43 protein-coding genes are annotated in these 55,778 nt (G+C 59.1%); 20 read left to right on the top strand and 23 right to left on the bottom strand.

Annotation, left to right across the window (positions count from 1 at the left end; all coding sequences use genetic code 11):
• Positions 1-189 precede the first annotated feature (189 nt).
• Together C1D09_RS03545 and C1D09_RS03540 are read left to right on the top strand one after the other, a co-directional pair.
• On the top strand, positions 190-969 hold the full coding sequence (locus C1D09_RS03545) for a transporter substrate-binding domain-containing protein (protein ID WP_143973019.1): 780 nt from the start codon (positions 190-192) through the stop codon (positions 967-969).
• Between the two features lie 16 nt (positions 970-985).
• The gene (locus C1D09_RS03540; protein WP_143973018.1) at positions 986-2,632 is read left to right on the top strand and encodes a N,N-dimethylformamidase beta subunit family domain-containing protein; all 1,647 of its coding nucleotides are present in this window, start codon (positions 986-988) and stop codon (positions 2,630-2,632) included.
• Positions 2,633-2,773: 141 nt separating this feature from the next.
• On the opposite strand, the gene speB is transcribed toward C1D09_RS03540, so the two are convergent.
• Positions 2,774-3,721 (bottom strand): agmatinase, encoded by a 948-nt coding sequence (speB, locus tag C1D09_RS03535; RefSeq protein ID WP_143973017.1) that lies wholly within the window; start codon positions 3,719-3,721, stop codon positions 2,774-2,776.
• Positions 3,722-3,911: 190 nt separating this feature from the next.
• On the opposite strand from speB, the gene C1D09_RS03530 reads away from it, so the two are divergent.
• From C1D09_RS03530 to C1D09_RS03510, 5 genes are all read left to right on the top strand, one after another.
• On the top strand, positions 3,912-4,865 hold the full coding sequence (locus tag C1D09_RS03530) for a LysR family transcriptional regulator (protein WP_143973016.1): 954 nt from the start codon (positions 3,912-3,914) through the stop codon (positions 4,863-4,865).
• Between the two features lie 326 nt (positions 4,866-5,191).
• Positions 5,192-5,944: an amino acid ABC transporter ATP-binding protein gene (locus C1D09_RS03525; RefSeq protein ID WP_281288539.1), complete on the top strand. Its 753-nt coding sequence runs from the start codon at positions 5,192-5,194 to the stop codon at positions 5,942-5,944.
• A 60-nt stretch (positions 5,945-6,004) separates the two neighbouring features.
• Positions 6,005-7,312 (top strand): aminotransferase class III-fold pyridoxal phosphate-dependent enzyme, encoded by a 1,308-nt coding sequence (locus C1D09_RS03520; RefSeq protein WP_143973014.1) that lies wholly within the window; start codon positions 6,005-6,007, stop codon positions 7,310-7,312.
• A 25-nt stretch (positions 7,313-7,337) separates the two neighbouring features.
• Positions 7,338-7,715, top strand: a complete 378-nt coding sequence (locus C1D09_RS03515; protein WP_167514471.1) for a nuclear transport factor 2 family protein — start codon at positions 7,338-7,340, stop codon at positions 7,713-7,715.
• A gap of 112 nt (positions 7,716-7,827) precedes the next feature.
• A complete protein-coding gene (locus C1D09_RS03510; RefSeq protein WP_143973012.1) occupies positions 7,828-9,303 on the top strand; it encodes an NAD-dependent succinate-semialdehyde dehydrogenase in 1,476 nt (491 codons plus the stop codon).
• A gap of 545 nt (positions 9,304-9,848) precedes the next feature.
• Here C1D09_RS03510 and C1D09_RS33620 read toward each other — a convergent pair.
• The 10 genes from C1D09_RS33620 to C1D09_RS03465 all read right to left on the bottom strand — a co-directional run bounded on the left by C1D09_RS33620 (position 9,849) and on the right by C1D09_RS03465 (position 23,242).
• A complete protein-coding gene (locus tag C1D09_RS33620; protein ID WP_167514470.1) occupies positions 9,849-12,881 on the bottom strand; it encodes a DEAD/DEAH box helicase in 3,033 nt (1,010 codons plus the stop codon).
• Positions 12,871-14,700, bottom strand: a complete 1,830-nt coding sequence (locus C1D09_RS33015) for a phospholipase D-like domain-containing protein (protein ID WP_167514469.1) — start codon at positions 14,698-14,700, stop codon at positions 12,871-12,873. The genes C1D09_RS33620 and C1D09_RS33015 overlap by 11 nt, the downstream gene beginning before the upstream one ends.
• Positions 14,697-15,908 carry a DUF6361 family protein gene (locus tag C1D09_RS03500; RefSeq protein ID WP_167514468.1) on the bottom strand — a complete coding sequence of 404 codons (1,212 nt, stop codon included), beginning with the start codon at positions 15,906-15,908 and terminating at the stop codon, positions 14,697-14,699. The genes C1D09_RS33015 and C1D09_RS03500 overlap by 4 nt, the downstream gene beginning before the upstream one ends.
• 125 nt (positions 15,909-16,033) lie before the next feature.
• Positions 16,034-16,777, bottom strand: coding sequence for a serine hydrolase domain-containing protein (locus tag C1D09_RS03495; RefSeq protein WP_143973009.1), 744 nt, complete (start codon positions 16,775-16,777; stop codon positions 16,034-16,036).
• On the bottom strand, positions 16,759-17,283 hold the full coding sequence (locus C1D09_RS03490; RefSeq protein ID WP_143973008.1) for a hypothetical protein: 525 nt from the start codon (positions 17,281-17,283) through the stop codon (positions 16,759-16,761). Before C1D09_RS03490 ends, C1D09_RS03495 begins: the two co-directional genes overlap by 19 nt.
• A complete protein-coding gene (locus C1D09_RS03485) occupies positions 17,280-18,239 on the bottom strand; it encodes a S1/P1 nuclease (protein ID WP_246135645.1) in 960 nt (319 codons plus the stop codon). The genes C1D09_RS03490 and C1D09_RS03485 overlap by 4 nt, the downstream gene beginning before the upstream one ends.
• A gap of 113 nt (positions 18,240-18,352) precedes the next feature.
• Positions 18,353-18,631 (bottom strand): hypothetical protein, encoded by a 279-nt coding sequence (locus C1D09_RS03480; RefSeq protein WP_143973007.1) that lies wholly within the window; start codon positions 18,629-18,631, stop codon positions 18,353-18,355.
• A 146-nt stretch (positions 18,632-18,777) separates the two neighbouring features.
• Entirely contained in the window at positions 18,778-20,148 is a 1,371-nt protein-coding gene (locus tag C1D09_RS03475; RefSeq protein ID WP_143973006.1) for a hypothetical protein, read from the bottom strand.
• Between the two features lie 25 nt (positions 20,149-20,173).
• Positions 20,174-21,391, bottom strand: a complete 1,218-nt coding sequence (locus C1D09_RS03470) for a DegT/DnrJ/EryC1/StrS family aminotransferase (protein WP_143973005.1) — start codon at positions 21,389-21,391, stop codon at positions 20,174-20,176.
• 231 nt (positions 21,392-21,622) lie between these two features.
• Positions 21,623-23,242, bottom strand: a complete 1,620-nt coding sequence (locus tag C1D09_RS03465) for an AfsR/SARP family transcriptional regulator (protein WP_143973004.1) — start codon at positions 23,240-23,242, stop codon at positions 21,623-21,625.
• A gap of 313 nt (positions 23,243-23,555) precedes the next feature.
• Between C1D09_RS03465 and C1D09_RS03460 the strand changes: the two genes are divergently transcribed.
• From C1D09_RS03460 to C1D09_RS03450, 3 genes are all read left to right on the top strand, one after another.
• Positions 23,556-25,619, top strand: coding sequence for an N-acetylmuramoyl-L-alanine amidase (locus tag C1D09_RS03460; protein WP_143973003.1), 2,064 nt, complete (start codon positions 23,556-23,558; stop codon positions 25,617-25,619).
• Positions 25,620-25,648: 29 nt separating this feature from the next.
• Positions 25,649-27,256: a S8 family serine peptidase gene (locus tag C1D09_RS03455; protein WP_143973002.1), complete on the top strand. Its 1,608-nt coding sequence runs from the start codon at positions 25,649-25,651 to the stop codon at positions 27,254-27,256.
• Positions 27,257-27,392: 136 nt separating this feature from the next.
• Complete coding sequence (locus tag C1D09_RS03450) at positions 27,393-27,629, top strand: hypothetical protein (RefSeq protein WP_143973001.1); 237 nt, start codon at positions 27,393-27,395, stop codon at positions 27,627-27,629.
• A gap of 544 nt (positions 27,630-28,173) precedes the next feature.
• Here the strand turns inward: C1D09_RS03450 and C1D09_RS03445 are convergent.
• The 3 genes from C1D09_RS03445 to C1D09_RS03435 all read right to left on the bottom strand — a co-directional run bounded on the left by C1D09_RS03445 (position 28,174) and on the right by C1D09_RS03435 (position 30,827).
• Positions 28,174-30,015: a type II toxin-antitoxin system HipA family toxin gene (locus tag C1D09_RS03445; RefSeq protein ID WP_143973000.1), complete on the bottom strand. Its 1,842-nt coding sequence runs from the start codon at positions 30,013-30,015 to the stop codon at positions 28,174-28,176.
• A gap of 100 nt (positions 30,016-30,115) precedes the next feature.
• Positions 30,116-30,487, bottom strand: a complete 372-nt coding sequence (locus tag C1D09_RS33615; RefSeq protein WP_246135644.1) for a hypothetical protein — start codon at positions 30,485-30,487, stop codon at positions 30,116-30,118.
• An 82-nt stretch (positions 30,488-30,569) separates the two neighbouring features.
• Positions 30,570-30,827, bottom strand: coding sequence for a CsbD family protein (locus tag C1D09_RS03435; protein WP_143972999.1), 258 nt, complete (start codon positions 30,825-30,827; stop codon positions 30,570-30,572).
• Positions 30,828-30,988: 161 nt separating this feature from the next.
• Here C1D09_RS03435 and C1D09_RS03430 point away from each other — a divergent pair, with 161 nt between their 5' ends.
• Positions 30,989-31,435, top strand: coding sequence for a hypothetical protein (locus tag C1D09_RS03430; protein ID WP_143972998.1), 447 nt, complete (start codon positions 30,989-30,991; stop codon positions 31,433-31,435).
• 62 nt (positions 31,436-31,497) lie between these two features.
• Here the strand turns inward: C1D09_RS03430 and C1D09_RS03425 are convergent, their stop codons facing one another.
• From C1D09_RS03425 to C1D09_RS03405, 6 genes are all read right to left on the bottom strand, one after another.
• A complete protein-coding gene (locus C1D09_RS03425) occupies positions 31,498-34,107 on the bottom strand; it encodes a caspase family protein (RefSeq protein ID WP_342780203.1) in 2,610 nt (869 codons plus the stop codon).
• A gap of 128 nt (positions 34,108-34,235) precedes the next feature.
• On the bottom strand, positions 34,236-34,565 hold the full coding sequence (locus C1D09_RS33010) for a hypothetical protein (RefSeq protein WP_167514466.1): 330 nt from the start codon (positions 34,563-34,565) through the stop codon (positions 34,236-34,238).
• 476 nt (positions 34,566-35,041) lie between these two features.
• Positions 35,042-35,908, bottom strand: coding sequence for a nucleotidyl transferase AbiEii/AbiGii toxin family protein (locus C1D09_RS03420; protein ID WP_143972996.1), 867 nt, complete (start codon positions 35,906-35,908; stop codon positions 35,042-35,044).
• Positions 35,896-36,978, bottom strand: coding sequence for a type IV toxin-antitoxin system AbiEi family antitoxin (locus C1D09_RS03415; protein ID WP_143972995.1), 1,083 nt, complete (start codon positions 36,976-36,978; stop codon positions 35,896-35,898). Before C1D09_RS03415 ends, C1D09_RS03420 begins: the two co-directional genes overlap by 13 nt.
• 98 nt (positions 36,979-37,076) lie before the next feature.
• On the bottom strand, positions 37,077-37,256 hold the full coding sequence (locus tag C1D09_RS03410; protein WP_143972994.1) for a hypothetical protein: 180 nt from the start codon (positions 37,254-37,256) through the stop codon (positions 37,077-37,079).
• 94 nt (positions 37,257-37,350) lie between these two features.
• A complete protein-coding gene (locus C1D09_RS03405) occupies positions 37,351-38,394 on the bottom strand; it encodes a hypothetical protein (RefSeq protein WP_143972993.1) in 1,044 nt (347 codons plus the stop codon).
• A 194-nt stretch (positions 38,395-38,588) separates the two neighbouring features.
• Between C1D09_RS03405 and C1D09_RS03400 the strand changes: the two genes are divergently transcribed.
• From C1D09_RS03400 to C1D09_RS03390, 3 genes are all read left to right on the top strand, one after another.
• Positions 38,589-40,073 (top strand): NACHT domain-containing protein, encoded by a 1,485-nt coding sequence (locus tag C1D09_RS03400; RefSeq protein ID WP_143972992.1) that lies wholly within the window; start codon positions 38,589-38,591, stop codon positions 40,071-40,073.
• Between the two features lie 157 nt (positions 40,074-40,230).
• A complete protein-coding gene (locus tag C1D09_RS03395; RefSeq protein ID WP_143972991.1) occupies positions 40,231-41,964 on the top strand; it encodes a hypothetical protein in 1,734 nt (577 codons plus the stop codon).
• 13 nt (positions 41,965-41,977) lie between these two features.
• Positions 41,978-42,634, top strand: a complete 657-nt coding sequence (locus tag C1D09_RS03390) for a hypothetical protein (protein WP_143972990.1) — start codon at positions 41,978-41,980, stop codon at positions 42,632-42,634.
• Positions 42,635-43,297: 663 nt separating this feature from the next.
• Here the strand turns inward: C1D09_RS03390 and C1D09_RS03385 are convergent.
• Positions 43,298-44,188, bottom strand: a complete 891-nt coding sequence (locus tag C1D09_RS03385) for a hypothetical protein (protein ID WP_143972989.1) — start codon at positions 44,186-44,188, stop codon at positions 43,298-43,300.
• A gap of 188 nt (positions 44,189-44,376) precedes the next feature.
• Between C1D09_RS03385 and C1D09_RS03380 the strand changes: the two genes are divergently transcribed.
• Both C1D09_RS03380 and C1D09_RS03375 read left to right on the top strand, forming a co-directional pair.
• Positions 44,377-45,075 (top strand): N-acetylmuramoyl-L-alanine amidase, encoded by a 699-nt coding sequence (locus C1D09_RS03380; RefSeq protein ID WP_167514465.1) that lies wholly within the window; start codon positions 44,377-44,379, stop codon positions 45,073-45,075.
• Positions 45,076-45,111: 36 nt separating this feature from the next.
• On the top strand, positions 45,112-45,339 hold the full coding sequence (locus C1D09_RS03375; protein WP_143972987.1) for a hypothetical protein: 228 nt from the start codon (positions 45,112-45,114) through the stop codon (positions 45,337-45,339).
• 49 nt (positions 45,340-45,388) lie between these two features.
• Here C1D09_RS03375 and C1D09_RS03370 read toward each other — a convergent pair whose 3' ends face one another.
• On the bottom strand, positions 45,389-47,248 hold the full coding sequence (locus tag C1D09_RS03370) for a glycoside hydrolase domain-containing protein (RefSeq protein ID WP_167514464.1): 1,860 nt from the start codon (positions 47,246-47,248) through the stop codon (positions 45,389-45,391).
• 297 nt (positions 47,249-47,545) lie between these two features.
• On the opposite strand from C1D09_RS03370, the gene C1D09_RS03365 reads away from it, so the two are divergent.
• The 4 genes from C1D09_RS03365 to C1D09_RS03350 all read left to right on the top strand — a co-directional run bounded on the left by C1D09_RS03365 (position 47,546) and on the right by C1D09_RS03350 (position 53,433).
• The gene (locus tag C1D09_RS03365; protein ID WP_167514463.1) at positions 47,546-48,499 is read left to right on the top strand and encodes an alkaline phosphatase family protein; all 954 of its coding nucleotides are present in this window, start codon (positions 47,546-47,548) and stop codon (positions 48,497-48,499) included.
• Between the two features lie 315 nt (positions 48,500-48,814).
• A complete protein-coding gene (locus C1D09_RS03360; protein WP_143972984.1) occupies positions 48,815-49,816 on the top strand; it encodes an SGNH/GDSL hydrolase family protein in 1,002 nt (333 codons plus the stop codon).
• A 260-nt stretch (positions 49,817-50,076) separates the two neighbouring features.
• Positions 50,077-50,850, top strand: coding sequence for a hypothetical protein (locus tag C1D09_RS03355; protein ID WP_143972983.1), 774 nt, complete (start codon positions 50,077-50,079; stop codon positions 50,848-50,850).
• Between the two features lie 1,131 nt (positions 50,851-51,981).
• Entirely contained in the window at positions 51,982-53,433 is a 1,452-nt protein-coding gene (locus tag C1D09_RS03350; RefSeq protein WP_143972982.1) for an RNA-binding protein, read from the top strand.
• A gap of 139 nt (positions 53,434-53,572) precedes the next feature.
• Here C1D09_RS03350 and C1D09_RS03345 read toward each other — a convergent pair whose 3' ends face one another.
• Positions 53,573-55,462, bottom strand: coding sequence for a pentapeptide repeat-containing protein (locus C1D09_RS03345; RefSeq protein WP_143972981.1), 1,890 nt, complete (start codon positions 55,460-55,462; stop codon positions 53,573-53,575).
• Between the last annotated feature and the right edge of the window lie 316 nt (positions 55,463-55,778).

Raw genomic sequence — 55,778 nt, 5'->3', positions numbered from 1 at the left:
TTGTCTCTGCGATCAGGCTCGGCTTTGCGCTGTTGGAGCGATCATTTTTTCGATGGTGATGTTTTGCGATGGCCCGGCAACAGATCCCGGGGGGGAACGGCAGCGGTCGATTCAAGAGTGTGCGGCAAGGAGTGGGCTGCGTCAGACGCTCAGAGAAATAACAAGTGTTTAACGAGGGAGAGCAAGCAAATGAAATCAACAAATCACTACAAGGCACTATTCGCGGTGGCCTCTCTGTCACTCAGTGTCTCGTCGGCAATGGCTGAGCAGCGCACGTTAAAAATTGGCACCGATGGCCTCTATCCTCCTTTCAGCGTCGTTGACAACTCAGGCAAGATAACCGGTCTCGACATTGAAATCGGCGATGCGATTTGCGCCAAGCTGAACGCAAAGTGCGAATGGACGGCGCAAGACTTCGAAGGCTTGATACCCGCCGTCCAGAACGGCCGCTACGACATGGTTATCGCCTCGCACTCGATCACGGCTGAACGAAAGAAAGTCGTGGACATGATCAAGTATTACAACAACTCCGCGAGCTTCGTGGTTCGAAAGGATACCGACGGCTCCGACCTGTCTCCCGCCAAATTCGCGGGAAAAGCCGTAGGCGCCCAAACCGGGACGGTCCATGCTTCCTATCTTGAGAAAAACTTTTCAGGAGCGACCCTGAAATTCTATCCTTCCCAAATCGAGGCCTATGCCGATCTCAGCGCCGGTCGGATCGATGCCGTCATGGGGGATACGCCGACTCTCTACACGTGGGTGCAAGGCGAGGGGAAGGATTGCTGCAAGGTCTCGGAAGCCAAGATTACGGATCCATCCATTGGAGACGGCGCCGGGATCGTCATCAAGAAAGGCAATGAGCCATTGCATTCGGAGGTCCAGAGGGCCGTCGATCTGATGCGGTCAGACGGTGAATTTGACACGCTTTGGGCGAAATACTTTCCTTTCCGCATCGGAAACGACAAGTGACCAAGATCCTCGCGCCATGAGCGGCCAATCTCAAGCCCAATCCTCTGACGTTGATTGGCGGCGCGAGGCTGTGCAGGGAAACTACGCCGAAAGGCCCCCCTCCGATCCAGGGGGGCCGATCCGGATATGGTTATATTCAGATCGCATTTCGTACGGACCAGGCGACCCGATTCGAATCTCCGTCAACACCAACGCGCAACGCTATTCGCTCGAAATATACCGGGACGGCGCCCATCGTCAGCTGGTGTTTCGCCGCGATGGTATCCCAGGCACTTGGTCCGCCACAGACGTCAATTGTTCGGAGCTGGGCTGCGACTGGCCGGTTTCGGCAGTCGTATCCGACACAGAAAGCTGGCATTCGGGCGGCTTTGTCATCAGAGCTTTCGCTGCATCCGACCGTGATGGCATTCTCGCCGAGAGCGAGCACGTCGTCATCATCGGGCCGGATCGTCAAAAGCGGACGACCGCGACCAATGACAGGCTGCTTCTGATAGCGGCGACGGCCACATGGACAGCCTATAATGACTGGGGCGGCTCCAATCATTATCAGGGCCTGTCCGGGCCTAAGGGAAATGATTTTTCGCCGCGTCTGAGCGTTCAGCGACCTTACGCCCGGGGGTTCGTCAGCATTCCCGATGAGGCTCCGCGTGCCGTGCTGCTGGATCAGCCCGGCATCTTGGAAGAACCGAAATACCCGCATATGGAGTGGGCCTATCGCAACGGATACAGCAAAAAATATGTCTCGGCTGGGTGGGCAAGTTTCGAACGAAGATTCGTGATTTGGGCCGAGAAAGAGGGCTATCAGGTCGACGTCATATCTCAGACCGATCTGCACAACGACCCAGCCATTCTGTCCGGTTACCGATGTGTGGCGACCATCGGCCATGACGAATATTGGTCGTGGGAAATGCGCGACGCGATCGATGCTTATGTCGAACGCTGCGGCTGTATCGCAAGGTTTGCCGGAAATTTCATGTGGCAGATCCGGCTGGAGGACGGTGGGAGTACGCAAGTTTGCTACAAGTATACAGCTCGTGATCGAGATCCATTGATGACAACGGGGCCCAGGCATCTCGTGACCGAGTCCTGGGAGGCGGGCGAAATAGGGCGACCCGGTGCCTCGACGTTCGGCCTCAACGCTACCCAAGGCATGTATGCGAGCTGGTCCGGATGTTCACCCCGTGGGGCCAAGGGATTTCCTCTCTACCGTCCGGATCATTGGGCATTCGCGCAAACTGGACTGTATTACGGGGACATCATTGGCGGCCAGAGCGGCGTATTCGGCTACGAGGTTGATGGGATTGGCTACGAAATCCGCGGGGGCCTGCCATTCGTTGCTCCCGGAATGGTAGCACCTGCTGGTATGGAAATACTGGCTCTAGGCCTGTCGTCGACCATGGAGGAGGGGGATTCGATAAAGACAGGCCAGACTTTTTTAGGACGGGAAGATGCAGAGTATGTCGCCATGGTTCTAACCGGGTCGGCCGATGAGGAAAGCATCGAGAAGACGAAAAGGGGATGTGGCGCAATCGTTCACTTCGAACGCGGAAAGGGGCAAGTCTTTCATGCCGGAAGTTCCGATTGGATAATGGGGCTTGTGCGTGATGACCAGATCGTTGCGCAGATCACCAGGAATGTTCTTGACCGATTTCTGGCCCTTTAGCGGATCAGCGATTTCAAGAGCAGCCGTCGAACAGGTTCCGCGCCAAAGTTCCTTGCAACAGGGCCAGCCTCGGGAAGATTTGCGAGCGCTTGAGTATGGAACGTCGGAAAGCTGGCGCGTCGCACGCGCCAGCCCAACCCCCTATCTGCTGATCACGCCAGGCATGACACAAAGCAGTTCAAAAAGTAGGTTTGCAGCGGTGATCGCTGTTGTTCCCGTAGTGTCGTAAGGTGGCGACACTTCAACCAGATCGGCGCCGACAATATTCAACCCTTTGCACCCCCGAATGATTTCCAGGGCCTGGATGGTTGTGAGCCCACCGATCTCCGGCGTCCCCGTGCCAGGGGCGATTCCGGGATCGAGGCTGTCGATATCGTAACTCACATAGACAGGGCCGTCGCCCATCTGCTGTCGGACTTCGGCCATCAGCGGAGTAAGCGACTTATGCCAGCAGTCTTCCGCCGTGACGACGCGGAATCCCTGCCCACGCGGCCAGTCGAAATCCTCTGCGGCGTAACCGGACCCTCTTAGCCCTATCTGAACCACACGCTTGCAGTCCAGAAGACCTTCCTCGACAGCGCGCCGGAACGGTGTTCCATGCGCAATGGCTTCGCCAAACTGATGCTCATTGATGTCGGCGTGTGCATCGATATGGATGAGCCCGACTGGACCGTGCTTGCGCGCCATCGCTTGCAGGATCGGATATGTGAGGGTGTGGTCTCCCCCGATTGCGAGCGGCTTGCAGTCGAACTTCAAGATGCCGTCGAAGAATTGCGAGATTATGCGCACCGACTTCTTCAAATCATAAGGGTTCGTCGGGACATCTCCAATGTCCGCGACCTGGAGGCTGTCGAACGGGGCGGCTCCAGTTCCCATATTGTAGGGGCGGATCATCACCGATTCAGCGCGAACCTGACGAGGACCAAACCGTGCACCACTCCGGTTCGACGTGCCAATATCCATGGGTACGCCGACAAAACAGGCGTCCAGTCCCTTCGCGTCCGGCGCGTGAAGTAACCTCATCATCGTCGTAATACCTGCGAAGCGTGGCATGTCATTGCCGCCAAGCGGTTGATTGAATGTGGTCATAGTTGCTTCTCCAAATTCTCTTTTTCAGCCGGCATATGCGCGGTGGGCAACACGAGAGCTCTCAAAATCGGGTCGCCCATCAACGGGCGATCCATGGCGAATTTCTTGCGTCAGAAAAATAGCGATTAACCCGTGTTGTATCGGGCCTGCCGATGTAACATTTTGAATTTGCCGATGAGGAGGGAATGTTATGCGACGCGTTCACGACATTGATCTCAAGTTACTTCGTACATTTCGCGCGATCGTCGAGGCGGGCGGCCTCGTCGGGGCGCAGCTCACTTTGAACGTGTCTCAATCGACGCTTTCCACGCAACTGGCGGATCTCGAGAAAAGGCTTGGGTTTCGCGTGTGCTACCGAGGTCGATCAGGATTTGCGCTCACAAAGGCCGGGCAGCAGACCTACGACGCGTGTGGGGACCTGTTCTCAGCCGCCGACCGGTTTCAGAATACCGCTGCCTCGATCTCGGGTGAACTCAAGGGTGTATTGCGGCTAGGCATAGCGGACGCGATGATTACCAACCGGGCTTGGGACTTGTCGGCAATTCTCGGTGAGTTCAACGACCGCGCCAAGAAGACCGTGATCGAGATCTTCATGGACTCGCCTGGCAATATGGAGCGGTTAGTCATCGAAGGGGCGCGAGACGTTACGATCGCCGGCGCCTTTACCCGAAAAACCGTCGGCGTCGTCTATATACCTCTCTTCAGTGAGCAGCACGCGATCTTCTGCGCAAACGACCATCCACTGGCAAGCCAGGAACTCGTTGAGACCGCCGAGTTGAAACGCTATGCTTTTGTCGCGCGCCGCTATCTGCACCGATACGATCTCGAGCGAGTTGGGCACCTCAACCCCGGTGCAGTCGTAGAGGAGATAGAGTCGCAAGCGCTTCTGATACAATCAGGCCGCTTCATCGGCTATCTGCCCGTGCACTACGCTGACATCCTGCCTTCGCTTACGAGGGTGAGAACTACAGACGGCACCGACTATTATTCGCCTTTCTACCTTCTTCACAAAACCAACGCCGAAGAAAACCTTCTCGTCAGAAATTTCGTCAACAGAGTTCGAGAATTTAAAATTCGGAAATCAGCGCAGCATTCGCAGTCGATACAGCCCCTTGAAGGCGGTATCGACCGAAAAAGGCGCTAGCGCTTATATTCGATTTTTCGATGTAAGGTGCTAAAAGATCGAATAGACGAAAGCGTCTCACGACCGCTAGCTGCTCCCGTCTATGCGCCGCTGTGGCGAAGATGGGAGCTGCGATGCGAACCGTTGTGATCAATATCCATCTCGCGCCGGCGGTCGCTGCCCCGCGCCTCCGTCGGCGAACAGCGTTTCCGTTTCCTCTGGGAGGATTTTCGACAGGCCGGTTCATCGCGCCTGTCAGCCCTCGTGTCGTGGACGTTCTGGCACTCGACGGTGCCGGCGAACTCCGCTTGCAGCGCGCAACCTGAACTACCTGACCGAGATAGAAAATGACCTCAGGCTCACCAATGATCAGCCTTGACAGGATCCATAAATCCTATGGGTCGCTGCAGGTACTCAAGAGCATAAGCCTCGCCGTTACTGCTGGCGAGCGGGTGGTGCTATGCGGCCCCTCGGGATCGGGAAAAAGCACTCTGATCAGGTGTATCAACGGTTTGGAAACGCGGACCAGCGGGCAGATTCTGGTAAATGGCCACGAGTTGCACCCCAACTGTGAAAACATTGCCGATCTCAACGGAGAGGTCGGAATGGTCTTCCAACAATTTAATCTGTTTCCACACCTGACGGTTCTGCAGAACCTGATGCTGGCGCCGAGAATTGTGAGGAAACTGTCTCGTGAGGAGACACGGGCTCGGGCCTTGCGCCTCTTGGAGCGTGTGAAGATCGCAGACAAGGCTGATGCGTATCCGGGACAGTTGTCAGGCGGACAGCAGCAGCGTGTCGCAATCGCGCGTGCCCTTTGTATGCAACCAAAGGTGATGCTGTTTGACGAGCCTACCTCCGCCCTGGACCCCGAGATGGTCAAGGAAGTCCTCGACGTCATGACCGATCTGGCTCGGGAAGGCATGACGATGATCGTCGTCACTCACGAGATGGGGTTTGCAAGGACAGTGGCTGATCGAGTGATCTTCATGGATGGCGGGGTGATCGTGGAAGAAGACGCGCCGGCGTCATTCTTTGCCAGGCCGAAGCATCCACGTACGAAGGAATTCCTCCGGCAAGTGTACGAACACATCCACTAGTCGCGCATCGCGCCCACATACCGCAAAAGCCATCAAACGCTTAGATCTAAGGAGGCTCGCATGAGCAGACTTCTGCAAACTGGACTCAATGCGGGCAAGGATCCGCTCATCAAAGTGATCGACGGGGAAGGTGTCTACTTCGTTCTTGCGGACGGTCGCCGGCTGATTGATGGAAGCAATACAGGCGGTCCGCTCGGCCACAAGCATCCCGTTATGGTGGAGGCAATGAAGAAGGCGGCTTCGAACCCCGTCATCAACGAAGGTTGGTTCTGGGCTGAACGTGAGGCCGCTGCCGAGGACCTGATTGATATCGCCTTCGGCGAAGAGAAAAGTTGGGTTGGGGCCGTCCGTTTTTTCCTCAGTGGCAGCGAGGCCAACGACCTGGCGCTGACATTCTGCCAGGCTCTAACCGGGCGCAGAGAACTGGCCACACGCGAACGCGCCTATCACGGTATGGCTGGCCTCGCTCGCCAGATGACAGTGCAGCCGCACTGGCATGGCGGCCTTGCCCTTCAAGGTGGTGGCAGCAAGCCAGTTCCATCGCAAGCTTCGGTCCGGATCCTCCCAGCCCCTGTCAATGCGAAGTATGGCGGCGTTTCCGACAATCGGCCCCTAGCCGAGCGAATGGCAGGGTCGGAAGAGCTACTGTCTTCGGTCGCGGCAACGATCATCGACTACACCCAAGGCGGCATCTATTACGATTCCGCATATCAGGATTACGTTGCCAATGCCGCCCGCAAGGCAGGGTCGTTGTGGATCGCCGATGAGGTCGTGACGGGCCTGGGTCGCAGTGGTCGCTGGTTCGCGTTCCAAGGCGGCGAAACCCGTCCAGACATCGTGACCCTCGGGAAGTGCCTGGCAGGCGGATCCGCCCCAGCCGGCGCCGTCGTGATGTCGAAGGACATTGTTGACCAGATGAAGGACAAGAGCTGGCAGACCTACAGCACCTTCCGCGCGCACCCAAGCGCGGTCTCGGCCATAAGGGCTTACCTTTCCGTGATGGCGGACGGGCACATTATCCGCCGCGTCAAAGAGCTTGAGACTCGAATGCAGCAACGGCTTGTCGAGATCGCTCGCAAGCACCCGAGCGTCGCCCGCGTCGACGGCTTTGGTCTGCACTGGACGATCGAGTTGCACGGTCCTGACTGGCGCCGTTGGTATGCAGACACGGCCGAGGCGCCGATTGCATCGCGCGTCGCGGCTCGTGCCATCGAGGCTGGGGCCGTGATCGGCACCAGCGGCGAACAGACGTCGCTGTTCCTCGCGCCTTCGTTCATCATTTCGGACGACGAACTGGATACGCTCGTCTCCGCTCTCGATCATGGCCTGGAGCTCGCCGATGCCGAGTTCGAGCGTGGCGCCGCGTAGGCGCCGCGTAGAGGAGAACAGGACTATGGACGCCACAAACGCGGTCACGAAAGCGGTTCGCCAGGCAGCTCAGGTGTATCTGGACGCGCTGTTTTTTGGAGACGTTGAAGGGTTTCGCTCGGTCTTCCATCCTCAGGCGCATCTTTACTCTGCGACTGAGGGAAAACTCGTCCATCTGACTGTCGATGCATACATGGACATGGTCGCCAGCCGCCCATCTCCACAAGAGAAGGGCGACCACCGCCAGGATGAAATACTTTCGGTGTTCGTGGGCAGCCCAACGACGGCACATGTTCGGGTCAAGGACGTCTACTTGCCCAAAAGGTTTGTCGACGATCTCACCTTCGTGCAGCTCGACGGCAAGTGGCAAATCGTTTCGAAGGTCTGGCACTTCGATTTGTGATTCAGGATACCGGCTGACCTTCAACGACGCGGCGCTCGGCGAGAGAGCGGCGAGATCGAACGCGCCTGTAGGCCCGACGCATTGACTTTCCTATTCCGGGAGGGAGGAAACCTTGATCAAATCTGACTTCGCATCGAAGTTGAAAGATCCTACCCTGTTGGTGGAAAAGGCCTTTGTCGCCGGACAATGGATAACGGCTCGAAACGGAGCGACGTTCGACGTTATAGATCCCGCCACCGGTCAGAAGATAGCCGCCGTTCCGGATCTTGAGGTGGAAGAGGTCAACTCGGCGATCACCGCCGCCCATCGGGCGCAGAAGCCTTGGGCGAAGCTCACAGCGAAAGATCGCGCATCGAGCCTTCGCACCTTCTATGACCTGATCGTGGCGAGCGCAGACGATCTGGCGATCATCCTTACCGCGGAGATGGGCAAACCTCTGCAGGAGGCTAAAACCGAGGTGCTTTATGGGGCAGCCTACGTCGAATGGTTTGCCGAGCAAGCTAAGCGCATCGATGGCGACGTGATACCGGGTTACCAGTTGGACAAGCATATCTTCGTAGTGAAGAGGCCGGTCGGTGTTGTCGGCGCCATTACGCCATGGAATTTCCCGAGCGCAATGCTCGCGCGCAAGCTCGCGCCTGCGCTGGCCGTTGGCTGCTCGCTCGTTGCGAAGCCTGCTGCGCAGACGCCGCTGTCGGCTCTTGCACTCGGCGTGCTCGCCGAACGCGCCGGCCTACCATCGGGCGTCCTCAACGTGGTCACGTCAACAGATGCCGCCATGGTCGGATCGACGTTCTGCACAAGCGAGTTGGTCAGGAAGATTTCATTCACCGGTTCGACGAACGTGGGCAGGATCCTGATGCGTCAGGGTGCGGATCAGATTAAGAAGCTCAGCCTTGAACTTGGTGGCAATGCGCCGTTCATCGTGTTCGACGATGCCGATATCGACGCTGCCGTCGAAGGTGCGGTTGTCGCGAAGTTTCGCAATGCCGGGCAGACATGCGTGTGCGCCAACCGCATCTACGTCCAGTCCGGTGTCTACAAGGAGTTCTCTGAGAAACTTTCCCGGCGGGTCAGTGGCCTGAAGGTAGGTAACGGCTTTGCTAAGGGAACCGAAATCGGTCCGCTCATCGACGGCAACGCGGTGAAGAAGGTCAAGGAGCACCTCGAAAATGCCCTCTCGCTTGGCGCGTGCGTGACTGTTGGCGGCAAATCCGGCGAACCGGGTGAGCAGTTCTTCTCGCCGACTGTCCTGGTCGGTGTCACGTCGGAGATGAAGCTTGCTCGCGAAGAAACCTTTGGTCCTCTTGCACCGCTATTTTCCTTCGACACCGAGGAAGAGGTTATTCAGATGGCTAATGATACCGAGTTCGGCCTCGCCGGATATTTCTTTTCCCGGGACCTCGCTCGGATCTTCCGCGTTGCCGAGGATCTGGAGACCGGCATGGTGGGCGTGAACACCGGGCTCATCTCGACGGAAATGGCGCCGTTCGGCGGCATCAAGCAATCAGGTATGGGGCGTGAGGGCTCGAAATACGGAGCCGACGACTACGTCAACATCAAGTACGTCTGCCTGAGCGTCGCGTAAGCCTCCCCCGGAGAAAGTGACCCACGGCGATTGACCATGACGGGCTGATAGAGCATTGCCAATGGCTCCTGGGGCCCGTGACGGTATTAACTTGCTTGGCACGACATGGGAGGCTGCTTTCCTTTTCGACAAGGAAGCTTGTTGGCATTACAGAAACTGCGGCAAACGCCGGCCTACCTATCGAGCGGTTCATGGTCGGAACGGGCGCCAAAGCGCCGTGCGACACCTGTCAACTGACTTCGGCGGCCCGTGATCATGGGTTTGCCGGAGCGCTCGTCATTCCGCCCTTCGACAACCAGAAACATCGGCCAGGATGCCATCCTGGCTTACTTCGAAGCGCTTCGCCAGAAAGATCATGAACGATGTCGACCTCCATCCTTGAGTCGAAGAATATGGAATCCAAGCGTCCATTTCGCCAGATCGCATCGTGAGAAGGGGCAGGCGCTTGGGGTGACTTCCCAGGAACTGGATGCTTACCGATGCTTTCGCTGCTATGACGCGGAGAAGCTTGTCTTTCCTGATTGCGATGACGTCTCGCGGTAACGTCAAGGCGTCGGATGCTCCACTCCACCCGCCTTTGCCTCCGTGTTCGGCGCCGAAAGGTCGAGCGCCAGCGCGCGCGCTTCGCCTGGCTTCAATTCGAAATGCTTGATCATGTCCTCGAACAGCCCTGGCTCTGGCTGGCCCAGTGCCAGCCGGTAGCGGGTCAGATCCTCCTGCAGATCTCTAAGCCGCACCGCGTTCTGGCTGAAGCGCACGTCGAAAGTGATGCTGATCGGCTTATGCGCAGGCGGCGACCACCAGCGCTCTAGGCCCATGCCCTCCTTCTTCCCGTCACGAGCCGCCTCGAAGATGGCCCAAAATGGGCTCTTCCTCGCTCCGGCCTCGAGGCCAGCTGCGGCATAGGTATTGGCGAGAGAGCGCCGGACGCATAGGCTCGCATATCTGGCGATCCGGCCTTCGCGCTGCTCGAAGTCGACCGGATCGCGCGGGAGATCCCAATGCACGATGCGATCGCACCAGACATGGAAATCGAGGCCTTCCTGGCCAACTGAGGTCGTCGCGAGAACATGTGGCCAGAACGGCGAGTTGAAGGCGCGCCGCAAGCTGTCGGAACGCAGCTTCTTGTCTTTTGCCGTTTTCGTCTTGGTGCGTTCAGCTCCGGCATAGGGGACCACTGCATGGACGCTGACGCGCTCGGGCTTGCCCACCTTGTCCTTGCGCATGCGCACCCGTCCCGCGCGGCCGAAAAAAGCTTGGCGCAGATGTTCGAGCGGCGTGGCGTCGCCGATCAGGCGCATCACCGCGAGATGCTCGTCGACCACTGCCTCGAACCCGCCGATCAGGATGGCGCGTCGCAGGGCGTCGGGATAGGAAACCCGCTTTCTGGGCTTACGCCGCGGCAGGATCGCTGGCCCGAAGATGCGCTGGCCAAGATAGGGCCGCAGATCGTGCCAGCAGAATTTGAAAGCGTGCGCCAACCCGTCGTCTTCAGGCAGCAGATCGGGTTGATGGCGAAGCAGGTTTCTTCCGATCGCCATGCCCGGCGCGGACAACAACCAAGTGGCAAGGAGTTTCACTTCAGTCTTCGAGATCGTGCCTTTATGTTGCTCACGATTGTGCTTCAGCCAAGATTTCCGGGTACGGGTCTGCAGACCGGTCACGTGCCGCAGTGCCTCGACGATAGCGCCTCGTCGATCGAGCGCCATCTCGATGTCGAAAGCCAGCGCCCAGGGTTTACGATCGGTCTCTTCCCGCTTGGCTATTGTAAACCCCCGCTTATCGAGCCACCCAGCGAGCGCCTTTCTTGCCAGTTCGCCTACGTCCGCCACCACGCGGCTAGCGCCCCGCGCAGGCTCGATTGCTTCGGCGAGATTGGGCCAGGGTATGAAAGAAGCTATCAGTGGCCATGGGGTCTTCGGTTCGTACCGGAGATAGGGTTGAATGGTCTTGGCGGCCTTCTGCCTGCGCTGCACATCGAGGCTGAGCATAGCGCTGACGGCAAGCGGAGTGGCGATGTAGCGGCTGAACAACAGGGCCTTTCCGACGGGCTTTTCGCGCGCGAACAGCTCCGCCCACGGTCCGCCAAGTTTCCACCAGGGGGCGGTCGGAACGGCCCACGGCAAACCGAGTAGGGCGAGATCGACCGGCGGTGGCTTGACCCGATCACCTGAGACATCGGCGACCACGAGCGCGCGGATCTGGGGGTGCGCCGTCTGCGCGATCGGGAGCGCGCTGGTGATCTTGGGCAGGTCGGTGAAGACCTTGCTCACCTTGTAGTCGAACAGCGTCTCGGCCGGATACGGAACAGAGGACCAAAGCGTTGTCACCCAACCACTCATCTCGGGCATCGTCTTCGAGACAGCCTGCGCGAAATGTCGGAAAACGCGAAGATCGTTCGGCTCGACAACCGTGTTGTGCGAACGGCGATCGAACAGTTCGCCGGTTATCGTCGTTGCACGTTCGGTGCGGGCGATAACCGGCCGAAGCGAGACCTCGACGTCGAGCTTGGCGGATTTGACAGCAGCGAGCGCGGCCTTGCGTTCCCCCTTGGCCTGAAGCGAACGATGGTGCTTGGCGATCCGCTCGGCCGCCACGTCTGCCGCCGCCTTGGCTTCGTCCCCGAATAGAAACCGCACCAGCTTGATGAAGCTACGATATCGGCTCGCCTCGACCTCGGTGCCGTCGACCCGCAACAGTCGATAGGGCGTCGCCGACATCAGCAACAGGGCAGGGCGCTGGAGTGCATTGTCTCCGCCCAGCAAAGTCCGGATCAGAAGGCGCTGGACCTCCTGCCGTTCCGCCTTGAAACCAGCCAGCGTGATATCGTCATTGGGCAGAATGAGATCCGCGTAGCGGTGAAACTCATCGAGAATGAGTAAATGCGGTCGCGTAACGGGATTCGTCAGCGCGACCAGCGCGAGCGCCGCGCGGGCGCGCAGAATGAACTCCGCAATGTCGTTTGCCCTCGCGTCCAGCCAGGCGCGGAGCTCAGCGTCGAGATCGACGCCATCGAGGCCCATGATGGTTACCAGAGCAGCGCGAAACGGGGCAGGGAGGTGCCTGGGCGCCTTGGGCTTCCAGCCGAAATGCTGATGATGGCCCTCTTGGGCATTTCGTTCATCCAGCAAGCTCAGGCGCCGCCAGAATTTTGGCGCGACACGACCAAGGAGTGACGCTATGAGCTGGCGTTCTTCGACCTTGCCACCGCGTTGCACGGCTTTCCATCCCGGAAGACTGGTGTCGGGCGTATAGGAGAAGAGACGGAACTCGCTCACCGGTTCGGTGCCGGTCATCGCTGCCGCAAGCGAAAGCCGATCAGGGGGACTTTCCCAACTGACATCGAGCGTAGTGAGCTTGGTGAGATTTTGCGAAGCGATGTCGAGGTTCGGGCAAAGATAGACAACGTTGAGCGGGCCATCACGCAGTGCTTTGAGGCGCTGCGCGACCGACTTCGACGATATGGTCTTGCCCAGGCCAACCTCGTCCGCAATCAGGAACCGACGGCTCCCGATATCGCTCGTGAGCGCGCGCAACGCGGCCTCGACCGTATTCTGCTGGAATGGTTCAAGCGCCATGGGGCGCACCGATGTCAAGGCAGGCGCGCACGGACGACCAGAAGGACTCGACTTCGTCCAGCTGCCGCAAAGCCTCCACGCCCTCCTCATCCTCGCGCTCGCTAAGATCCAGTCGAAAGCCGTCCAGAACCTCGGAAATAGCCGTCGCACGCTCTTCGAATTGCGAGGGATTGCGAGCCCAGGCCGCGAGCACTTCTTCCAGAGCGAACCGGCCGATTCCGAACGGACCATCGCCGACACCCCAGGAGGCGCCGTTCTTGTCCGCTCCCGCCCACGTGGTGGATTCGGTTGGCGTGATACCCTGCAGGCGCGCGCGAAACCAGGTGGCAAGGTTGGACGCTCCGATATAGGCGGCCGTCGCGGCGCGGTCCCGAGCAAGCGCATCTAATCCTGGAAATTGCACCTCCTGCGTCCAGGCCCTTTTCACCGTCGGATCGCCTCGCGATTCCGCACGGAAACTCACCAGAAACGTCTGCAGCTTGAGCGGTACCTGGCCCGGCCGCAGGACGATCCGGCGCGAGTTCGTTGGCCATTCGACCACGGAATCCGGAAACGTAAAGAGCCACGCCTCGAGGCGGTAGTCATCAAGAAAAGCATCCAAGCTGTCGGAGACCTCGAGGGACAGACCATCAGCATCGATGGTGAGCACAAATTCCAAGTCGAGGACTGCTTGCAGCGCGTCGTCGAGCGCGCGGGCAGCTGCCTCCCGCTCCAGCGTCTCTGCGCTCGGTGGCGCGACAGAGGCGAATTCCTGAGCCTCTACGAAAGCTTCGAGTGTGCCGGCGATGGCATCGTCAATATCGAGTTCGGCCATAAGTTCAACATTGCGGTCGACAAGCCCGCGGCCCGTTATGTTCGCGCTACCGATCCAGAGCCGATTGCGGGTATCGCTCTTTTGCAGAATGAGTTTTGCATGAAGTCCGCTCATTCTGATCGGATCGGGCGCTTCCGTTTCGGACGTCTCGTCCTTGGTGGCCACCAACGCTGGCTGGTCCGGCTGGGGCGCTTCGTTGACGCGCACTTTCATGCCTGCCTGCTCGCCCAGCGCGTTGGCGGTCGTGGGGATCGTCAGCAGCTCCATGGTTGAACCTGCAGGCCGCGGTGTCAGCGCCTTCAGGCCGCCGGCGTTGACGAACGGGCTGATCAAGAGGGTGCGCCTGGACTTTGGCAGCGGCGTGAAAAAGGGCTTTGTCGTGCCAAGCGCGCGCCAGTGCAGTTTGCGAAACTTGACGCCCGCCGGCGCCTGCCAGCGAAGGTCGGCGAGCTCGACCAGGATCGCCTCGGGCCAGTCGAGTTGCCCGGCCAGGGCGCGGATCATTTGGGCGATCTCCGGAATCCGCTGCCCTTTTCTGGCAGGCATCCCGTGTAGCAAGAGACCGGCTTCGCGATCGGCGCTGATGGTGAGGTTGCGACTGCCCAGCCAGAACCGCCATCGGATCGACTTGTCGTCTCCCAGGTAGCGCGTGAGCAGGGCTTTCGGATGCCAGGAGGCACCGGGTTGCGGCCTGACAGAATGCAACACGCCGTCGAATAGATGAAGGATCCCGAAATGGTTTCGGGCGGGCTGCAATCTACCCTTTTGATAGAGAATCCTGAGACGCGGGCCGAGCGAACCGAGTGCGTCGGCGAGGCACATTGGGCCACCGCTCAACTCGTCGTCGACCGCGCCTGTCATCGATATTAGCATCGCGGTGACCGCGACCAGGTCGAGCGAGTATGTGAGACATGCCATCCGGTCGATGCCGAGACCAGGGTCGGGTCGCATCGCCTCGAACACCGAATAGGCCTGCTGCGCGCCGAAGGCGGTGTGTTCGCTCATGCCGCCGGCGCCAGTTCTTTGAGGAAGCCGGAGACCTTTTCCCAGCGATAGGTCAGGGGCCATGGTTCGAACGGCTCCCACGGTTTTCGTCGATCGCCCGAGCCGTTCAGCAGAAGCGCGCGATCATCCTTCAGTGCGTATTCGCGTTTTAGGAACGTCGGTTGAAGATTGCTGTAGTCGGACATCTCCCTCGCCACCCAGTTCTGGACGGCCATAAGGAGGGGTTTCAGCGCGCCCAGTGCGTGCACGTCGTCCCGTTCGAGAAGGTCGACGTTCAGCGCCAGCGCTTTCGCCTTATGGGTGCCAAGGGCACTTGCCAGCATTTGGTCAGGCGATCGCACTGTAGACCCGTCCGCCCTTTTGAGATCCCCGACCATGGCGATGTAAAGTGCGCGCGCCAGGCAGACGAGCGATGCGGCTTGATCGGCGCGGGTGAGCTTCAGGATTTCTGTCGAAGTGCAGAGCTTGCGAACGGCCGGACTGGTGATCGCTGCAGGCGCTGCTTGCCGGCGCTCGGCGAGACGCGACAAGAGCGATATGTTCCCTTCCGGGTCGCGCAGCTTCGACCAACCGGCGCGGATCTTGTCATCCTCCCGTTTCCCGAGATCGAAGTCGAAACTGAGCCCTCCCTTCCTCCTCGCCCATCCTGTCGGCATGTCGGGCGGATTGACGAAGATGGCGTGCCGCTCGCTGCTGGCGTCGACCTCTGGGCGGTCACGGCGCGTCAGCAGATCCCAATGCCGATTGAGGTCGCTACGATACGGCGGAGCCGAGGTGGACTCGAGTGGAGCGAGCAGGCCCCATGTTCTGAGCGCGCTCCAGTAGATGCCGCTGGGCTTGGATACCGGGCTCCCCCCCTTGCGCAGGACGCGACCGCCAATGATCCCGGTGCCGTCTTTATGACCGTAATTTTCGAGCAGCTTGTGACCGGTACGGTCCTCGATCTCAGCGAACATTGCATCGGAAAACAGGCCGCCAGGGGATCGCGCAGCCATCTCCTGCAGCGCCCAGCAGATGAACCAAACATACCGTAGGCTGGTGTGCTGGACCGAGGTGCCGGGGAAGAACCGGTCGGCATAGGCGAAATGGATCACGCCGAACCCAAGTTCGTCGCGCGTACCGTCCGGTCCCGCGTCGGCGAGACTAGCCTCTGCAGCCTGGCGTTCCGATTGAGAGAGCCAGACCCAGCCCAGTTGCGGTTGCAGCAATATCATTCCCCCGAAGCGAACTTTAGCGTGGCCCGGCCGTTGAACAAGCGATCAGTTCGCGGCCATCGCAATATTCTTTTGTTCAACGTGAAACGGACCCGGGCCGCCTTCGAATGCGGTGAGCGCTACTGCCGGCGATGTCGCACGGCAGCCGCCCTCACCAAGGCGTCATGGGCACGAAGGGACTCGCATTCGAGGAAGTTCCCATGCCGCCAGTCGCCCCAGTCGCTGATTTGGACCACGAGGGCGTCGGCGTCGGGATAGATATGGACGAACTGCCCGTTGATTCCGACCGCCGTAAAATCGGTTCTGGGCCGGCGGGCCAGCCACCATTCGTATCGATAGTCGAGCGGACAGCCGGGATTGAATGCGTTCGGGTCTGCTCGGGTGCTCTCGTCCTCATTGTGAGGCCCATGTTTGGTGGCGAGATCAAACCAGCCACGGGGGATAAACTGGTGACGGGGCCTATCTTGCCCCTCATGGAGAACCAGTAGCGCAAAGCGAGCCAGATCACCGACGGTGGCAGTGAGACAGCACGCACCAATTGCCGCACCGGTTCTGTCTACCTTCCATTTCGCTTTGGCTTCAGCGCCGATGGCCGACCACAGTCCTCTTTGAAGGAAATGCGTCAGCTTCTCAGGAGCGACCATCTGTTCGGCAACGGCCGCGATCACGCTTGCATCAAGCCCTGAGTAGTTAAAGATCCTGCTTGAGTAATCGGCGCCCCTTGAGCGGCGTTGCTTGGCAAACTCAATGATGCTGGCGCTTTGGTCGTCCTTGACCTCCCTTATGAATTCAGCGCCATCTGAGAACCATCCGTCCTCCTGCCATTGTATACCCGAGCGCATCATCAGGAGGTGTTCCAGCAACGTTCCCGCGTATCCGCTTTTCGGAGGCCTGCGCTAAGAACCGGTACGAAGTGATCGACGGGACGCTGCATCACGGCCTCAAACTGCGCTCGCGTTTTGGCGCCCTTCGTTTCGGCAATCGCACTGCCAAGCAGAGTTGACGTGATCGACTTGGTTGCGGATGCGAGGCCATAGCGCTTGGCGCGGTCATCAGGGTCCGAATTGTCTTCACGACATATGGTGGGGTCATTGTTGAAGCGCTGGAGCCTAATCTGACCCGCCTTGACCACAAGCAGCGCGCAGACCCGGGCGTATTGCATGAACTCGCTGATCGAGCAGCTGGCTGAGACATGTTTCCTGCAGGCAAATGTGATGTCTCCCACATCCTGCCCAAATGTTAGCGGACTTGCTTTCCCAGGAGGTCTTATCGGGGCGCTATGGTCATCGTCCGCCCGCCCGACGCCTCCGCTCAAGGCGAGCAGGATCGCCAGCCATACGCCCAGAAGTCGCGAGCGATCGGCGATCAATGAAGCGCTGCGTTTATCAGATTGCCGAGCCGCATCCCGGCCAACGCCACTTGGCTTTGCGCAAGGCTCTTTGCGGCCTTCTCATAGTCAAGGGAAAGCTGATACGGGCCAGGTCCATTGCCGATCACCGAGCCGTAGGCATAGGTCTGGGCCAAGGCGGCGCTTTCCTGGAACCAACTCTCCGGGTCGCTTCTCGTGGCCAGGATCGGATCTGCAGGGGGCAGCAGAGAGGCTGCGGCAATCGCAGCGCCGGGAGAGGCGGAGTCGCCAAGAAGACTGTCCCAGAAGGCGTGCAGCTTGATTGGCGCAATTTCCCCGACGTTGACCATCTCGTCATTGCCGCCCCTGTCTCCCTTGTCGATGAGTTTGGTGAAGCGCCCCACCGCATGCAGGGGTTGATGGGCGTCGCCGACAAGGTGGAGAAGCCAGACGAGATCGTAGCACTTCAGGTCATCGGTCGCGGTCGTGTCTGCGAGCGCCGTCGTGAGAAGTTTGATTTCTGAAAGGGCGTTCACCGGAGGCGATGGCACAGTCGGGGTGCCATCTGGTGAAAACGGTATGTCGTAGAAGTGCCAATAGGCATGCGCCAAATGATCAGAAGTACCGATGTTTTGGCCAGCGTCCGGGTTTCCAACGTCATCGCCTTCGGACTTATAGCAATCGGGCGTGTGTAGGGATTTGCAATTCAAATCGGTCTTGATGTCGTCTGCCCAGGTCGCCGCGCGAACAAACGCTTGTTGTGAAATCTCGTCGTCGGGCAAGCCTTGTAGGCCCTTGGTCCACATGCCGTAGGCGGGATGAAGTTTGATCAGCGCGTCTACCTTCGTCTTTGTCGCGGGCTTCAATCGACCGTAGGCAATTGCCGCCACTTCCATGTGGCCCATATCCCACCACGCCATGGCGGGAGACATCAGGCCCATCAAGATCGCAAATACCACTGTTACAAAACGTAGCAACACAGCCTCCTTTGTCGGCGTACTTTCCTCGCGCAGTTTACGTGCCCGTCACAAGCTCAATGTCGGCAAATGCTATCTCCGTCCAGAATTCTCTCGTGCCGAACATGAGATGCTCAGCCGGTGCCGAACACCCCGACGGCCATTCCGGCCAGCGCCAGATAGGCGATCGAAGCGATCAGGGCGACGAGCGAAGGACTGGCTTTGGACAATGCTTCCACGAGGTCCTTGACCACCGTAAGGAAGCCGGAGACGTTGGGGACCGCCTGTGTCGAGGGAGCGCCATCGTGAATCGTTTTCAGTTGCGCGATCAACTGCGCGACGGCCGTCGCAAGATAGAGCGCGAATGAAGCGATTGAGAAGTAGAGCGCCCATGTCGCTATCGTGTCTTTCATAAGTCACCTTTGCTTTCTGCGTCGATCATTCTGTTTGGGCAGAAGCCGTCGCCTGTGATTGCCGCACTATTTTTGCTGGCGGATTTTCAGGAGTTCGGCACGTAGCGCGTCGATCTGTGCTTGCAGGCTTTCTGTCAGCCTGCCCGTTAGCGGGCGAAAAGGATCTCCGATGGGCCCGGGAGATCCCCGCCACTGTTACGGAGCGCATCAAGCGGCCCTAAATCTGAAGGGTCCGACGGGAAGACGAGTTTTGGCACGTCCGTGGTTTGATCCGCCATCCCCGGGTAACTGTGCACCCAGGCTCGAAAATTCTGGACCCCAATTGCCACCTGCAAAGAATAGTCAAGGGCTTGGGTGCCACTGACAAAAGACGCCTTGCCGAGATTGGCGAAATACTTCTGGACGGCACCGTCATTGTCGGGATCGGGCGGGCCGGGTTTAAGAAGGCTGGCTGTTTGTTCGGCCAGCGTGTCCTTCAGTATGGCGCGGCCCCAATCCAGCGCCTGGCCGTGACAGGCGATGCAGGTCGACCGAGGATTGTCCACCGGACCGTTCAGGCGTCCGAACAGTCCAAGATTGTGGCGCGGCAGGGCGAAGAATTTCTCCGAGACCCGCGGGTTGACCCACGATTGGCTGACGCGTTGGCCTCCCTGCTCATACTGGAACGCCGTCAAAGTCGGATCGTTGCCCCAACTCAGTCCAACGGGCGTGAGCCGCTCATAAGGTGTGTTGCCAGGCGTGCCGGCATCGTAGATGAAAGTTCCGAACAGCCAGCCCGACAGACCGTTGCGGCGGTCGTCCTTCACCGCGACATCGACTTGCAGGAGGCGCATGGTTGCGACCTGCCCCTCCTTGCCGATCGCGGCCTTCCATTCGAGCGAGCCGGCCAGATACGGCACGTCCGCCGGCGTCGCTGTGGTGAACAGCAGCTTGATCGCGAAGCTACCATCAAGAAAGGCGAAGTCCTTGGTCTTGGGGAAGGCCGGATCTTTCCAGAGCAGCGCCAGCCGGGCACAACCGGGTGCGTTGTAAAATCCGACCGCCCAATTCTCGCCGGATTGCTTTTGACCCGCATGCAGTTCGAACGGCCGCGAGCCACGCTCCTTGGTCATGCCGCGAAGCCGCTCGCGTAAATCCTGAAACCACGGTGCCAGACACCAGCGGTTTTCCTTGTCGTCTTCGATCCGCCAGTCGAGCGTCACATTGTCTTTAAGACCGTAGGCTAGCAACGTGCGTAGATAGCGCTCGGGCTCTTTGGTGGGGTCGATGTCCTTCCAGGGGTATGTCTGGGCCGGATAGGCCGCAAGCGATCCCAGTTTGAGCGAAAACTCCCGCTCGCCCGAACCGGCCTCAAGTGGGTGCGTGCTGGCGCATTCGTACTTAACGCGCGCGGCTTCGCTAAACGGCATGCCTTCCGTGTCGCACCGCTTGTCACCTGTGAACTGCGCCGGACTTGTCGACAACAAGCACGCAAAGAAGATGCTGGTCAGGGAGAGAAAAAGTGCGCGGTTGCCCATCGCCGACCTCAGAGGAAACACTGCATCAGTAATTGCGCTCGGCGACCATCCTGACCGCCGCGACGTAGTCGTCGATATCCGAATCCTTGAAACCTTCATGCAAGATGAAGCGTATGCCGGTCTCGACCGCCGTCTCAGCCCCGGGCAGACTTACCTTGCGGTAGTCGTAAGTGCGCCCCGCCACGACTTCGGCTGGCCATCTGCCCGGAAAGAAGGTCTTGTTCAGGAAGTAGTCGCTTCGGTAGATAGGCTCCGGCACGTAGGCGCCCGACGAACTGATCCCGGCCAAGTCCAACATCTGATCGCGAAACACTTGGCGCGAGCACTTGATCACACCAGGACTGTCGATGCGGAAGAGAAAGAAGAAATAGCTGCTTTCACCGTCGAGCGGCCTGCCCTGCGGGATGATCCCACGGATCTTGGCCAGTTCGTCGTTGAGCCGATCTCCAAGCCTGCGCCGCGGCAGAACCATTTGATCGAGCTTGGCCAGCTGGACTTCGGCCATCGCGCCATCAAGGTCACTCATCCGGTAGTTGGGCGCGAGCGCATGCAGGCGCACGCCACGGCCGTGACGATCGAAGAACTTGTCCGCGTAATTGTGGCACAGAAAATAGTCATCGTCGTTGTGGGTCAGCACGAAGCCGCCCTCACCGCAGGTGATGTGCTTTTGATCGTTAAGACTGTAGCAGCCAAAACGCCCGAATTGTCCGAGAGGCTTTCCTTTGTGAGTCGCACCCAGGGCTTGCGCGCAATCCTCGATCAGCACGAGCCCCTTCGCCTCGCACAGAGCCGCGATGTCACTGATCTCTGCCGGACGACCCGTCAGATGCACCACAACCACGCCACGCGTGTGTTCGGTGATCGCCGCCTCAATATGTTTGGCCTGTGGCATCGCTGTGTCGGGATCAACATCCGCAAACACGGGAATGAGGTTTTGATAGAGGATCGCATTGATCGTGCCAATGTCAGTGATGGGCGTGACAATCACCTCGGAGCCGGTTGGCATCTGCGACGCGGCGATCGCCACATGCAGGCTTGCGGTACCAGACGATGTTGAGACCGCCCGATAGGCGCCGAACCGATCGGCATATCGCTGCATCGTGCGCGCGACCGGCGCATCGTCGGGTTTGCCCGACCCAAGATACCAAAGCGTGTTTTTCTGCAATGCGGCGTCAAGCGCTGCGCGTTCAGCCGCATCGAAGCGGACCGGGCGTTTCGGTATCGGTTTTGTCGGAACAGGCAAGGCGGACCTCCGCGTCAGGCAATGGCGTTGACGTAGAGTAAAGCAGCGCCGCTGTTGGATGGCTAGTCATGCACGGGCCGTCAGAACGCGTATGGATGCGAATTCACGCTGATTTCACGCTCCAGGCGGCCCTGCGAAAAAGTTTCGCTCCAGTCGCCACTGAAATCACGCAAAGTTCTGCAAATATCCAGATGAAACACTGCGCAACTGCCGCTGAAGGGCAAGACCTGTTCACGACCCGCCCACCGACGCAACCGCGCTCTTGGCTATCGTCTGCATCATCGGCAATCGCCGCAGCGTATTGACCGGATATGCCGGGTCGAGCAGCGCGGCGGGGGTAAAGTCGGGCTCCTGCCGCCGCAGAGCACTTACCGAGCGGGCAAGATTGGGCGTGTCGCCGCCCAGCAGATTGAGCGCGACCTCGTAGCGGCGTGTCGACACGAAATCTGGCCGGACCCGCAACGCCGCTTCCGCATGCACAAGCGCCTGTTCGTACTCCGACAGAGCCACTGCCGCCATGCAGGCAAAGTGCTCGAAGTAAAACGCGTAGGGGCCGTTGCGGGCCAGGGTTAGGGCATGGCCCGCCGTTCGGTAGCCTTCCTCGAACCTGGCATTGGTGGTCAGGGCGTTCGAGAGCAGAGCCCATCCAAGCGGATCGGTGGGGTCGCGCTCGACTCCTTGCTGCGCCATTCGCAAGGGCGTGCGCAGATTGCCCTGATGCACATACTCGATCTGCGAGCTGATTGTCTGCACGATAGCATCGTCCGGCGCGTGTCGCAGCGCTTCGACCGCGAGCTCCGTTACAGACGGCGCGTCGTCGAGGAACGACATCGAGCGGTGCTGAAACAGCGCCGCATTGCGCAGAAAACCGCGCCACACCAGGTAGCGGCCACGCGGCTCGATCTCGAAGGCACGTCTGAACAGCCGGTCCGCATTGATTAGGCTCGGCTTGTCGAGGCGAAAGAACAGGTCCTTTGCCCGGCGTTCGAGCACAAAGGCACACGCGCCTGATCCCTCGATCGCGGCGTGCTCGGCGAATGTGCCCATGACGTGTTCCACCGCACTGAGTGCGAGCTTGTCCAGACTGGCAGAGTCGTGCATCGCAGCCATCGTTCCGGGAACGCTGGCATTGTCTGACCACAGCTTGCGCCCATTGTGAATCTCGCACGAGAGAAACACCCCGTCGCTCAGCGCGACTGACAATAGCCGGATCAACAGTATCGACTGCGGCGCTCCATCAGACGAAGCTACGCCGTGCCCATCGCCGGCACCGCCGGCATCCATGATCTCGATATCGTCGATCTGTCGAAGTGCGCCCAGAATACGGTTTTGCAGCAACCGCGCGCCGACATCGGCCGCCGGCGATCCGCGCGCATCACTGCGCACCATCACCATTCGCTTCGATTTCGGTCCGGCTTTGCGTCGCTGCGCCCATTGCGCCAGCGCCCGGCCGCGCAGGTCGCCGATAAGCGTCTCGAAAGCGCGATCCCGCACGTCGACGCCCTCAAAGGCCTCGACGCTGCCACCGAGCCCGGCATCGGCCGGTGCTTCACAAACCAATTCGAAAGCCGAGGGATCCAACGTGACGGCATGGCGCGACGTCATCAGCAGAGCCCGATGCGCTCCGAGCGTCCGGCGTATTTCGCTCAAGGCGGCGCGCAGACTCCCGGCCGCCTGTTCGGGCCCGCGGTCGCTCCACAGACGCTGCTGCAGCCACCCTCGCGAGCGCGAATGACCTGGCGCGGTGGCGAGAAGCACGATCAGCCCGCGCGCCTTGCTGCCGTGCGGAGCGAAATCCCGGCCTTGCTCGTCAATCAGGCTTAGCTTGCCAAGAGCATTCAGCTTCAGCATGTCTCCCTGCGCCAAATATTCCCACCAAGGATTCAATATCCCACTCTCTTGTACTTGGCTACCGGCCACGCGGTACGAAAATCATTCTCTTGCAAAATAATACAGGCCGGCATCTCGCAGATGAACCCAAGTCGCAAAGACGACAGTTCCACGAACGGGGAATTTTTCACGAGCAATTCACGCCGAGAATTTCAGGCATGAACTAGGATCGCCAACATTCTCGCTCGAAGCGAAAATCAAACAAAGTCTTTGGGACACGCCGGTCCATCGTTGCCGCCTGGCTTAGAGACTTTTTGCGCCATAGGAGGACGCCTTGGACAGTTCCGTACCAACACTCCGCAACAGGAGATCGAACCGCAAGGGCGGCCAGGTCAATGCCGCTGCAGGCGCCCCTCTCGGCATAATTGTCGACCTGCTGCCACCGGGATTCCCCACGCGGCCCGGAACACACATCCGGCCAACCACCCTGACCATCCACAACACGGACAATGCCTCGCCGGGGGCCGACGCGGCGGCACATAACCGCTACATACGCGGTGCCGATGCCATCGCCCGCAAGGTCTCCTGGCATTTTACCGTGGATGACCGCACGATCTACCAGCACTTGCCCATCTACGAGAAAGGGTGGCACGCAGGCCCGGCGAACGCCACAAGCGTCGGCATCGAGATCTGCATGCATCGCGGCATGAACGAGGCGGCCGCCTACGACCGCGCAGCGAAGCTCTGCGTGTTTCTGGGCACGCAGCTGGGCATCGCGATGCCGCAGGGTCTGCGCCAGCATCACGACTGGACAGGTAAGAATTGCCCGCGCGTGCTGCGAAGCCGGCCGGACGGCTGGCAGGGATTCCTGGATCGAGTGGCGGCTCTGAGGCGGGGAGCCCGCGCCAGCACAGTTCCGGACGTCACATTCCTCTCGGCGTCGACGGCGTCTGCTGAAGCATATGAGGCTGCGGCGGGCGGCGAGGACGCGCTCACCGAAATAGATCGGCACTTTGCAGAACATGCCGAGGATACGCCCGCACAAGCCCTGCCGATCCCTGCAGGCGACCCCATTGCGTTTGCCGTCTCCACCGCCGCCGAGACCTACTGGCCTGTGGTGACGCGTCATCCGCGCGCTATGGAAGTAAACAGCCGACTCGCCGACGGCGGCACTTCCGGCGGCAATGCTTCCCGCCGCTTCATGGCCGACCGAAATGGCGGAGCGCGCTACCATTGCGCAATCGATCTCTATTGTTCGCAAGGCGATGCCGTCGTCGCCGTCGAGGATGGACGCATCGTCAATTTCTACCCCTTTTACCAAGGCACCAACGCGCTGCTGGTTCAACATGCGGGTCATGTCGTCAATTACGGTGAGGTGGCGCCCAACTCGCTGACTGCTCTGGGCCTTCGCATCGGCGACCGGGTGCGGGCGGGGCAACGGATCGGCACGATCGGTCGCCTCAACATGCTGCATTTCGAAACCTATGCCAGCGGCACAACCAGAAACTACTCCTGGCCTCAATCCAGTCCGCGCCCCAGCCGCCTTCGCAATCCCAGCCAGCTTCTCTTGAATCTCGCGGTCTCTGCCGAACGCCTCGACACTGATCAATCGGTATCGCGCGTCAGCGTCATCGCGCCGGAGAGCGTGAAGACCCTAAGCGCGCCCGCCATTGCCTTTGCGCCAGCGGCCATTCCTGCGATGGATCAGAAGGACTGGCACTCCTTTGGCAATGGCATGCGGGAGTGGCGCTATGACGAGCGCGGTCTCGACACCAGAGAACACGGCGTGATCACGAAGCAGCGCTGGGAGCAAAGCCTCGACACCATGCGCAAGATCATGGAGTACATGGGCGTTGAGTTGCTGGCCGCGAGCGCCAAGCACGGCATACCGCCCGCGCTCCTGATGATGACGGTCGCAACCGAAACACACATCTACAAGGCGCAGAAGTTCACCGGCCCCGAGACGTTTCGGTGGGAAGCCCATGTACAAAACGACGATGTAAATCCGCCGACGCTGGGAGACTATTCGGCCGGTCCCATGCAATCGCTCGGCACGACGGCGCGCTGGATCATCCGCGCGAAGGGAGCCGAATACGGCCTTCACTACATGCCGTTCGAAATCGCGCCGGTCTATCCGGCAAAGCCCGATCCCAGACCCGCCGATCATCCACTCTACTCATATGCGGCGAATCTGGATTTGGGTGCCGCCGAGATACGCATACGCCTGGGCAAAAGCGGCCTCGATCCAATCTTCGTGGCGGCTGCCTTCAACGCAGGTGGACTTTACAAGAGCCCGCACAGCCCGTGGGGCCTGCGAACCTACGGCGACCATCTCGACCGCGCGGCCAAATGGTACGGCGACGCCTGCGACTATCTCATCGAGATCGGAGTCCACTAACACACAGCTCGTCCTGAGAGGAGAAAATCATGGCATACGAATACAAGGTCATGGGACAAACCGTGCGCCTCGACGTTGATCCCAGTGCGGTCGCGGTCCAGTTTCACCCGACACAACCCAACAGCGTTCGCATGACCGCCACAGTGGCTTCGGGAGCCGGTCCGTTTTCGAACCGCTTCGACATCCCAGGCGAGGACCTGACGATAATACCGGTTGATCCCACCGGGCCGAATGTCGCCGACCCGGTGACGAGGGCTCAATCCGAAGGCGCAATAAATGCGCTGAACGAGCAGCCAAGTGTGATGCGGGCCGCCCCGGTCTTTCGAGTAAACGGCAATCAGGTCGTGGCAAGCGATCGAATCCTGATTGGTCTCGACAAGCCTGCCATGAAACAGGCAATCCTGAAGAAATACAAACTTGTCGAGGTGAGCGCTACGGACGACCGCATCGTTGCGCGAGTTTCCAAAGACGCGGACGTATTTGCGCTAACAGCTCAACTCGATGACGAGGCCGCCGTACGCTTCGCTGAGCCCGACCTTGTGACCATAGGCAGGCACATCCCCAAGCGACCGGTCGGCCAAGCGCAACCACCGCTGAACCCGATCGTAACGGATCAATACGCAATGCGTATCACGCGCGCCAGCGAAGCTTGGGCCATATCCACGGGGAATCCGAGCATCCGCATCGCTATTCTGGACGAAGGTGTCGACACCAGACACCCGGATCTTGCTGGTGCGATCACGGGCACATTCGATGCTGGTGACGAGGATACCTATCAAGATCCCAACCCCTGGGACGGTCACGGAACGGCTTGCGCCGGACTTGCGGCCGCCGCCGGCACCGCCGGTATAGGTGTTCAAGGATCGGGTACCGGATGCTCGCTGCTAGGGGTCAGGATCGCCTACTCCGCCTACAAAGAAGGGCCTTGGATCACCAGTAACTCCAAGATCGCAAACGCCATCGAATGGAGTTGGAAAAATGGCGCCCACGTCCTTAGCAACAGCTGGGGCGGCGGCCTCCCTTCCAACGCTATTTCGGAGGAGTTCGAAAAAGCTCGCACCAGAGGTCGTGCGGGGCTGGGCTGCGTGGTCGTCATCGCTGCCGGCAACTATTCGACTGCCGTACAGTTCCCTGGCACTTTGCCGAATGTGCTGACGGTTTCTGCGACCAATGAGTTCGACGAACTCAAGACAACGACCAGTATGGACGGCGAGAACTGGTGGGGCACTTGTTTCGGTCCAGAGATTGGCATTGCAGCGCCAGGCGTGCACAATCTGACAACCGACATCTCAGGCACTTCCGGCTACGCCGGCGGCGACTACTTTCCGACATTTAACGGAACGTCATCGGCAACGCCCATTGTCGCGGGTGCGTGCGGGCTTGTGCTGTCGGTCAACCCCAACCTGCGCGAGGATGAGGTTCGAACGATCATCCAGCAGGCCGCAGACAAGATCGGCCCATATCCCTACGGCGCGAGCGGACGAAACGACTATTTCGGTCACGGCCGGCTCAACGTTCTCGCGGCGGTTCGGTCGGCGATACCTGCGGTCGCGATCACGGATGCCGCGGCAAGCCCGCGTAAGAACAAGAAGAAGACGGACGCCGGCAAGAAAGCGGCGAACCATCCCGTAACATAAAACGAGCTCGGCATGAGTATGCCGGACCAACCATTGTACGCCAAGCGAGGCGTTTGACTTCAGGGACTAGAGAACTAGGCACTCCGCCATGACGGCGGAGGCTGGCATCGTTTGACCAAAGCAAAAGGAGAACATCATGAATACCCAGGAAGCATCCGAACTGATCATGCGCGAAGTGAACCAAGCGCCTGGCTCGATCGGGAGTGCCGGAGCGGGAGGAGATTTCTGCTCCATATGGCCCAAAGCAAAGCCGATACTGGAATTGCTTTCCGGCATCGCCATCCTGATTCCAGGGGTGGGGGCAACGGCGGGTGCCGTCCTGAAGGGCTTGATCGTCGTTGGCGACAAGATAGCCGAGGAAATCTGTCACTGACCATCGGCGATTGCCAGGCAGGTCCCGTCGGCTGGCGCCGGGGCTTGCCATCGCTCTCATGAAACAGGGATGCGGAGCGATGAGCCAACTGCGGGAATTTCAGGCCGTTTGAGACAGGGCGGCAAACTCTCTGGCGATCAGTAGCAGCGGATCCTTGCCCAGCAAGACCAGTTGGACGACCTTGTGGAAATGACGCGGGAAACGCCAGCGTTGCTCACGCCGACAGATTGGTCCCGCGATCTGCGCCGGCGGCCTCGCCATCATGGTCGGCCATACCCAGGCCAGTGGCGTGCCGATCCCTAGCAGAGCGGAATGAATACCCCCCGACTAGGTTTGACAACTCGCCGGCCGGCAGTGGATTGCACCTCTTTATGCAGTCCACATCTATTGCCAATATTATGAGGGTCAGCATTGCCTTCATCGTTTTGATTGAATTTGGATAACCTTCACACGTTGCATCAATCCCACGTCAGCGACGGCAGCCCAATCTGGGTGGGCTTCTCGGTGAGAATTCGTCCCACTTGTTCACAGCTCGATCCAGAAGCTACTCAAAAGTATCAAGGCGTTCGCGGACAATCCCGCGCATCTGCGCTGCCCGTTCAGCGCCGACTGAACCATCTGTCAGTGGTGGCGGCGGCACGAGCTGGTCCAGCCCGTGCGCAAGTGCTGCAATCAGTTCATCCATGGCCGCATCCGCAGCAGCCGCCGGGATACCCGCGGTCGCCGAGAACCGCCGGAAATCCGCTCTCTTCAGCCGTTCGTCCTTGCCGGTGATCTTAAGCGCCATGTGGTCATGCTGCAGGTTTGGAAACACCCGCGTCGCCACCGCGTCGTACAGTGGCGCCAGGCGTACCGAACTGAAATCTCGCCTGCCTGGCTCGGCGATCTTCAGCACGGCCATGTTCTTGAGATGCATGTCGCCATCCGCGATCAGCCACGCGAACAGTGCCCGCCTCAAAAGCGCCAGCAGGTCCGCATCCGCATCGGTCGAGAGGGGGCGTAGTGCACCCGCGATCCGCTCCATGGTGCCCGTGTATTTGTCTTCCGTCCGCACGCCGAGGACTGACGCCATGTCCTCGAGCGCCATACGGCGCAAATCATCAAGGCTGGTACGGATGTCGAACCGCTCAACCGCAAGGGCGTGCGGCATGCCATCGGGCATAGCAACGAGCGCAATCGCCGGAACGGTGAAGCCAGCCGCGCGGCCGAGTTCCATGGATTGCCATTCGATTGCGGGCAGCGCCTCAAATCCCGACGTGCCGGCCGGCTTCAGAATATGCGTAAACGGCTTGTTGGTACTCGGTATCAGGGTGCCGTGAGCATCCAGGAACATCGGAGCCTTGATCTGCACGCCCGACAGGCGCGGTGTTGCGCCCGTTGCGAATATCCGCGCCAGGTTCTGTTCGAACGTATCTTGGATATCGCCGCGACCGGGACCGGCATAGATCCCAGTGAACATATGCTGCGTCGTGAAGGTGTTCAGCCGCGTCAGCAAAATATCAGCGGGCAGGGCAGCCAGCTCGCTCGCCCGCTCCACGATCGTGATATTCGACATATAGCGCTTGCCCGTGCGCAGCTCTGCCCGCTCGTCCGGGTTGTTCAGCACCCGGCCCAACCAGCCTTCCGGCAGCAGCGATTCAATGAAAGGTGGCAGTCTGCCGGGCGTGGTCTGCCGCACGAGCGGCGGTCCGTCCGGATCTGCACCATGCCAGCGCCATTCGAAGCCATCGTGCACAAGGTTGCCGATCGGCACCCCGTGCCAAGCCACAATCAGGTCGAGCGCGGCCTGGTTGGCGACGGCCATCGCCGCGGCCGGCTTGCGTTTGAGGAAGCGTTCGGCCGCACTCCCTTCATCAAGCCAGTCATTGTCACGGGCGAGCTTAAACACGGCGTCGGCGGCGCTGTCTGGACTGCCGTACTCTTCAATCAGGCGCGCTGCGATTCCTTCTTTCATCGTTTCATCGAACGAGGCCGCATGTTCGCTCCGGATGCGGAAGGCTTCCAGGAAACGCTGCCGCAGCGAAGACACGTCCACACGCAGTTCGCCCATGTCGTCGCCGACAATCGCCCGCGCGACGGACGGATGGTTCGGCGCTTTGTTCTGGATGATTTCGAGCGTTCGGATACGCTGCCGGTGGACGCGACGGCCGGTCAGGAACAGGCGGCCATCGCGCATCGGGCCAAGCAGTACGGCACTGGCGGCCGACAGGTAGGCGTTCGGATAGAGGTATTTGGCGAGGCGTACCGCGTGGGTCCGCACTGTCTGGTCTATATCGTCGTCGGCATCGACATAGATACCGCGCATCAGCTGGACGAGCTTGCCAGCCTCCGCCTGACGGTGACCACGCATTTTGTCGATGTTTTCGCCGACGAGATGGAGGGGCATCGATGTAACTTTCGCGCATTTCAGATACGCGATAGTTACAGAACTTTGACCAAGGGTTCAAGCCGGATGAACTATCGCGCATTTCAGATACGCGATAGTTTCATGCGGCGACATTGCCAAGCGTCACGGAGGTGGCGATCTTCGACGGCTTGGCCGACTGGGGAGCCAACACGGTTCGAGAAGTCGCTGCCGGCTGATCGGCGCTGCGACCGGCAATCTCTTTACTGAGCGGTGAAAAAGTCAGCAGGGCTTTACCCCTTTCCCCCAGGAGGCAAACAAAGCGGTCGGGTGTGCCCGTTTTTCCGTTACGCGCGATATAGGCTTCGCCGAGGACAACCGTCTTGATCGGCACGTCCTCCACATTGGTTTCCGCCTTGCTCACCGCAACGCTTTCCATGTCGATAACAAGATCGCTGATGTCCTTGGACTTTTCCTGCAGAGCCAAAAGGCCGGTGGCCTTGCAGGCAGTCACCGCTGGATCGTCGGCGGCCTGAGCAGGCCGCCTTGAGTTAGCATGCCGAGCACGAGTGAGGCTCCGAGAAATTCTTTTATCATCATGTCGCCTTCCCAGGAAAAGCCCTCGTCGCCGCAGGCCGGAATTTTTCAAAACGACGCCGACGCAAGGCCTTGTCGATAAGGTCCTTCACGGCATCCTTTACCTTACCCTTTGCGATCTGAGCCTTGCCCTTGGCCTCCTGGATTTTTCCTTTCACCTGCTCTTCATGGTTGTCGGCTGCCTTGCCAATACCTTGACGCGCCTTGCCGGCGACCTCGTTGACTTTGCCTTTGATCTTGTCGGATGTGCTTCCCACGGTGGCTGCCCCTTCGTTAGCGAGATGTGCCCGAAGTAAAGCTGCAGACCTACATTTTGATGCGATTGGCCTCGCCATTGTTGTAATCGACGGGTTGACAATCGCTCCTCAATGAGGACGCGAAGCCTCCGCTTCGCCTTGAGATCGAACGCCGCCTGCGCGTGCATCTTGGGGGCGCCAAGCTGGCGGTGCTGCTCGTTCCGATGGCGAACTCGCAACGATCGAAGACCCGGGCCTTGGCGGCGCGGATAGCAGCCGTTGTTCCGTCCGCTGTGGCGGTGCCCTGGCTTGACCAGCTCGCTGCTGAAACCGCGCCCGCCGTCAGGGATGCCGCTCGCGCTGCACTGCGTCAACGCCACCTTGAAACGGCGGCACTGGCTCATCGTGATCTGATTTCGGAATCGCCGAAGCCCCTTCAGTGGGCTCGCCTGGCAACGATCATGGAAATCGTCGACCCATATTATCTGTGGGCCTGCAACGATCCAGCAAGTCTTGGCTCGACATTCGACGCACTCCCGCATGAGTTTTTAGTCGAGGCACGGCAGTTGCGATCGCGGCTTCTCAAAGATCGCGAAAACGCTGCGTCCAAAGCGGATAGGGATCATTGATGCAGGCCATCGATGGACGCGTCGCCTTATGCGCTTGAGTCGGAATCGGCTAAGACTTGCCCTCAGGGCCTTTGTTGGGTCATCGCACGAATGATGACATCGGCAATCGCCAGTTTCAGCTCGGCTTCCTGCTCGCTTTGCCACCGCACTCTAAGGCCTGCGACTGTGTCGTCGCGCTGCTTTATGGGCATCCGCAGGAGCGCGGCGACGACGATATCGATCCTTGCCTTGCGCGCCGCCATGTCCTGCGCACAGCAAGCGACCGTCCGATAGAGGGCCGCTGTGTCGAGACCGCCGGTGCTGTCTTGCTCCAAAAGCACGGCTGCTGCAGACACGGTTTCCTGCAGCCGCGACGGCTGAACGCCGAAGCGTCTTGCGTCCGCCAGCGCTGTCTCGAAAAAATTGAGGATGGCCTGACGGGTTTGAAGATCATGCTCGGCCGTGCCGCCGATCACGGCCCTTGAGATCGCTACGAGATGGGTTGACGTCAGTCCCGCGGCGAGCTCGATCGCGTCCGCGGCTTCACCCTTGTCCTCCCCGGTATAAGCGATCCTCTCCGTCTCGGGAGATGTTGCGTCGGCCAGGATGGAGCGCAGAATCTCCCGCTGTCCGGCCGTCATCGGCGCGCCTGATCGGGCGAGCAGACCAACCTGTTCGACTTGCTGATCGTTTGGCGGCAGAGGGCCGGTCCCGACATCAGCACCCACTGTCTTGGCAATGAGCGCGCCAAGCGGCGGCTTTCCCGCCGCAGGGTCGCCCAGAACAAGCCGTAGCGCTTGTTGCTGCTCTCCGGAGTCGTTGGCGGCCCCGCGTTCCGCTGCGTAGTCGATCAGTTTGACGAGAACTGGAGTAGGCAGCGATCGATAGGCGGCGATCGCCTCGAGCCAGCCACGCGCGTTGACGAATGCGTGTCGCCGCGAAACCTGGTCTCCAGAAAATCCGATGCTGTCGAGAACCCATGTGATCTCGGCATCCGGCAATGCGCCATGCGCGGCAAGCTCGCCTAGCTCAATCCGGCCCTGATCCGACTTCTCGCGGGCATGAGCCCATGCAATCACTTTCCCAGGATCTCCAGCGCTCCCAAGCGTGGCAAGAGCATGCACCGCGACGTCCGAGCACCCGTCCATCAGCGAGACGAGTTGATTGCGCTCTTGCGGTGTCACGGCCTCAAGCGAAAGGTCCGTTCGCCGGGCGACCACCGCTGAGACGAGCTCGACCATCGCTGCCACTTCTGAAGACGTCGGTCGCTCGGTAAAGCGAGCCGCGATACGCTCGGCGGTGATAGGCTCTCCCGGCGCGGCAACGGTCTCTCGAAATTGTTTTTTCCAAACGGCGTTGGCCGTCGTGAACATTTGCACCAGATCCGCAACTTGGCCGAACCCGATGCTATCGTCAGTCCGTGCCGCCGCCGCCAGGCCGCGAATCCAGACTTTGTAGTCTGCCGGATCCGAGAGCAAGTACGTCAAGAAAATGTCTGACGCGGGGCCTGCCGGCTCCTCCGAACCGCAGGAGCCCGGAGCGAGATAGTCTTTCCACTGCAATTTCCAGACATCAGGCAAGGAGCGATGGGGCTCAAGCAGAGCGACTTCGGCCGCCATCTCGGTCGATGACGCGAACGCTGGCGTTGGCGTAGGGATGATCACATGGCCCATTGTAGTCAGGTGCTCGACAGCGTCTGCGAAACCGAGGCGCACCCTCCAGCGAGCTGCCGTCTCGGAATTCAGATAGTCGTCAATGAACACGTCGGCCCATCGCCGGGTGCCTCCGGCGCCGAGGCCAGGCCACGCATGCATTCCTCGCTCATCGAGCAGCGCCGCCTGGAGGTCCTCATCCTTTAGATCGGATCTCGCCGCATCGGTCTCCACTCGCAGTGCCCATGGTCCGACGTTTAATGGAGATAACCATTTCGGCCCCGCTCGCAATTCCACGGAACCGGACGGGTTTATGGCGGGGCGCCACGTTACCGCTGAAGTCGCGGCGATCGCGAGGACTGCAATACATGCCGTTGCCAGACCGATCTGGCGCGTTCTAAGTAAAAGTGTCTCGTACGTGGTCAACGATTTCTGCGGCACGGTCCCCGACACGACCGTCGTCAATTCGAGAACCTCGCTTGCCGCTCCGAAGATCACCGGTTCCTGTGCGGCACTACCTTTCAGCCCAAAGGCGTGGCGGGCAACGTCAGTGGCAACCTCGCTGAAAAGATCGCCAGAAACCACTTTCGTCCGGCCCGCGGCCTCTGGACTGTCGGTCAACGCTTTGATGAGGGCGTCAGCAAAAAGCGACCGCCGAAAAAACGGATCTTCCCAACTCTTCTGATCGGCCTTCGACGAGGTCAGGCAGAACCGCCCGCGTCCCGGTTCGGGGCTTTTGAAGAGCGTTGTCTCGGCCCCGAACTGCCCCGCGTGGCAGGCATCAAGCAGAAAAAGTGTGCTGGCCGCCGAGGATCCAGAAACCAATGCGTCCAGGTCGGCCGCTGTCACTTTGGTGTCCTGTGGCCGCTCGTCATGGAACAGAAACTCAAATCCTTCGCCTCGTGCCCTCCCGTGACCGGCCAGGTAGACAATCAAGATGTCGAACTTGCGGGTTTGCGACGAGATGAGTTCACGAACCTTCGACAAGGTTGCGGCCGAGTCAACGAGACAGATGTGGTTCGATCCGTTGCCCGGCCACATTCTCGAAAAAAGCTCTGACAGTTCGCCAGCGCCGCTCGCGAGGTATCGCAGTGGCCGCTCAGTCGGCTCAAGCACGGCGGCGGGGTAGGCCGATATCCCGACGCAGACGGTGAGCGCCGAAGCGGGCCTCATCCTCTCAGGAAATCGCGGACGCTGGACTGATTGCCGCCCATGCCGCCAGCCTTTTCGGGGGCAGCTTTTATGAGCTTCTGAAGCAACATAGGGGCTGCCAGTCCTATCTGAAAGGCGATAAGGGCGTCGGCATGACCGCCAAGTTGCAGCCATGACAGCCCGCCGCCGAGTATGACCATCGCAAGAGTGATCAACCAGTAGAACAGGCTCCTGGCATAGTCTGGCAGGTTGGGATTCTCCCTCAGACCCCACCAATGCAGCAATTCGTTCGCTGCGCCTCCGCCGACCCCGACGCCGAAAACTGCGAGCTCAGATTCAAGGACCATATTGCCACCCTCCGCCTCGATTTCTTGATGTTAGTCGAATTTTGTTGTCGGCGCGATCTCGCAGACACTACGATCGGATCTCGGCGCAGTTTCGCGAGGCTGCCGAACATCGGCCGGGATCGTTGATGATTTGAAAATTCAAGCCTCCAGCGATAGCCGATGAGCCCGATGATGATCTCGGCAAAATCCGGCATGACCAGATGGACCTGGCGGAGGCTTGGCGTTGCTCGACACCAAGGCGCAGAAGCTGGTGGACGGTTCCGAGACGTCGAGCACGCCCGCGCCGCTGCGACCCGTTAGCCGCAGCCAGTGCGGCCGGTTCGGCGTATGCTTTCCTGGGCTATCCTACCGGGTTGGTCGGTCTGGTGGTGGAAGTCGAAGGCGCCGAGATCGACGAAATGGCAGCGACTGTCTGCTGACGTGATCGAAACGATGGCGCTTCGATTTCGATTTTGTCGTCTCGGCCCATTGTACTCTTAGATTCCGAGTGCCTTCACCCAAGCCGACACCTGCCCATAGGCATCCTGCTGCCATTGGTCTGGACTGCGGCCCGCGAGCAGGTCGCTGTCCTCAACGAATTTGCGGACATATGTAGGGCCGAGCATCTCAAGTTCGGAGAATTTCTCCTTGATGAAATTGTAGCCTTCAACTGCTTCCTTGTGTTCGAGCAGTGGCTTGCAGGCCTCGGCAAGCGCTTCGATCCCATCGGAATAGTTGAAGATGCAGTAATAGATGTCGTACGCGTCCTTGCGCTTGTCACGCTTTGCGAGCGCATAGCCTTTCATGACAAGCAGCGCCGGGATCGAGGCGACCGCGATCTCGACCTTGTTCTTGCCTCCGCCGATCATATTGCCGGTGATCGCCGTCATTTGCGGATACCGCAGCGCAAGCTCTGCGCCATCGACGCGGATCACGGCGAATTCGCTCAAGAGCGGCGGGATATTCTTTTGGACATCGGCCCCCTTGGGCATGAGGAAATCGACGACGATATCGATGGCGGGGCCGCCATCTTTGGCAGGCACAGACCGCACTAGCTGAAAGCGCTTATGGGTATCCTTGCGCTGCTCATAGCCAGCGCCTTTCAGTGCATCAACAAGCGTGACGTATTCCCCGTCCCCCAATGCTTCAGCATCAAGTGCGAGATCGACGTCGACTGTCCCGACATGCGGCATGTCCTCGTTGTCGAGCAGTAGCCAGGGTACGCCGCCACCCACAACCGCGAATTTCCCCTTGAAACTCCCAAGAACCTGGCCAATCTCCAGCAAGACGGACTTCACAGCCTCAGTGGTCCGGCTTGGATAGTCATTTGCCGATTGCGGCTCGCCCGGCGTCAGCTCAACCATGACAAGCGCTCCGTGCGAAGGTGTTCGGCAGCTTCTTTTCCCCGCTCGCCTGCTTGCGCCAGATCCAGATACGTCTGGACGATACCCGTCGTGCGGATGCCGGGATGCGGTTCGATCGCGTCACGCATGACACCGTCATTTTCGAGAACGGTAACGACGAGGTTGTCTCCCTTAACCGCCGGCTCAGCGCGCAAAATGCTCCGCAGAAGGGGCATCGCCTCGCGACGCGCATAAACATAGTGGTTGGAAATGCGACCGTAGGGCGCAAGCCACTCGGCGGCGGAAAACGATGCGAGCGCGACACCACCGTGGGTTTCGTTAACAAGCTGCAGCGCCGCGCGTTCGAAGCCCTTGCCATGCAGAAGCGTATAATAGCGTACCACTTCACCGGGCGGGGCTTCGTAGTTGTCGCGCCAATTGTCGAGCAGGGTTGCGGCTCTCGTGAGTCTGAAACCGTTTTCGTCTCGGCCTCCCCATTCCCGATCGATAAGGGCCGAGGTAACATTGCTGATGTGGCCGAGGCTCACGTCGGATTCCTGGGCAAGGTCGGTGACCTTCCACGTGCGATTGGGATGAAGCAGCAGTACCCGCAGAACCTGCGCGGACTTTGGCTTGAAAAGCGAGCGCAGTTCCCGTTTAATCACTGGCGGCCGCGACGGTGACTCGCGTTCAATGTAGATGCCATCGAAGGCGATGCGACAATTGCCTTCCAAGTCGAGATAGTTGACCGCGAGCTCGCGGCACGTCTCACGCGCATCGTTTGAGAGATAAGGCGTGACGAGGATGGGCACCACGCGCGAGCCGAACTGGGCTGAGGCGGCGCGAAGCTTCAATGCGGCTTCCCGCACAATCCGTGGCTGGCCAGTGGATTTGACTTCGCACACAATCTTCCACGATTGGCGCTGGATTTGAATGTGCGCGACGAAATCGATACCGCGGTCAGGTCCTGCGATGTGCGGCTCCGCGGGGATATCGATATCGCCGATAATGGGAACGTCCCCCAGCACGCGCCGAACCGCCTGCTGGGCCTCAAGTTCCAACGCTTTCAACGATTCCGATGATTTCAGCATATGCTGAAATTAGCATTTTTGGTGAAATTGTCAATCCATTTCACTCGAATTGGCAATTTCAACGTTTGCTGAAAGGCCGCCTTTCGGTGAAAGCTTCTTTAGGATACCGCCTTACGCAAAGCCTTCAAGGTTTCCTCCGCATCTTGAAGCTGGCGCAGAAATTCTGGATCGGCCTTTAGCTCCTGCAGGGTCGTCCAGGGAATGGCCTTCATCGAACTGATGACGGTTTGCAGTTCGTCGCCCAGACCAGGCTTCCCCTTCTTTTCGGGCGCCGCCACTCGGAGCATCGCGGACTCGATATCACGAGCATCATTGAGAATCGCGAGTGAGCGACGGGAGACACCACCAACGGGTACAATTCCAAGTTTGGAGCTAGGCTTTTGCCTTCCGTTTGGCCAGCGCCTTTTTGGCCGGAGCAGGCTCGCGGCCAACGCTGGTTACTCGCTTGATGAACGTGTTTGAAAATGTGATGGCCGGCTTCTCCCCCACGCGCCCAATCGAGTAGAGGTAAACCTTAATTCTCCGAGCATCGAGAGCGGCTGCCATCTGCGGCCTGAGCGCTGGCCGATCCGGAATTAGAATTATCGGCTCAAGGTCGTCAGGCAGATTTATCAATGATGGGTAGAGCGCAAGCTGCCCCACGGCCTCGTAGATGTCATGGGCGAAAACTCCTGTCTTAATCTCGACGAGAGCATTGGCCGGTTCGATCATCGCGTCGACCGTATATCCGGAATTGGTGGGCTTTGTCAGTGACTTCCCGACAAGCTTCTTAAGCTCGGCCCAAACATGCCCTTGCATGTCTTCAACCTCCTTGGTTCCACCTGTGATCGTCACCTTCTTGGTGCGCCCCTGTTCGTCCAGCCCAAACCGATATGTCCCGGGTTCGGCAGATAAAAGTGCCCCGCCGCCAGCCATCGACCGGGCCATCGAACAGGCATTTACGAAGGCGGCGGTGGCTTGTGGTATTGTGCTCGCAGACGAAAGATCGGCCACGACGTACCACTTACGAGATGATGCTTGTCCCCGCGTCATCACAGGGACTTCGCTCAATCCGCTAAGGTCTGCGAAATCTTCTCGTACCGTGCGCGAGATCGGATTTTTCTGCAGCCACCCTTGGCGCAGAAGTAGGGGCCGTCCCTGTTCGTTACGGCCGAATGCAGTCAACTTACCTCTGTCTTGCTGCTCAACGTCAGGTCGAACGATTTTCACCACCCAGGTCCCCAGGCTTGAGTCTAGTCCCAGTACCACCTGGTTATCGATCAGACCCCGTTGACCCCGTCGGTTAGGGGCGAATACGACGCCGGTGCCGTCGATAACCCACCCCCTGTCGTTATCAGTGCCGCCTTGAATCAAAGCCTGGACCCAGTCGCGGTAAAGGCGATCAGACTCGCCTTGATCGGTTAGCAGTTCAATCATCCACCCCCTCCATCGCAGACAAACTTGGAGATCGTCGATACCACGAATGTCACCTGTATGCCTTGTCCCAGACCGAAGGCCGAACGAGCCATCAATCGACGAAAGCGTCGACAAGGCCCGGATGCTATGCGTCACTGAATCGGGCGACTCACGGTAGCCTTGAAAGCTGATACTCTCCGCAGGACACACCTGAAATGACAAGCGGCCCTTCTCCGGCCCAACAAGACGATGCCGCCGAGCTTTACTTCCCGCGTCGGCTGACGCTCGTCGATGCCACGATTGGCAACAGCCGCGTCGATGAGATGGGGCTCCTCACGCTTGCCGGCAACAGGGTCGTCCTTGGCGAGCCCGGCATGGGCAAAAGCGAGCTGCTGGGTGAACTGGGGCGGCGGCTGGGCGCCGAACCGGTCACCGCGATCCGGTTCATTAACAGCAAGAACCCGGCAAAGCTGGTGGCAGCGGGCAAGCCGGTGTTGATCGACGGCCTTGACGAGGCGATGTCGCAGCGCGAAGGCGACGCAGTCGATGCAATTCTCGCCCAGCTCGAGGAGGCCGGCTCGCCGCCGTTCATCCTCTCGTGTCGCTCGCGCGAGTGGCAGGCGCGTAGTGTGACGAACCTTCGCCATCTCTACGGCGCCGAACCCGCCATCCTGACGCTCGAGCCCTTCAATCGGACAGAAGCGCGCGCCTATCTCGCCGTGCGGTACTCAAGTGTGGATGCCGATCATGTGCTCGACCATCTCGCGGCGCACAGGTTGGAAGAGCTCTACCGAAATCCCTTGACGCTCGGACTTATGGGACGGGTGGCAGAAGCCGATACACAATTGCCCGGTACGCGCGCCGCCTTGTTCGAGCGCGTCTGTACATTGGTCTGGCCTGAGCACGATCCCGATCGGCAGGATATGGGGTTGGCCCAACTTACGCAGGATGAAGCGCTCGATGCCGCCGGAGCGCTCGCTGCTGGACTTTTGTTTTCGGGGGCTGAGGCCGCCAGCGCAGCCGGCGCGGCGCAAGTCCAGCAAGGTGATCTACGACTTGCCGATCTGGAGAAGCTGCCGGGCGCAAATGCCGCGCGGGCGATCTTCTCCAGCAAGCTGCTCCACAGCGTCGGTCCCTCGCGCGCCAAACCGATCCACCGCGTCATTGCCGAATATCTCGGCGCGCGCTGGGTAGCGCGACAGGCCACCACCCCGCGGACGCAGCGGCGTGTTCTGGCGCAATTGCACGGCAGCGGCGGCGTACCAGCGAGCCTGCGCGGCCTTCACGCCTGGCTCGCTTACCACAGTCAGGCGATGGCCGAGCGGGTTATCGCCGAAGACCCTTATGGCGTGCTGCGCTATGGCGAGGCGGTCGCGCTGACCCCTCATCTTGCGGACTGTCTTTTCGAGGCGCTGCGCGTCCTCGCTGACGACGATCCCTTTTTCCGTTCGGCCGATTGGGACATCGAGACGGCGACGGGTCTGATGATTGCGGCGCTTAAGCCCAAAATCGAAGCGATCATCGCCTCGTCAACGAGCAGCGTGCACTTGCGCTCGATCCTGATCGAAGGGTTGGAGGGCACGCCCCTTGCCGGCGAGCTGGCCGACACGCTCGAAACGATCGTCCTGTCGCCGGAGCGTTTCTATGGCGAGCGCGACGACGCGGCCGACGCCCTGATGCCATATCGCAACCGCGCCTAGTGGCAAGCGGCTGTCGTGTCCTTGGCCAAACAGGGCGGCGAGTCACCGCGCTTGGCACGCAAGCTTATCCAAGCCATCGATGCCGATGTACCAGACGGCGTGCTGGTCGCGACCCTGTTCGCCGAAATGGGTGTGACTAGCTGCCCGCTGCCACGCCGTGAGCGACGGCGCGTTCACACGATGCGCTCTTTTCATCGCCTGTTCAACGCCATTGTCACGGCGCGACTGGATCGCCGATTATGCGGAGCTCTTGAGCGACCGCGATTGGGAGAAGACCGGCGAAGTCGCCGACATCGTGGCCGAGCTGATCGTCCGGGTGATCGATTCAGGCGTTGTCGGGCCAGACCGTGCACCCGCGCTCTGGCGCTGGCTGAAGATCATCGAGCGGTCCCATCGCCATCATCGTGAGGCGCAGCAAAACCTCGCCGGTCGGCTGGCGGCGCATGATGCGTTGCGTCGCGCGGTCCAGAAACATGTGCTGGCAACCGAGCGTCGCAAGGGCAGCCTGTGGGCCACGGAACTCCAGCTGCAACGCCGGTTGGTCGGGCTCACGGCGCGGCCCGCAGACATTGCCAGCGCGCTCGGTCGTCTCGCACAAGGCGACAACAAAGACGCCGGGCTGCGCCAGGACTGGAAGGATTTGGTGCAGATCGGCTGGGGGCCAAATGGGCTGGATGCTGATGTACGGGCCGCTGCGGAAGTGTTCCGGCGCGGCGACGGACAGCTCGCGAAGTTCTTGCGCAAACTGGCAAACCCCGCGAAGCCAGCCTGGAAGGTGCGTTATGAAAAGCAGGAAACCAAGTGGGCGCGCGATCAAAAAGCGGCGTTCCAAACCGTGCGCGTCAAGTTGGAGAAGGCCCGCGACGACCTGCGCTCGGGCGAACTGACGGCAATCGTCGGGCCCGCGGAAGCCTACCTCGGCAGATTCCACGATTTGCCGAGCGATCTGCCGCCGGTTGAACGTTTGGCCGGCTGGATCGGACCGGCGCTGCGCGACGATGCACTGGTAGGATTCGAGGCGGCCCTGCACCGCGCCGATCTACCCAGCGCCGGTGAAATCGCCGACGGTTTTGCACACAAAACCTTCTACAACTACAGTTTCCCGATCATGGCGGGCCTCTATGAGCGGCTGCGCTCTGGGAAGGGCTTGGCCGACCTTCCAGATTCCCTCAAGCAGGCCGCGCTGCTGCTCAGCTACGACGATCATGGCTGGAGTATCGAAAAGGAGCAGGAGGCGTTGCTCGCCGCTCTCGAGTCGGACGTCCTCCAGACCGCCGAGCAGAGGCGTGCGTTCGCACGCCTATGGATGGAACCGGCGTTGGCGGCCGGCAACGAACATGTCAGCGGGCTCTACAAGCTCGCCCACGAACCGGCCTGGCAGGCGACCGGGGCTACGCTTGGCGCTGACTGGCTGACAGCATTTCCTGATGCCCCGGAGACGGTCGAGGTAGCGCTGGTCGATTGCCTGACCCATGCCGGCGCGCTGGCTGCGCTACGCGACATCGCAGCAGCGCGCGCCACGACTGTGTTTCGCAATTTCGAACATATGCTGTCGTGGCTGGCGATCGATGTGCTGGTGCGCTTTGAAGTCGTGCGGCCCCTTCTCGGCACAATCGGTGCGGATCATCCCGAATTCATCTGGTTCCTCCGCAACCGGCTCCAGTTCGAGCCGCGTGGCGCCATGTTGCCGCTTACGGTCGCGCAGGCGGAATGGATCATTGCCGAGTTTCGTGAGCAATGGCCATATGCAGTGCTGGATGGCGCTAGTTGGGGCGACACGAACGATCATGACGCAAGCGACTTTCTTCGCTCGCTGGTCGGCCTGATCGCCGGCGACACGACTGTCGGCGCAAGCGAGGCCATGGCGCCGCCTCGTCGCCGGACCCAATGACAGCTATGCCGCGTTGATCCGGCACATGACGGCTGAGCAGCGGCAGAAACGGGCGGAAGAGGATTTTTCAGCGCTTGCTCCGAGCAATCTTGCGGCACTGCTCGACGACGGACCGCCAGGCAATATTGAGGACCTGAAGGCACTGGTGCTCGAAGAGATGGACGTCGCGCGGCGCAAGCTGATCTGTGAAGACCTTGATTCGGTTGTCGAATTCTGGACCGATCAAGGTATTCCACGCGACGAGAACCGCTGCCGAGACCGGCTGGCGGCGATGATCGGACCTGAACTTGCTCGCTACGACATCCAACGGATCACGGAGGCGGACATGCCCCAGACCAAGCGGGCCGATCTCGCCTTCGCGCGCGGGGCGATGCAATTGCCCATCGAGGTCAAGGGCCAGTGGCACCCGCATGTCTGGGACGCTGCGACAGGGCAGCTTGATGTCCAATATCTCATCGACTGGCGTTCAGAACACCGCGGCATCTACTGCGTCTTATGGTTCGGCGATGTGCCTTCGGCGAGCGGTCGGCGGCTAAAGGCCAGGCCCAATGGGCTTCCGGCGCCTGCAAGTTCACAAGAGATGCAGGACATGCTGAAAGCCGCCATTCCCGAGGCGCGACGGGCTCTGATCGATGTGGTGGTCTTCAATCTCACTGCCGGAAAATGCTGAAGCGACGCTCGTGGCCAGAAAATAGTTGGACCAGGCTAGCTTGCTGCCTCACCACCGGCGCGCGATTGTATGGTGGCAAGGACTGGGTAGTGTCGTTATCTTGCGATGTCGTGACGGTACCTTTCTGGAGAGACCGAATTGGGCGTGGCGGTATCTTCCGCTACCAAATGCCCGATTGATCTCGATAGTTGGCGAAACCTCAAAAATTATTTTGCGACGATTTTCTCTTTAAAATCAGCAGCGTAGATTTTTGACGGTCTTCACGTCGGTTTCGGCGCACGAGGTGCTAATCACTTGGCTCACCCCGCTACTTCAGGCGCGGCGGTCATCGATCGGCCAATCGATGCGGTGAAAATCATCAAGACAAAAACAATTGCTGAGAACGTCAGACCGGTTGTGACGACCGACGTCCAGGCATTCCGGTTGTGAACGAACGGGAAGGCTAGTGCAGTGGCCACCAGTCTGAGGGTCGATGTGTCGGAAACCGCGATTTCTGCGGGACCATCGATCCGCCCGCAACGCTTGTAACTCAGCTGAAATTTGTTGTCGCGATCACGATGGCCGGCATCGTCACCTTTGATGTCGCATATAGAATAGCTCTTAAGGATGGAACTGCGGCTCCGTTGGGCCGACTGCGGACAGAACGATTTTATGCGGGACTAGCTAAGGAACGAAGCTGTGCCGATCGGCGGAAAGCGCGCCGGCTGTAACATAGGCCTTGACGCGGTCCGCCCTGCGTGTGGAGTCTGTCATGTTTGTACGGGCGCGTCGATCGATGTATGCCCGCAGGACGGCCGCCTCGTCTCGAGAATTCCAGCTTGCGGGATCTCGCTTCCCGGTGCTTGCAACGAAATCCCTTACGCCCTGCATCAGGGTACCCGGCACATGTCCGGGACGATTCACATGCTCGTCGAGGACCAATGCCACGCCGTATTCAGACGAGATGTAATCAGCCATCGTGAACCGACTACGAGCGCTGACGGGTTTCGGATAGAACGTATTAACCCGTGACACCGCCAACCGAATTTCGGCCCGCCGCACCTCCTGATCGTGCGAGGCCCGCCAAAACCGGTACGCCCAGATGTGCTCGCGTAGTACTCGCTTTTTGTCTGTGTTGTTGAGACGGTTACCGTTCAACGAAAGATACCCATAGACGAGGTCGTTTGGACCATGGGCGTTCAGTTCGTACCCTAGTCCTTCGGAACCAAAGTACTCGTTGAAAGCGCCCGGAGAGTAACTATCCACCACCGCCAGAAGGCCGGCAATTTCACCGGCGCCGGTGGTCGCGCCAGCTGTCCATTGAAAAACACCAACGGAGAGGAATGAATTGTCATACGTGTTGATGGCCTCCATCTTTCCCTCGTTATCAGAGACGGACTGGATGACGCGTTGCAGAGAGGGCGAGATGTCAGGAAAGGCGTCGGGGTCTTCAACAAATAACTGCGCAATCGTAGTTTGTCCGTAGTTGTAAAGGCCTGGACCACTGACGGTGCCAAAACGAATTTCATTTGGCCCGTAGACGCCCCGACGCCGGACGTGGATGTCGGCAGGCACGGCCCGCGGCGGTACAGTAGGAGCTGCGGCACTACGGACTGGCTTTTCTATCGTGCGAGTAACTGGCATTGCGCTTCCCCAAAGTCTGCTAATCCTCTACAGTATCCTTGATCTTACACTATTCATAGACAACGCCGCACGGTTGAATGCCGAGTGGAATCGGAGGCCGGATGACTTGGAACCCCATGGTGAAGACCGAGAACCGCTTCGCCTCGACCAAAATGACGACGGGGCGACCAGTTCCGAAGCCAACTCATGTGGTCTGTCATATTACCGGCACGAGTTCTTTCGCGAAAGCAAAGAAGACGTTTCTCAATGAAGTGAGCCCGCATTATCTTGTCGACCAGAATGGCGTGATCTACCAGTTCGTCGAAGAGGAGAATCAAGCTTGGCACGCGGGCATCAAAACGGGCGTGCAAGCGCTCTACAACGCCAGCCCCTCGCACTGGCGGCGCTATCTCTATTGCTTTGACTGGTACGCCTATCCTGCGGGGAGCGTGTTCCTCGACGCGCATCTTCACTCCGTCGACGGCAAGGACGGCGCGGATTTCGTGCGCCGCTCGGATTCTTCGGACTGGCCTGACTACGATTATTTCAATGCCCGCTGGGGCTCCGCTGCCGGTCCGGTGAATTATGAGATGAGCAAGCGGCCCAACGCCTATTCAGTAGGCATCGAGATCCTTTCGGTGGGGTCGAAGAACGCCAGCGAGTCGAAGTACAGCGGGGCCATGTACAACTCGCTGCGCCGCTTGGTGGCCGACATTTGTGACCGTAATAGCATTCCCATGAAGAAGGGTACGGTCGTTGGCCACGAGGACGTAAACCCGATGCAACGATGGGGCTGGGATCCAAATCAGGGCTTCAACTGGAACAAGGTGTGGGAATGACGTGGTAGAGGTGGCACGATGTTACGATGGGCTATCTTGGCAGTATTGACCGGTTTCGGAATTCTCACGCTTGCCGCAAGCGTGGTGTTCGCTGAGCCGAACGCCGATATCGGGGTGCTGATTGCGGTCGGCGACATTATGTATTGCGGCACGAACGAAGCAGCGGAAGTCAAGGAGACTGCGAAACTTGCGGTGGACCGGATCGCGGCCGCGCGCGGAGAAACTCTCGGTGGCCATCGCGCTGCTCGGCGACCTCGCGTATGAGTATGGAAGCAAGGAGCAGTACGGCTGCTTCAAAGCGAATTGACCTCTGCTAGGGTGTGGCGCTGTTCAAACTGTCCGGACCTATTTGCAAGGTTCGAGTTAGGGGCACGCCGTCGTTGGTCACACCCACGATATCGACGTTGGTCGCGCCACGTCTTGCATACGCTACCGGGCGACCGCTCGAGAATGGCCCTTGTATTGAGTTGATTTCCGACCAGCCTGCCGAACCGAGAGTGGACCATGCGAGTGCTCCATTGCGAGTAATCCCGAATAGTAAAAGGGCGTCTGCAATCGCAATAAGGTAAAGGCACATCCACCAGTCTGGCCGGCCCAATGTCGAAGGCAATCGCTTTGGCATCGTAGTGCTTGTTTGCCAAATTTCCTGACCGTCCTCCAGGATCAGGTGCATTAACTCACTTCGATCGCGTCTCTGAGCGATCATGTGGATCGCGCCCGTTGAGGCCCTGACAGCGGCGACGCCACTTCCGCCTGCGGCGCCCGACGTATTCGGAACGGAAGAAACTCGCCAGCCGTCGCCCGCAGATCGAAAAGCATGTGCGACGCTCCAGGAAGCATCATCTTCGGATGCCGCGATCTCGCAGCTCACATAGAACACATCCATCCTGTCGACTGTCATGGCGTCGTGTTGTGAGGGGAGCGCCACCAGGTTGCTTCCGCCGCTTACTGGCGGTCCGTCCAGCCGGGACACGTTCCGGGTCCAGTCGCTCTCCCCAGGATTCCACCATCGGGTGGTAAGAAGGTGCTGCTGGTCAACATAGAACAGGTCCAGCTGATCAAGTCTGCGCGAGATCGCGACTATGGGGGTGCCTTTGCGGGTCGGCATGGCTGGATTGAGGCAAGATGCATGAGTCGGGAAACGTTCGTCAGGGTTTAGCCAGAACTGACGGATGAAGCCGTCCTGGCCGGTTACGAATCCGTCGAAGAACCCGGGACGGCGAGAGACCGAAGCCATCCAGCCGGTGTCGAATCCGCTAGATGATGCTGCAGGATCAGGACCGATATCCGCTGGCGAATGGGCGAAACGCTCCACGGGGGAAAGGCCGCCCGACGGAGTCCGGTCGAAGTGATCCAGTTCGAGCGCCGAGACCGAGAAAACGTGGGCCAAATCCGGTTGACCCTGATCGCCGGCGATCGCGAAAGCAACACTTGCGAGAGGATGAGTAGGGTCACTTATTCTGGCAGAATCAAAATCTGCATCAGTCGATCCACCCTGGTCTCCGCCCGCGGCAGGCCAGGTAATGCTTTGGCGATCGCGATCTTTGCGAAACCAGTCATACTGGCATCCGACTGCGTCGACGTTGTCGACCCAGGCGCTGTCTTTGGTCTGGACAATCCATTGCCGCGGCGTTGCGGGCGTCAGACAATACGTGGCGTCATTCCAGAGAGCTCTGGTATGGATCGGGATCGCGAAGGGCCAGACGTTCGGTCGCAATGGCCTGAAATCCTGACCAGTGAGGATGCGCTGCGTATCCAGTCGACTGCAGTAAATGCCAGTTGAAAAACCAGCCTGGCGGACCGCCTGCATCCAATTGATCATGTATGCGGCGTACGCATGGTCATCGCTGCCCCCAAGGACTGCGGCTTCTGAATCCAGATAGATAGCAGCGCCTGCCTGCAAGCCAGCCTCATGCGCCCGGTCGACAGCGAAGCGCCCGTGGACTGTCCCGTCGGTCGTTTTCATTTTTGAGATACCCTTGCCGGTGAAGGGTACCCAGAACGGCACGAGGGTCCAGCCTAGATCGCGAAGGTCGTGCCAGTGGGTCGTCCATGTGGTGCGCTTCTGCATCGCGTGGTGTGCAAGATAGAATCCTACGAATTTGAGGTTTGACCATCTCCACAAAAATGCAAGCCGATGATCCCATTCTCCTATGTCGATACCAGGTACCACCGCAATCCTCCCCTGTTCCGGACAAGAGCCTCTCGGCGCCGGTTGACCCTTTTGAACACTATAGGCGCATCCTGTTCATGCGGGCCAGTGCAATACAAAGAGTTCGACTTGTCCATCACTCGGAATTGATGTATCTTTCAAAATAACTGTAATTTTCGGCCTACCACAGGTCGCGTCTAAGCTGGCCCGCTGCCTTGAATAAAAGGCTATTTCCCCTTATTTTATAGCGCTAGGATAAAGCCTTTATTCTGAATTCCGATGCCAGATCGACCTGGCCGGCTGGGCGAGGAGGCAGAAATGGTTTCTAGCATCGGAAAGCTGATTTTGGTCACTTCCATTGCGGGAGTGCTTCCGGTCACGCCAGCAGACGCCGCCACCATCAAGCATGTGTTCGTGATTGCCATGGAAAACCGGGATGCAAACGTCATCTATAGTGACGCCCTCCGCGCCCCTTACATTCACGGCACTCTTTTGCCAAACTATGCCTACTCCACCAATTTTGTTGACGAGCTTCCTGGTCTGGATAGCGAACCTCACTACATCTGGATGGAAGCGGGCACGAACAGCTTTCCAGATCATACATTCAAATCGGACGCCGACCCGATCGCATCACATGGCACGAATTCCACAAGCAATGGCGATCATCTGGTCCGCCAGATGGAGTCGGCCGGCGTCTCATGGACGACGTATCAGGAAGGAATGGATCCGCAGCGGACCGGTGCATGCCCGGTGGCCAGCAGCAGTCGCACCTTCTATGCCGCGAAGCACAATCCGTTTGTTTTCTTCAAAGATGTCGCTGGCGATCCACCGTCGAGGACCAGCGTCGAGTGCATCTCCCATACGAAGCCCTATACGGAATTGTCGGGAGACATAAACAGCGACAGTGTTTCCAGCTACGTCTTCATCACGCCCGACCTTTGCAACGACATGCACGGCGCGCCTGGATGCAAAAAAGGCCACCCTATCAGGCACGGCGACGACTGGTTAAAAAGTCAGCTGCCTCCGATTATCGAATGGACAAACAAGAACTCAGGCGTGATCTTTATCACCTGGGATGAAGGCTCGGGAACAAAGAAAATGCCGTTCATTGCGATCGGGCCAGGAGTGAAGGCAGGTTATGCCGGAAGTGTCCTCTACAATCATGGATCGATGCTGAAATCGATCGAGGAAATCTTCTCATTGCCCTCGCTCGCGACCGTCTCGGCAAACAACGACCTGTCAGATCTTTTTAAAGCCGGATATTTTCCATAGCGGTCCAGAGCCGAAAAGAACCACAGGAGGCCTGCCGGCGAGGATCGCGAGAGGCGCGAAATGCGACAAGCCTCTCATTCTGTGGCGCAGGCAGGCTGATGGTTCCTACATGGAATGCTTTCTGCAGGCCGACTGCACATACGGTGGCTGCGTCCCGGTCAGCGCCGACCAGGTTCCAGACGAGGTCAAGAGTACACAAAACTAGATGGGGCGCGCTCGTTTCAATGCGGCCAAAGCCTATAGCGACGATGTCGCTCAACGTCACGACGATAGCTGGTGTTCGTCCGATCTGTTTGCAAATGAAGGGAGGATTTTATGGACGCCGACCTCGATCTCCATGCTCAGGCTCAAGCCCAGATCGAGCGCGATCTCGCAGTCTGGAACGACGCGCAGCAGAAACAGTCGATGCGCTATCGCGCAGCGAAGCAAGCCGCGACGACACTGGCCGCTGAGTTTCATCTCGAACAGAAGCACCTGCTAGCGATCGGTGACTCCTGGTTCGACTACCCCATCCAGGGCAACAATCCGCTGTCGGGGCCCTCTGACATAAAGGTTCAACTGCAGGCGATCTGCAGTCCGGCGCCCATCATCTATTCCACCGCGCATCGCGGCGATGCGTCCACCGATGAGATGAGCTTGCCGAAACAGCAGCGAATCCTCGATCTACTTGTGGACAAGTCCAAGTGGCCCAGCGGCAAACCAGACGCCATCATCGTGTCGGCGGGCGGCAACGACGTCGCCGGCAATAATTTTTGCATTTTCCTTGATTACAACGACGGAAAGGCTGGAGGCCTGAACGCCCAGCGATATGCTGGTGTGCTTGCGATCGTCAAATCGAGCTATCTCGCGCTGTTTGCATTGCGCGATCGGCATGCGCCAGGCGTGCCGATCTACGCCCACTGCTATGATTTCCCGACTCCCAATGGAGTGCCTGCGCCGTGCGGATACGGGCCATGGTTGAAGCCGTCATTGGATTTCTGCAATTGGCCGGCAGGCCCGGGCAAGGTGATCGTGCACAACGCCCTGGTTCAGTTCAAAGCCATGGTGGATGCACTGGCGGCCGATCCCGCCAACAAGTTTCACATCGTGCCGACGCAAGGCACGCTCAACGATGCGCATTGGGCGAACGAGTTGCATCCAGACCCGACCGGCTTCAGGATGATCGCTCAGAAGTTCGCCACCGCGCTTGGAATGAGCCAGGTCTCGTCAGCGGTTGCGGCGGAGATCGTGGCCGCGCCCACAAAGAAAACTGCTGCAACCGCAGCGGCCCCAAAAGACAAAAAGTCTCGAAAACACAAGCGACAGCCGGCCAGCTAGCTGCCGGCCGTCGATGGGTCCAGGGACAACCTACGGCTTGCATCTTCACGCTGCATTGCCCTTGGGCTTTGTCTTCTGGCCAAGGCCGTTGGCCTTTGCCGTGAAATGCGAGGTGTAAAAAAACACTCGAGCGATATTACTATCCTTCTCAAACAACAAAAAAAGGCTTATGTTTATTACTGCCGAAGGGTAAATTGCCCCAAAGTTCGTATTGAACGACGCAAGTCCTGTATCGGTTATGTGCTGACAGGGAGAGAGCAATGGCGCGCGCACCTCAGCCGCACCGCAGAGGAATGCCAGACCCGCGTTCGGTTATCGAGGTAACGACCTTGCAACCCACGCGACCTTCCATTCCGGGGGCCTTGGCTCCCGCGATCGGCGCGACCTACCAGATACTTAGGACGAATGAGTTCGATCCGAAGGACAAAATCCGTCAAGTATCGCCTCTCGGCTTGGCCCCGCTGCATATAGGCGACAATTTCGCAGGCACTGCGCGTAAAGCAGCCAAGCTCTCGATCTCAGATGCCGCCGCGGAGGTCTTCGACGATGTCAGCAACCTGATTCCAACCCTGCCGGCCAAGAACTCTATGAAAGGGCACCAACCGCCGATTACGGTCGAGCCAAGCTCAGGCCGCGTGGCTGAAGAGGATCGCAACGTCCAACTTCGGGCGTTTCTCTATGCTGCTAGCCGGGAAACCGACAATGATTTCCATTTGATGATAGGCCGGGATCCCGCTGCGGGCGGCGAGGCAGTCTACATGACGGCCGAAGTCTCGGGGCTGCCGACCGCGGACAGTACCAGTTTTGCTCAACTTGAGGCGGCCCGCGATGCCTTCAAGTCATTTTTTGGCGCCAAGCTTCCGGGTCCGTCTTACGATTTCTACGATCCACCGATTCCCATTGAAATTAGCGGTTCGCTGTTTTTCGACATGAGCCACGCCTCCGGCCAGGGTCCGGGTCCAGAGACGCTACGTCAGCATATTCCGACGATCTGGGAGATCCACCCCATTTCGAGCATAATTTTTGAGCCATGAAGAAGGGGCGCTCGGCCAGTCCGGCGGAAGGTTCCAAGACGAGGCGTCGACCCGGTCTGCCCCCAGAGTCCGCGATCGTCGAAGAGGCGACGATGATCTCGCCCAAAGGAGTTCCATACCGCGTTGTTAGGACGCGCGAAAAGGACGCTTATGATGACGACAAGTCGTCCAAAGTGCCGGATCAAGATAGGGAGAAAGAAGGGTCAGAATGACAATCTCTCTCTCAGTGATGCGAGCGCGGACGTTGTTCATCGAGGGAATGAAGATTGTCAAGTTTAGCAGAGATCATAAAATGCAGAAAATCGGTCTCACAGAGGCTTGATTTGAGAGCTTTCTAAAGTACTGATATAACGCAGCATCCAGAGAAAGACGTCAAATAGAAATTTGAAGTAGCGTTGCCGTCGTGAGGGAGGGCGCCATGGACTTCATTGAACGTTGGTTTGGGGTATCGCCGGATGGTGGGGATGGGACAACTGAAGTCCTCTATCTCTGCGCGGTAGTTGCTATCGTTTGCCTTCTGCTGACCCGCAGGCATCTATCTGCCATTGCTCAGCGTTGGCTGGGCAGGAAATCAGACTAGTCATGGGGCAGACGCCTTAAGGCCCCAGAGGACGGCCGCACCTTTGGTGTGCCTTATGGCGCGAGCCCTAGACGACATGCAATGCCCGGCTCAATTACCAGCCTATTTGCGGGGCAGAACCTCTTTCTCAGGAACAGAGGTCTTTGTCGGTGCTCTACCGGGTACTGGAGGCAGCTTGCATTCCTTTGGAGATGGTTCAGTGCTGCCAGCTCGTTTTCTAAAGTCGAAGGGATTCCCGCTCTGCGGTTCAATCACATCACCGCGGATGGATTCGGCTTTTTTTCCAGTGTTGCTCATGGATCAATCTCCTGAACCCAATATAGGGCAGTCCCCCCGTCTCGGGCACCCCGTTCAGCCAAAATTGTCCGCGCTTGTGTGGTTTCGTTGCAAAGCTCAGGGAGGATTTGCTCATGGCTCGTCCAGCTCGTCGTCGCCGACCCGACCCCAAAGCCGAAATACCGGCCGGGGATTGGTTGATGATCGAAGGCGCTCCGGCGAGTGCGCCGGCAGCTCCCGGTGCCCGTAGCGGTCAAGACCGCCCGGACGCGGTTTTGAGCGGCCGCAAGCCTCTGCGCAAGCCAAAGGGGATCGCTGCCAGAGCCAAGCGTATCGATGCCGCTGCCGAGCTGGCGCCAGGCCTCGGGGCGCCCGCGACTGTATACGCGCTCCGAGCCGCTGCACCCGCGCCGGCTGCCCCTCCGCCATACACACCGTCGACCTCATTCCAGATCGGTGAGGATGACAATACCAGCATCCCTCCCGACACACATGCTGCCGTTGGGCCGAAGCACGTGTTCGCGACGCATAACAATGACATCGCCATCTACGATCGGGCTGGGAATCTTGTCTCGCGGACTTCGCTCAATTCGTTCTGGAGCGGCGTGGGGCTTACCGGACACACCTTCGACCCCAAGGTTGTTTACGACCGCGATACCAAGCGCTTCTATTTTGTATCAATGGCCGACGCCGAGGAGGCTACTTCGCGAGTGCTGATCGCTGTGAGCGATTCCGCGGATCCGACAGGTATCTGGAGACCCTATGCCATTCAGGTCGACCCGGCGGCGCAGGGAAAGGTCTGGATGGATTATCCGAGCCTTGGCTTTTGCGACGACAAGATCACCGTCAGCGTCAATCTCTTTACGTTGAAAAGCAATGCCTTTGCCGGCGCCACAATCTATGCCTTCGACAAAGCATCTTTCTTCAATCCTGCCGGAAAGGTCGCGGTTCAACGTTTTGTCTTGGCGAATATGGGCGCAACGCATGCCCCGGCTGTAACCATGAGCCCCAAGATCCAGGACCAGTATATCGTCGAAACGTGGTCGGGTAACGCGAGTGGCAAGGGCTACCTCATGGTCCTGCGCATTTCCGGCAGCGTTGCCGCGGGGGCTGCGACTTTGACGCGAGTGGGCTATGCGTCGTCGACGACGATTTGGGACTCTTTCCCGCCGGTCCCCGAAATTGGCCCTCAATTGGGTACTGCGGCCAAGCTGGCAGTGGGAGACGACCGGATGCAAACCGTCGTGCTTCGCGATGGCAAGTTGTTCTGTTGCCACACTGTCATGCTTCCCTCAGGCGCACCCACTGTTAGTGCGATCCAATGGTGGGATATTCCGATCCAGACCTGGGTTGCCTCGGTCGGCCGGCTGACGGAACTGGAGGGTGGGTGCCTTGCTCATCCGTCTATGGCAGTGAACGACAGAGGAGACAAGGTGATTGGACTGTCGATCTTTGCACCAGGCATACACCCTTCAGGGGCATGTTACGGAATTTCAAACGGCCTTGGCCCGGTAGGCCCTTCGATATTTGCCGCCGGGACGGCCACGTATGAAAAGAGATTTGGGGGAGCGCAAAATCGCTGGGGCGACTATAGCGCGACGATGACGGATCCTGAAAATGACCGCGATTTCTGGACCGCACAAACCCATAGTGAACCATGGATTGCCGGCTGGGCGGAGGCAGGCCGTTGGTCGACCCGCATCGCGCTCGTCATTGCGCCGCCATGAGTGGCGCCGCATAAACCGTAGATTACGTGGTTTCTGCCAGTGCCCCAAGGCTTGCGGAATAACTTTATGGGCGCTGTGATGCCTGTCATCCAACCAGCCTGGCCCACTCTGTGTCGGGCGGGCGTGTAATCTTATTTTCCTAGGGGAGGAGCTTTTTCGCCAGTTCGCTTAAGAGCGGGCTAGCCTGGGCCAGAGCGTAAACGAAGCAAGCGATCAAGATTTTTCCGAAAATCGATTCCAAAATGGTGATGGCGGCGAAGGGCGCGGTTCGACTGCGCCCGTAGCCATATTGCATTTGCCACGCGGTTCTGTAGCTGAAGGCGAGGGCGAGGTTAGCGCGACGCAATGTCATTGACACTGAGGTCGCGGGGAATTCGTCGTCGTCAATTTGAGTCCAGTAGACGCCAGCAAAGACCAGGATCATCAACGCCGCCCAGACGACGACGCGCAGCGGCGCGAGGCCATAGCCCCAAAACACGCGTGAGAACACGCTTTGAAGCCACTCGGCTCCATGCTGATCCTCCTCTGCTAGGTGCCGTTCGCGATAATCCGCCTCGTTCTTCAATTCCAGACTATTGGCTTTTTGAAAGGCCCGTTCGAGGTCTCGCCAGAAACGTTTCTCCTCCCCTTGGACGTCCAGCCGCGGCTCATCTTCACCCCAGATAGCCCACCAGGGCTTGCCTTTGAACAATTGCGGCAGATCGGCGTATACAGGACCATCAAAGGTGACCAGCCGCATGGAGACATCAGGCGCCTCCTTCGTTTCGTTCGTGTCCGGGCAGCGACCGCTGTCTTCGCTATTCGGAAAGCTGGCGTCCTCCATGCTCAAATCCGAGCCGAATGAGACCGTGTTGAGCGCGACACGGCAAAGCACGCTGGTACCTTCGAAGTGGACCGCCTTCCGAAACAGGATGCGATTGAACTCAACCCGATGGAAGACAGCCCGGCGAAAGATTGTCTCTCCATCCATCGACCCTAGCCCATTGAAGCCGTCCAACTTAATTCGCTCTATACGAGCGTCATCAAAATCGGTGCGGCCAGCGAGGGTCACCCCATAGAAGGTCAGCCCCTCACCTCGCGCGCCACTGAAGTCGACAGCGTCGTGGAAGACGGTTTTCAGAAAAATTAGGCTTTTGAATCTTACGCGTCTGAATAACGCTCTCGCCGAGAATTCGGCTGCATAAAACGGCCCGGTAGGTGCTCGGCGGGGGCCGGCATGAAACTCCGATTGGCCGAAATTCGCGTCCATCGCGAAGAGCGTATGCCTGAAGCTCGTAGGACCCAAAAATTTAGTGTTCAAGAAGCTCGCATGCCGCCTGAATTTCGCGTACTCGAAATCGGCGTCCTGTCCGAAGACGGATTTCCTGTTGTGGTCGAGGATGAATTCAACGGCTCCGCCGAAATCCGTTCCGCGAAACGAGACCGGCCCAACCCACCAGACACCGAGCGCCTTCAATCCATCTTTGAGCACACTGCCGGTGAAGTCTACCGGTCCGTCGAATGCCGTTTGGCGAAAGGTGATGGCATCGTCAACGGTTGTATCTGTGAGCCGCAGGCCGCAGGAAACGTTTACCCTTTCCAGCGTGATACCGCCGCTGACGGAACTGCTCCTGATGGTTATCGCGACTGGAAGCCAGTCGGTCAAAATCGGCTCAATTTGGTCGGGAGGTTGGTCTCCGGCATCATCGTCGACGTTGGGCGAGTTACCGTTACCAAAGTTAAGGCTGCCGATGATGGAGCTATTTTGTATGATGACGGCCTTAGTGTCATCACAGATGTTTTGGTGAGTGCCGAGCGTGATCAAAGCAGCGTTCAGGTCAGTGCTTTGGATTTCCCGCCCTACGATAGGTTGCTTAGCATCAATGGCCGAAACGATATCGGCCAGGCCGATTGCTGGCAGAGGTAGGTGTTTAGAGACGGGCTCTTCTGCTCTGGCTGCAGCGATTGCTAAAACAAAAAGAAGAGCCATCATGCACAGAGAAAATACAAAATCTGACCGGCAAATCGATAACGAACGTCCGCCCCGCATGACATTTGCCCCTCGTTCCTTATATTGCAGTGTCCTCCAAAGTTAAGCAATCCATCGACGGCCACAATGCTTATCAATGAAAAAGACGCGACAGATCGATCCGAAACAGGCACTGGACCTGGCGCTTGGATCGTATTGCCAGACAATACGAGATCATACGAAGGATATGGGTTGGCTAACGATCCCCTAAATCATTGATTTTCCATAGAAAGATCACGCCATCCGAGCCTATCATAGCCGTTGATTTTGGAGCAAAAAAAGACCTACTTGGAGCGCTGACGGTACTTTTTGAGACTATCTGGACACGCCGTTGAAC

Source organism: Mesorhizobium intechi (assembly GCF_002879535.1).
GTDB classification, from domain to species: domain Bacteria; phylum Pseudomonadota; class Alphaproteobacteria; order Rhizobiales; family Rhizobiaceae; genus Mesorhizobium; species Mesorhizobium intechi.
The sequence above is the reverse complement of the archived record's forward strand: the minus strand, read 5'-3'. Positions and strand labels throughout refer to the sequence as shown.

Excerpts from the sequence above, each read along its gene's own strand:
- C1D09_RS03545 (WP_143973019.1), top strand. The coding sequence starts at position 190 with ATGAAATCAACAAATCACTACAAGGCACTATTCGCGGTGGCCTCTCTG.
- C1D09_RS03540 (WP_143973018.1), top strand. The coding sequence starts at position 986 with ATGAGCGGCCAATCTCAAGCCCAATCCTCTGACGTTGATTGGCGGCGC.
- speB (WP_143973017.1), bottom strand. The coding sequence starts at position 3,721 with ATGACCACATTCAATCAACCGCTTGGCGGCAATGACATGCCACGCTTC.
- C1D09_RS03530 (WP_143973016.1), top strand. The coding sequence starts at position 3,912 with ATGCGACGCGTTCACGACATTGATCTCAAGTTACTTCGTACATTTCGC.
- C1D09_RS03525 (WP_281288539.1), top strand. The coding sequence starts at position 5,192 with ATGACCTCAGGCTCACCAATGATCAGCCTTGACAGGATCCATAAATCC.
- C1D09_RS03520 (WP_143973014.1), top strand. The coding sequence starts at position 6,005 with ATGAGCAGACTTCTGCAAACTGGACTCAATGCGGGCAAGGATCCGCTC.
- C1D09_RS03515 (WP_167514471.1), top strand. The coding sequence starts at position 7,338 with ATGGACGCCACAAACGCGGTCACGAAAGCGGTTCGCCAGGCAGCTCAG.
- C1D09_RS33620 (WP_167514470.1), bottom strand. The coding sequence starts at position 12,881 with ATGGCGCTTGAACCATTCCAGCAGAATACGGTCGAGGCCGCGTTGCGC.
- C1D09_RS33015 (WP_167514469.1), bottom strand. The coding sequence starts at position 14,700 with ATGAGCGAACACACCGCCTTCGGCGCGCAGCAGGCCTATTCGGTGTTC.
- C1D09_RS03480 (WP_143973007.1), bottom strand. The coding sequence starts at position 18,631 with ATGAAAGACACGATAGCGACATGGGCGCTCTACTTCTCAATCGCTTCA.
- C1D09_RS03475 (WP_143973006.1), bottom strand. The coding sequence starts at position 20,148 with ATGGGCAACCGCGCACTTTTTCTCTCCCTGACCAGCATCTTCTTTGCG.
- C1D09_RS03465 (WP_143973004.1), bottom strand. The coding sequence starts at position 23,242 with ATGCTGAAGCTGAATGCTCTTGGCAAGCTAAGCCTGATTGACGAGCAA.
- C1D09_RS03455 (WP_143973002.1), top strand. The coding sequence starts at position 25,649 with ATGGCATACGAATACAAGGTCATGGGACAAACCGTGCGCCTCGACGTT.
- C1D09_RS03450 (WP_143973001.1), top strand. The coding sequence starts at position 27,393 with ATGAATACCCAGGAAGCATCCGAACTGATCATGCGCGAAGTGAACCAA.
- C1D09_RS03445 (WP_143973000.1), bottom strand. The coding sequence starts at position 30,015 with ATGCCCCTCCATCTCGTCGGCGAAAACATCGACAAAATGCGTGGTCAC.
- C1D09_RS03425 (WP_342780203.1), bottom strand. The coding sequence starts at position 34,107 with ATGTGGCCGGGCAACGGATCGAACCACATCTGTCTCGTTGACTCGGCC.
- C1D09_RS33010 (WP_167514466.1), bottom strand. The coding sequence starts at position 34,565 with ATGGTCCTTGAATCTGAGCTCGCAGTTTTCGGCGTCGGGGTCGGCGGA.
- C1D09_RS03420 (WP_143972996.1), bottom strand. The coding sequence starts at position 35,908 with ATGGTTGAGCTGACGCCGGGCGAGCCGCAATCGGCAAATGACTATCCA.
- C1D09_RS03415 (WP_143972995.1), bottom strand. The coding sequence starts at position 36,978 with ATGCTGAAATCATCGGAATCGTTGAAAGCGTTGGAACTTGAGGCCCAG.
- C1D09_RS03405 (WP_143972993.1), bottom strand. The coding sequence starts at position 38,394 with ATGATTGAACTGCTAACCGATCAAGGCGAGTCTGATCGCCTTTACCGC.
- C1D09_RS03400 (WP_143972992.1), top strand. The coding sequence starts at position 38,589 with ATGACAAGCGGCCCTTCTCCGGCCCAACAAGACGATGCCGCCGAGCTT.
- C1D09_RS03365 (WP_167514463.1), top strand. The coding sequence starts at position 47,546 with ATGGTTTCTAGCATCGGAAAGCTGATTTTGGTCACTTCCATTGCGGGA.
- C1D09_RS03360 (WP_143972984.1), top strand. The coding sequence starts at position 48,815 with ATGGACGCCGACCTCGATCTCCATGCTCAGGCTCAAGCCCAGATCGAG.
- C1D09_RS03355 (WP_143972983.1), top strand. The coding sequence starts at position 50,077 with ATGGCGCGCGCACCTCAGCCGCACCGCAGAGGAATGCCAGACCCGCGT.
- C1D09_RS03345 (WP_143972981.1), bottom strand. The coding sequence starts at position 55,462 with ATGCGGGGCGGACGTTCGTTATCGATTTGCCGGTCAGATTTTGTATTT.